Source organism: Aeromonas sp. AE23HZ002T15 (assembly GCF_054165525.2).
On record NZ_CM201342.1, the window covers coordinates 2,892,501 to 2,949,476 of the forward strand.

Genomic DNA, 56,976 nt, shown 5'->3' on the forward strand with positions numbered 1-56,976 from the left:
GTAGCGAGGCGAACCGGGAGAACTGAAACATCTAAGTACCCCGAGGAAAAGAAATCAACCGAGATTCCCTCAGTAGCGGCGAGCGAACGGGGATTAGCCCTTAAGCATCTTGGAAGTTAGTGGAACGGTCCTGGAAAGGCCGGCGATACAGGGTGATAGCCCCGTACACGAAAACAACCTTGATGTGAAATCGAGTAGGGCGGGACACGTGACATCCTGTCTGAATATGGGGGGACCATCCTCCAAGGCTAAATACTCCTGACTGACCGATAGTGAACCAGTACCGTGAGGGAAAGGCGAAAAGAACCCCTGTGAGGGGAGTGAAATAGAACCTGAAACCGTGTACGTACAAGCAGTGGGAGCCCTTCGGGGTGACTGCGTACCTTTTGTATAATGGGTCAGCGACTTACATTTTGTAGCGAGGTTAACCGTATAGGGGAGCCGTAGGGAAACCGAGTCTTAACTGGGCGTCTAGTTGCAAGGTGTAGACCCGAAACCGGGTGATCTAGCCATGGGCAGGTTGAAGGTTGAGTAACATCAACTGGAGGACCGAACCCACTAACGTTGCAAAGTTAGGGGATGACCTGTGGCTGGGGGTGAAAGGCCAATCAAACTCGGAGATAGCTGGTTCTCCCCGAAAGCTATTTAGGTAGCGCCTCGGACGAATACTACTGGGGGTAGAGCACTGTTTGGGCTAGGGGGTCATCCCGACTTACCAACCCCATGCAAACTCCGAATACCAGTAAGTAATATCCGGGAGACACACGGCGGGTGCTAACGTCCGTCGTGAAGAGGGAAACAACCCAGACCGCCGGCTAAGGTCCCAAAGTTCTGGTTAAGTGGGAAACGATGTGGGAAGGCTCAGACAGCTAGGATGTTGGCTTAGAAGCAGCCATCATTTAAAGAAAGCGTAATAGCTCACTAGTCGAGTCGGCCTGCGCGGAAGATGTAACGGGGCTCAAACCAGGCACCGAAGCCGCGGATTCACGCTAAGCGTGAGTGGTAGGGGAGCGTTCTGTAAGTCTGCGAAGGTGTGTCGAGAGGCATGCTGGAGATATCAGAAGTGCGAATGCTGACGTAAGTAACGATAAAGGGGGTGAAAAGCCTCCTCGCCGGAAGACCAAGGGTTCCTGTCCAACGTTAATCGGGGCAGGGTGAGTCGACCCCTAAGGCGAGGCCGAAAGGCGTAGTCGATGGGAAGCAGGTTAATATTCCTGCACGACTTGTAATTGCGATGGGGGGACGGAGAAGGCTAGGTGGGCCAGGCGACGGTTGTCCTGGTGAAAGTGCGTAGGTGGTGTTTCTAGGCAAATCCGGAGACACAACACTGAGACACGAGACGAACGCACTACGGTGCGGAAGCCATTGATGCCCTGCTTCCAGGAAAAGCCTCTAAGCTTCAGATTACAAGTCATCGTACCCCAAACCGACACAGGTGGTCGGGTAGAGAATACCAAGGCGCTTGAGAGAACTCGGGTGAAGGAACTAGGCAAAATAGAACCGTAACTTCGGGAGAAGGTTCGCTCTTGATGGTGAAGTCCCTTGCGGATGGAGCTGTCGGGAGTCGCAGTGACCAGATGGCTGGGACTGTTTATCAAAAACACAGCACTCTGCAAACACGAAAGTGGACGTATAGGGTGTGACACCTGCCCGGTGCCGGAAGGTTAATTGATGGGGTTAGCGCAAGCGAAGCTCTTGATCGAAGCCCCGGTAAACGGCGGCCGTAACTATAACGGTCCTAAGGTAGCGAAATTCCTTGTCGGGTAAGTTCCGACCTGCACGAATGGTGTAACCATGGCCATGCTGTCTCCACCCGAGACTCAGTGAAATCGAATTCGCCGTGAAGATGCGGTGTACCCGCGGCTAGACGGAAAGACCCCGTGAACCTTTACTACAGCTTGGCACTGAACATTGAACCTACATGTGTAGGATAGGTGGGAGGCTTTGAAGCGATGACGCCAGTTGTCGTGGAGCCGTCCTTGAAATACCACCCTTGTATGTTTGATGTTCTAACGCAGGGCCCTGAATCGGGCTCGCGGACAGTGCCTGGTGGGTAGTTTGACTGGGGCGGTCTCCTCCCAAAGAGTAACGGAGGAGCACGAAGGTTGGCTAATCCTGGTCGGACATCAGGAGGTTAGTGCAATGGCATAAGCCAGCTTAACTGCGAGACGGACAGGTCGAGCAGGTACGAAAGTAGGTCATAGTGATCCGGTGGTTCTGAATGGAAGGGCCATCGCTCAACGGATAAAAGGTACTCCGGGGATAACAGGCTGATACCGCCCAAGAGTTCATATCGACGGCGGTGTTTGGCACCTCGATGTCGGCTCATCACATCCTGGGGCTGAAGTCGGTCCCAAGGGTATGGCTGTTCGCCATTTAAAGTGGTACGCGAGCTGGGTTCAGAACGTCGTGAGACAGTTCGGTCCCTATCTGCCGTGGGCGTTGGATGATTGAAGGGAGTTGCTCCTAGTACGAGAGGACCGGAGTGAACGAACCTCTGGTGTTCGGGTTGTCACGCCAGTGGCACTGCCCGGTAGCTAAGTTCGGAATCGATAACCGCTGAAAGCATCTAAGCGGGAAGCGAGCCCTGAGATGAGTCATCCCTGACCCCTTGAGGGTCCTAAAGGGCCGTTGGAGACCACAACGTTGATAGGTGGGGTGTGTAAGCGCGGCGACGTGTTGAGCTAACCCATACTAATTACCCGTGAGGCTTAACCATACAACACCCAAGAAGTGTTCTGAGACTTGTAACAAACCCCAAGAACTACTCAAAAATTCAGTGATAACGACAAGCCACGAGCAACATCGTTATTCACGTCAGCTTTCTGGATTAAGAATTTGCCTGGCGGCCATAGCGCCGTGGAACCACCTGATCCCATGCCGAACTCAGAAGTGAAACGCGGTAGCGCCGATGGTAGTGTGGCATTCGCCATGCGAGAGTAGGACACTGCCAGGCACCCAATTAAACAGCGATGTGCAAAATCACATCACTGGCTGCGAGGATGACACCTCAACGAAGCGGCACATGATTTAGCGAAAGCTAACCGAATGCGGAGCGGTAGTTCAGTCGGTTAGAATACCGGCCTGTCACGCCGGGGGTCGCGGGTTCGAGTCCCGTCCGCTCCGCCACTAACAAGAAGCCCAGTCGAAAGACTGGGCTTTTTTCATTTCTGCACACCCTCATCCTCACAGATTTTCCTTACCACTCCTGTCCACTTCACCACAAAGCACAGGTTTTTAGGGCTTCTGAGGTCTGTCAGTAGAATACGCAGAGCCAGATGGTATGCATATCTGGGTGGGTCCACTCTACCCTGTGCTTCTGGCGGGCGGGGATGTTGATATGATCCCCCGGCCCCAGCAGCACCTGTTGCTGTTCCTGAGTCTGGGGATCGACAAACAGCAGGCTGGCTTCCCCCTGCACGATCAGCACCCACTCGTGCTCATCCTGATCATACCACTCCCCCGGAGCGCTCTGATGGCCGTGAGAGACGATGCGCTCGATGCGCAGGTGGTTGGTACTGACCAGATCCTGGAAGAACTCGTTGGGCAGGGGGGAGGGAATGTCGTTCAACAGGTTGCGCGTGTGCATGCTCATCTCCAGTCGGGCGCCACGTGGTCATTGCAGTATAGGAGCCCTCATCCCGGGGGATCGACTCTCCTGGTGAGCTCGATGAGTTACAATCGGAGCTTTTTGCCATGACTTTGTGGAAAAGTTCGGAGAAGTCGCTGCAATCCTGACAAATTCTTGCTATTTTGCGCAGCCATAAAAGCAAACGATTTCCTTCACACTTTCAGGATGAGTTATGGCAACGCAAGATATCGCCGCCCAAGCAGGAAAGAGCGGCTTTCTGGATTCCTATTTTTCCATCTCCGAGCGCGGCAGCAGCGTGCGCCAGGAGTTGTTGGCCGGGCTGACCACCTTCCTGGCCATGGTCTACAGCATCATAGTGGTGCCGAACATGCTGGGTGTCGCCGGTTTTGAGCAGGGGCCCGTGTTCGTCGCGACCTGCTTGATCGCCGCCTTCGGCTCCCTGCTGATGGGTCTCTGGGCCAAGCTGCCCATGGCCATCGGCTGCGCCATCTCCCTCACCGCCTTCACCGCCTTCAGCCTGGTGCTGGGGCAGGGGCTGAGCATCCCGGTGGCGCTGGGCGCCATCTTCCTGATGGGGGTGTTGTTCACCCTGATCAGCGTGACCGGCGTGCGCCAGTGGATCCTAGATAACCTGCCCTCCGGTATCGCCCACGGTACCGGCATCGGCATCGGTCTGTTCCTGCTGCTGATCGCCACCAACGGCGTCGGCATGGTGATCAAGAACGAGGGGGCCGGCCTGCCGGTGCAGCTCGGCGAGATCACCTCCTTCCCGGTCATCATGACGGTGCTGGGCCTGGCGGCCATCTTCGGGCTGGAGCGCCGCAAGGTGCCGGGCGGCATCCTGATGGTGATCATCGCCATCTCCGCCCTGGGGCTGGCGTTCGATCCCAAGGTGACCTGGCAGGGCTTCTTCGCCATGCCGAGCCTGACCGGTGAGAAGGGCTCGCTTGTGGGCAGCATGGATCTGCTGGGCGCCCTCAACCCCGTGGTCATCCCGACCGTGCTGGCCCTGGTGATGACCGCCGTGTTCGACGCCACCGGCACCATACGTGCCGTGGCGGGTCAGGCCGGTCTCATCAACGAGCGTGGCCACATCATCAGCGGCGGCAAGGCCCTGACCGCCGACTCCGTCAGCAGCATGGTGGCGGGCGCCGTGGGTGGGGCTCCGGCTGCCGTCTACATCGAATCTGCCGCAGGCACCGCCGCCGGCGGCAAGACAGGCCTGACCGCCACCCTGGTGGGCGTGCTCTTCCTGCTGATGATCTTCCTCTCCCCCCTGAGCTATCTGGTGCCGGCCTACGCCACCGCGCCGGCACTGATGTATGTGGGTCTGCTGATGCTGGGCAACGTCACCAAGCTGGACTTCAAGGATTCGGTGGATGCCCTGTCCGGCATGCTGTGCGCCGTCTTCATCGTGCTCACCTGCAACATAGTCACCGGCATCATGCTGGGCTTCGTGGCCCTGGTGGTCGGCCGTCTGTTTGCCGCCGAGTGGAAGAAGCTCAACGTCGGCACCGTCATCATCGCGGTGGCGCTCGTGGTGTTCTACGCCGGTGGCTGGGCCATCTAAGCTAAATCGATGTCGAGAAGGGCTCCTGCGGGGGCCCTTTTTCGTCTCTGTGAGGGGGCTAACAGTTTTCTGCTCCCTGGCCGCCCCTCGTTTCAGATTGAAACGCCAACCCCTCTTCCCCGGTTTCAAATCCGAACCCCGATGCCCGTCATTTTTATCCCCCGTGCTCTCGCTAGACTGGCTCCATCAATCATCCGCCCCCGGGGCGAGTCGAGGAGTGAGCCATGAAGAAGCTGATCAATGCCGTCGATGCCGTGGTCCGTGAACAACTGATGGGGATGGCCGCCGCCCACCCCGAGATCAGGGTGCGTATCGAACCCCATTACATCACCCGTGCCGATGCCCCCGTGATGGGCAAGGTGGCGCTGGTGTCCGGGGGCGGCAGCGGCCACGAGCCCATGCACGGTGGCCTGGTGGGGATGGGTATGCTGGACGGCGCCTGCCCCGGCGAGATCTTCACCTCGCCGACTCCGGATCAGATGTATGAGTGCGGCCAGGCGGTGGACGGCGGCGCCGGCGTGCTCTTCCTGGTGAAGAACTACACCGGCGATGTGCTCAACTTCGAGACGGCCGTCGAGTTGCTGCACGGGGATGGGGTCAGGGTCGGCTTTGCCCTCATCGATGACGACGTGGCGGTCAAGGACAGCCTCTACACCGCCGGTCGTCGCGGGGTGGCCACCACAGTGCTGTGCGAGAAGCTGGTCGGGGCTGCCGCCGAGGCGGGCTATGACTTGGATCGCTGCGAGGCGTTGGCGCGGCGCATCAACAACCAGAGCCGCACCATAGGGATCGCCACCCACGCCTGCACGGTTCCGGCGGCGGGCAAACCCTCCTTCACCCTGGCGGACGGCGAGCTGGAGTTCGGGGTCGGCATTCACGGTGAACCCGGCATAGCACGGCGCCCCTTCACAAGTCTCGACACCCTGGTGGATGAGATGTTCAGGGAGCTGGCGGACAACAGCCCCTATGGTCGCACCCTGCGCCACTGGAACAGGGCCTCGGGCAGCTGGCAGGAGGAGCACGTCTTCATCGAGCCGCTCAACGAGGGGGACAGGGTGATCGCCCTGGTCAACAGCCTGGGAGGCACACCCCTCTCCGAGCTCTACGGGGTCTATGGTCGCCTCGCCACCCTGTGCGAGGATGCCGGCATCCACCTTGTGCGAAACCTCATCGGCCCTTATTGCACCGCCCTCGACATGGCCGGGATCTCCATCACCCTGCTCAAGGTGGATGACGAGCTGATGACCCTGTGGGATGCTCCCGTTCATACACCGGCCCTGCGCCGTGGCTGCTGAGGAATAGCCATGTTAAGCAAACATCAGATAGTGAACTGGCTGCTCGACTGCGAGCACATCTTTACCGAGCAGCGTGACCATCTCACCGCGCTGGATACCGATATCGGCGACGGTGACCACGGCCTCAACATGCAACGTGGCTTCGCCAAGGTGGCGGAGAAACTGCCGGCGGTGGCGGACAAGGACATTGGCCAGGTGCTCAAGACTACGGGTATGACCCTGCTCTCCTCGGTGGGAGGTGCCAGCGGGCCCCTCTATGGCACCTTCTTCATCCGCGCGGCGGCCAGTGCCGATGCCTGCCAGAGCCTGAGTCTGGATCAGCTGACCCGGATGCTGGCGGACGGGGTGGAGGGTATCGTCTCCCGTGGCCGTGCCGAGCCCGGTGACAAGACCATGTGTGACGCCTGGTGGCCGGCCCTGGCCGCCCTGCAGCGGGCGCAGCAGCAAGGCCTGCCGCTGGTCGAGGCGCTGGATGGGGCCGTGGCTGCCGCGGCGGCGGGCACCGAGGCCAGCATCCAGATGCAGGCCCGCAAGGGGCGCGCCAGCTACCTGGGGGAGCGCAGCATAGGCCATCAGGATGCGGGAGCTACCTCGACCCTGTTGCTGTTGACTGCCCTGCGCGACCGGGCGAGGCTCTGACATGATAGGCATAGTCGTCGTCTCTCACAGCGCCACCCTGGCCGCCGGCATCGGCGAGCTGGCCGCCCAGCTGGGCAGCCCGGCCCCCCTGCTGCTGGCGGCCGGTGTGGATGATCCCGAGCACCCCATCGGCACAGATGCCATCGCCGTGATGAGCGCCATAGAGCAGGCGGACGATGGCAGCGGTGTGCTGGTATTGATGGATCTCGGCTCAGCCCTGCTGAGCGCAGAGACCGCCCTCGAGCTGCTGCCCCCCGAGCTGAGTGCGAGGGTGCGGCTCTGCCCGGCCCCTCTGGTGGAGGGTACTCTGGCCGCCGTGGTGGCGGCCGGCGCGGGTCTGGGGCTCGATGAGGTGGCCGCCGAGGCCATGGCGGGTCTGCAGGCCAAGGTCGCCATGCTGGGGCAGGGGCTGGCACCGGTAGTTGTTGTGCCTGAGCCCTCTTCTGCGGCGACCCTCTGCTGGCGCCACCGGGTGTGTAACCCCCATGGCCTGCACGTGCGCCCCGCCGCCAAGTTGGTGGCGGCCCTCAAGCCGTTCGACGCCGAGCTCACCCTCTACAAGGGGGAGAAGGGGATCAACCCCCGCAGCCTGACCCGACTCGCCATGCTGGATGTGCGCTGTGGGGACGAGATCGAGCTGAGGGCCAGCGGCCCCCAGGCGGAGCAGGCGATCCAGGCCTTCAGGCTAGTGGCCGAGGGGCGCTTCGGGGAGTAGGAGGCGGCACGGAGCCGCACAGAGAAGAGGGGCCAAGGCCCCTCTTCTCTATTTCCCTCGGCGATTCATTGCTGCGCCAGGGGATCTATCTGCCACTGCTTCAGCTTGCGCCACAAGGTGGTGCGGCTGATCCCCAACTGTTGGGCCATCAGGCCGATCTGCCCCTGACAGGCCAAGGCGCAACGCCGGATGGCCTGGCGTTCCAGCTCTGCCAGGCTTAGCAGGGGTTGTCCCACCACCTCCTCTGCCAGCCGTCTATGACCGTGGCGAACGGCGGCCGGCAGCGCCTCCGGGGGGATGGGATCGTCGCCCCCCTGAAGCAGGGCATGCTCGATGGCGCTGCGCAGCTCCCCCAGGTTGCCGGGCCAGGGATAGGCCAGCAGGCAGTCGAGGGCCGCCGGGCTGAAGCGACGATGGGGCGCTCGCCCCCGGGCACTCAGCTGCTGGCCGATGAGGGCAGGCAGGTCTGCCCCGCGCTCGCGCAGGCTGGGTACCCGGAGTTCGCAGGCCTGCAGGGCGTAGAGCAGCTGGCGTCCGAACCCTCCCTCCTGCACCCTCTGCTCCAGGGGGGCGCTACTGGTGGCGATGATCCTCACCCTGAGCGGCAGGATGCGGGCCGAGTCGAAGCGCTGGATGCGACCCGTCTTGAGCAGTTGCAGCAGGGCCGCCTGCATGGGGGCGGGCAGATACTCTATCTGCTCCAGCACCAGGGTGCCGCCGTGGGCCAGTTCGAACTTGCCGGCCCGCTCCTGTCCCGCCTCGTCGGAACCCATCAGCTCCAGTGCCATCCGCTCAGGTGGTAGGGCCTGGCAGTTGAACAGGATGAGCGGGCCATCGGCGCGCTCGCCGGCAAAGTGGATGGCCTCGGCGAGCTGTGCCTTGCCCACCTCTTCCTCCCCGCGCAGCAGCATGGGCCCCGCACTGCGGGCCGCCTGCCTGGCATGGCGCAGCAGCGTGCGCATGGGAGCGGATTCCCCCACCAGGGTGGAGAGTTCGGGCACCGACTGGCGCAGCTGATGGATGGCCCTCAAGCGATCGACGGGGTGGATCAGGGCGATGAAGCCGACCCCGTCTGGGCCCGGCAGGGGCTTGAGGCTCACCAGGGCGTTGATGAAGTCCCCGCTCTGCTCCCCGACCCGCTCCAGGGTCAGCTCCACGTGGCTGAGGCCGGTCTGCCCCTCGATGGCGAGCCGCAATCGTTGGGGCAGCAGCAGGTGTTGCGTCAGCGGCTGGCCAAGGCAGCGCTCGGGGTCGAGGCGCAGTCGCCGGGCCGCCAGGGTGTTGAGGTAGCGCAGCCTGCCTTGGGGATCCCAGGCCAGTACGCCGTCATCCATGCCATCGAGCAGGGCATAGAGCTCGCTCAGGTGGTGCTGGGACTCTTGCATCAGGGTCTCCGCGCGCAGCATGTTGGCCAGCTCGCGCCCGGCGCTGACGGTGAGGGCGAGATCGCTGGCAGTCGCATCCTCCACCTTGCACACCAGGGCGACGATGGCGACCTGGCGGCCAGTGCTGTTGTAGACAGGGCTGGCGCAGCAGTGCCAGGGGTGCAGGGTGCGGTTGAAGTGCTGGGGGCCGCTGACGGTGAGGGGCGTGCCCGTCAGGGCCGCCAGGTTGATGGCGTTGGTGCCGATGCGCCCCTCGCTGAAGAAGGCGCCGGGACCGAAGCCGAGGGCCTCCAACTCCGCCAGGGTCTCATGGTGGCCGGTGCGGGCCAGCAGGCAGCCGCTTTCGTCGGTCAGCAGCAGGGCGCAGGGGCGCCCCTCCATGTATTCGTAGAGATCCTCCAGCGCCATCTCCCCCGTGGTGAGCAGATCCCGCTTGCGCTGGCGCAGGCTGTGCAGGGTCTGGCCCCTGGCGCTGTGGGGCGGGTGCCAGAGCTCCCGGCTGGTCTGGTGGGCGCAGCGCAGCCAGGAGGCCTGCAGTTCGTCGGGCCAGGTGTGGGGCGGCTGGATGGATGGCTGGGTCACGGCGAATTCCGGCATGGGGCGAATCCACCATTTAACCACGGCGGGTTGGCCGATTCAGTGACCCCCCTCAGAGGTTCGCCTCCTCACCCCCCTCGGCAAACTGCCGCTCCAGCCAGTGGCAGAAGGTGCGGCACTGGTGGCCGCCATCGCTCTCCTGATGGACCAGCAGGCTCCAGTTCGGGCCGGGGACCCTGTGACTGGAGAGGGGTTGCAGCAGCCCCTGCTGGCGGGCCGGGCGGGAGAGCCGCTCGCTCACCAGCGCCACCCCCAGGCCTGCCTGGGCGGCATCCAGCAGCAGACCGGGATCGGAGAAGTTGAGCCCCTGGGTGCGCAGCTGCAGATCCTCGCCCCCTTTGAGGGTCCAGTGGTGCCAGTCCATCTCCCGCTCCCCGTGCAAGGTGGTGCGCTCCTGCGCCGGTTGTGCCAGCACCGCCGGGCTCGCCACCGGCAGCAGCCGATCCGCCAGCAGCGGCTGATGGCGGCACTCCGCCTGGGGTGCCAGACCCCAGCGCAGCGCTATGTCTATGGTCTGCTCGGCCATGTTCGGGGTGTCGTCGCCGGTGAACAGCCAGAGATCGATACCGGGATGCTGGCGGTGGAAATCGGCCAGCCGGGGTAGCAGCCAGTGGCGGGCGATGGCGGTGCTGGTGTTGAGCACCAGCTGGTTCGGCTTGCGATACTGCTCGAGCCGCTGGATCCCCACCGCCAGTTGCAGCAGCACCTTCTGGGTGGTTTCCAGCAGATCCTGGCCCGCGTCGGTCAGGGCCACGGAGCGACCCTGCCGATAGAACAGGGGCTGGCCGATCAGCTCCTCCAGGGAGCGGATCTGCTGGCTGATGGCGGACTGGGTGAGGTGCAGTTCCTGGGCCGCCTGATGGAAACTGCCGAGCCTGGCCGCCGCCTCGAAGCCTCGCAGCACGTTGAGGGGAGGCCAGTGTTTGAACATCATTGATTAGCTCCGCTTATCACTTTTATCGAAAATCGATCGTTTGTTACCCATCTCTCGGGAGAATAGTCTATTCCCATCGTCAACAACCTTAATAGTACCTAATCAGAGAGGCTGAGATGCGCGAGCAGGGAATGATGACAGCAGGCTGGTTTATGCCCGCCGAATGGTGCCGGCACGCGGCGACCTGGATGGTCTGGCCGCACAACAAGGCGCTGTGGGAAAACGGCTGGGGGGTGACCCTGGCCCAGGTGCAGCAGGACTTCGCCCGGGTGGTCAACGCCATCGCCCGCTTCGAACCGGTGAACCTGGTGGTGGATCCCAGCGCCATCGCAGAGGCGCGCGCCCTGTGCGGCGAGGGGGGGCGCTTCATTCCCCTGCCGGTGGATGACAGCTGGTGCCGGGACTCTGGTCCCACCTTCATCTGCCATCCCGATCTCGGTACCGCCGGCATCAGCTGGCGCTTCAACGCCTGGGGCGGCAAGTCGGCCCACTGTCTGGACGAGGGGCTGGCGCGGCGTGTCCTCAACAGCCTGGAACTGGATTGCATCGGCAGCTTCCTCGCCAACGAGGGGGGCGCCATCCACGTGGACGGCGAGGGCACCCTGATCACCACAGAATCCGTGCTGCTCAACAGCAACCGCAACCCCGGCATGAACAAACGGGAGATCGAAGGGATCTTCAGCCGCCTGCTCGGCATCGAGAAGACCATCTGGCTGCCGGGGGATCCCGACCATGTCACCGGCGACATGACGGACGGTCACGTGGACGGGGTCTGCGCCTTCAGCCGCCCCGGCCACCTGCTGGTGGACGCGACCCTGGATGCGAACTCCACCTATGGCCGGGTCGTGCGGGAGAACCGCCGTGCCCTGGCCCTGGCCACCGATGCCAGGGGGCGATCCTTTGAGTGCCTCGAGCTGTTCGAAGCGAGCGAGGCGGTGGACGCCGAGGCCGAGGTGTTCTGCGCCTCCTACACCAACTTCTACATCGCCAATGGCGCCATCATCATGCCTGCCTACGGCGTGGCAGCGGACGAGGCGGCGGGCGAGGTGCTGAGGTTCGCCTTCCCGGACAGGCAGCTGGTGCCGGTGCGTATCAACCAACTGGCCCACGGCGGCGGTGGCATTCACTGCATCACCCAGCAGCAGCCGGCCTGGCCGTTGCAGGGTTAGGGATAGGGACCGCCTCGCCGGGTGAACCCGGCGAGGCGCCATGATGGGATCAGGGAGGAGAGATTCATGAACAAGGTCGTCGCAACCAAGCAGTTCGCCTGTCGGCGGGAATGGGTGTCGGGGAGGGTATACGGATGAGCAAGATCGTCGTCGCCACCACGCAATTCGCCTGCAGCTGGGAGCTGGAGCTCAATCTGGACATGGCGGAGAGCCTGGTACGGGAGGCCGCCTCCAAGGGGGCCAACCTGGTGCTGTTGCAGGAGCTGTTTGCCACCCCCTATTTCTGCATCGAGCAGTATCACGGTCATCTGGCGCTGGCGGAACCGTTCGAGCAGAGCCGGGTGCTGCGCCGCTTCTCGGCTCTGGCACGTGAGCTGGGGGTGGTGCTCCCCATCAGCTGGTTCGAGCGCGCCGGCAACGCCTACTTCAACTCCCTGGCGATGGCGGATGCGGATGGGCGACTGCTTGGAGTCTATCGCAAGACCCATATCCCGAACGCCATCGGTTATCAGGAGAAGGAGTACTTCAGCCCGGGGGACACGGGGTTTCGGGTCTGGGACACGGCCGCCGGTCGCATCGGGGTCGGCATCTGCTGGGATCAGTGGTTCCCGGAAGCGGCCCGCGCCATGGCGCTGCAGGGGGCCGAGCTGCTGCTCTATCCCACCGCCATCGGCTCCGAGCCGGGTGCGGCCGCGCTCGACTCGCGGGATCACTGGCAGTTGACCCAGCGTGGCCATGCCGCCGCCAATATCATGCCGGTGATCGCCGCCAACCGCATCGGCCGCGAGGTAGCGACCCAGGATCCCGAGTTGCAGATGCGCTTCTATGGCTCCTCCTTCATCACGGATCACAAGGGGGCCCTGCTCGCCGAGGCGGACAGGGACAGCCAGGGAGTGTTGGTGCAGGCGCTGGACCTGGCCGCCATGACCGAGGAACGGCTCTGCTGGGGCATCTATCGGGATCGCCGTCCCGAGATGTACGGCGCCCTGCTGAGCCTGGACGGACGCAGCCACCAGGGAGGGCGACCATCATGAGCCCGTTGACCAAGGTAGCCATGGGGCTGGCCCTGCTGCTGAGCGTCGGGGCCCAGGCGGAGGAGGCGCAGGAGGAGAAGGTGCTGCACCTCTACAACTGGTCCGATTATTTCGCCCCCGATACCCTGAGCGAATTCACCAGGGAGACAGGGATCCGGGTCATCTACGACGTGATGGACAGCAGCGAGACCCTGGAGGCCAAGCTGATGGCGGGTCGCAGCGGGTATGACCTGATCTTCCCCGGCGATACGGTGGCGGAGCGACTGATGCGGGCGGGCAGTTTGCAGCCGCTCGACAAGGGCAAGTTGCAGCACCTCGGCGACCTGGACCCCGAGCTGGTGCGCTTGCAGCAGGCCTACCCCCATGCGAAGGAGGCCGTGGTGCCCTACACCTGGGGCACCATAGGGCTCACCTACAATGCGGATGCGATCAAGCAGAGGATGCCGGATGCCCCGGTCAACAGCCTGGACATGCTGTTCAAGCCCGAGCTGGCGGCGAAATTTGCGGATTGCGGCATCTCGGTCGTGGACTCCCCGGACGAGGTGCTGGCGGTGGTGCTGCACTACCTCGGGCGGGATCCCCGCAGCGGCAAGGCGGCGGATCTGGAGGCGGCCCTGGCCCTGCTCAAGGAGATCAAGCCCTATATCCGCAAGTTCCAGTCCCAGCCGGTGACCCAGCTGGTGAACGGGGATCTCTGCCTGTCCCTGGGTTACAGCGGCGACATGACCCAGGCCAGGCGCGCGGCCGCCGAGTCAGGCAAGGGGGCCGACTTCGAATACAGATTGCCGAAGGAGGGGAGCACCATCTGGATGGACACCATGGCGATCCCGGCGGATGCCCCCCATCCTGAATATGCCTATGCCTTTATCAACTTCGTGATGCGCCCCGCCAACATGGCGGCCATCACCAACAGCACCGGCTATCCGACCGCCAGTGCCAAGGCCAAGCCCATGGTGGATGCCACCATGACGGCCAACCCGGATATCTACCTGGACGAGGCCAGCTACCAGCGGCTCATTCCGGGCCAGGATATCGCTCAATCCCAGATGCGTGCCCGCATGCGAGCCTGGACTCGCTTCAAGAGCAGCCTCTGAATCCTAGGAGTAGAAAGATGTTTTCCCGACGCCACGTATTGAAACAACTCGTCGCCCTCGGCGCCATCGCCGGGTTTGGCAGCCTGCCCGGCGCCCGCTCGGCCTTCGCCGCCGGCGAGACCAGTGCCGCCGGCCGCTACCACATGCCGGAGGAGTCCTCCCCCCAGGCCCAGGTCTGGGTAGCCTTCGGCGCCACCAGCGAGATCTGGGGTCGCAACTACAAGGACGTGCAGGCCACCATAGGCCGCTTGGTGAAAGCCATGGCCCCCTACACCCGGGTCAACGTGCTCTGTCATGAGGAAGAAGAGGATCTGGCGCGCCAGCTGTGCGGTGAGCGCAACACCCACTTCATCCACGCCGTGATGGACGACATCTGGCTGCGGGATACCGGCGGCGTCTTCGTGCAGGACGAGCAGGGGGAACTCGGGCTGGTGGACTTCAACTTCAACGGTTGGGGAGACAAGCAGGAGCACAGCTATGATGCCAGGATAGCCTCCCTGGTGAGCCGTCAGGCGGACGCTTATTACCTGCAGAGCGATCTCATCGGCGAGGGGGGCGGCATCGAGGTGGACGGCAACGGCACCGCCATCATGACCGAGAGCAGCTGGATCAACAGCAACCGCAACCCCGGCCTCACCAAGGCGCAAGTGGAGGCGGAGCTCAAGGCCAACCTGGGGCTGCGCAAGATCATCTGGCTGCCGGGGATCAAGGGCAAGGACATCACGGACGCCCACGTGGACTTCTACGCCCGCTTCGTGCGCCCCGGGGTTGTGGTGATCAACATGGACAATGATCCCGACTCCTACGACTACAAGGTGACCCGCCAGCACCTGGCCATCTTGCAGCAGGCGACGGACGCCGATGGCAATAAGCTGGAGTTGCATCAGCTGCCGCCCCCGCTCGGTGGGCGAGACAATAAATTCAGCCGCAGCCCGGACTTTGCCGCCGGTTACATCAACTACCTGCCCATCAACGGCGCCGTCATCGCCCCCCAGTTCGGGGATGCCAAGGCCGACCGTCATTGCCGGGATCTGCTGGCCCGACTCTATCCGGATCGGGAGATAGTGCAGATCGACATAGATCCGGTGGCCGCCGGTGGTGGTGGCATCCACTGCATCACCCTGCATCAACCGGCCTGATATTCCGCCGTATCTGGTAACGTCAGCGTGAAATACTGCATGGGGCGCTTCGGCGCCCCATGTCATTGCTGTCGTCCGATGGCGTGAGTGGGTCAGATCCCCGTCATGCCGATCTCGTCGAGCTGAACGTGGGCGGATTGGCGCAGGGTGTAGAGCACGGCCTCGGCCAGATCTTCGACCTGCAGCCAGCCGGGCTTGCGTTCACTAGGGCAGGCCGGGGGCGGCACCTGCACCAGACCGGGACAGAGGGTATGTACCCGAATGCCCTGATGCTGCACCTCTTCGCGCAGTGCCTTGGCAAATCCCAGCACGGCAAACTTGGCGGCGCAGTAGACGTTGGCCCTGGCATAGCCGTGCTTGGCAGCCTGGGAGGCGATGTTGATGATGGTGCCGTGGCGCCGGGCCAGCATGTCCGGCAGGCAGGCCTGGGTCAGCAGGAAGGTCCCCTTGGCGCAGGTGTTCATCACCCTGTCCCACTCGGATTCCGGCAGATCCTGCACCAGATAGTCGCTGCCGACCCCGCTGTTGTTGATCAGCAGATCGATGGGGCCGAGCAGGGCGCTGGCCTGGGCGTGCTGGGCCCGCACCTGGGGGCCATCGCACACATCCATCACCAGGGGCAGCACCCTCACCCCGTACTTCGCACTAAGGCGATCTGCTTCTTGCTCCAGCAGGGATTGGCGGCGGGACGCCAAAATCAGTTCCACCCCCTCACGGGCCAGCGCCTCGGCGATGGCCAGTCCGATACCGCTCGCGCCACCTGTGATCAGGGCGCGTGTTGCTCTCAGTTTGTTCATCTTCTGTTCCTCCGAAATGGTGGAGGTATTGTGGCGAGGGGCGACTCGGGACGGTAGGGGGGAGGCGGTGGCGGCTCGAACCCTGGTTCGGATTTGGCGCAAGGGGTTCGAACTTTGGTTCTAGGCTGGCGTCGAGTCTTTCAAAGAGCCAGCGCCTGTCCCTTGGGCTTGAAAACAAAACGCCGCCCGAGGGCGGCGTTTTGGATCATGGCAGCGCCTTCTCCTGGGGCGGTGCCACCGCCTTATCGCTGGCGGGGTGTTCATCCTCCTTGATCCAGGCATCCAGCAGGGTGTAGCCCACCGCCAGCACCACGGGACCGATGAAGAGGCCGATGATCCCCATGGCTAGCAGGCCGCCGATGACCCCGACCAGGATCAGGATCAGCGGCAAGTCGGCGCCGCGCTTGATAAGGAAGGGGCGCAGGAAGTTGTCCATGGTGCCCGCCAGCAGGGACCAGACCAGCAGGAAGGTGCCCCAGGTGGTGTCGCCGCTCCAGTAGAGGTAGCCGACGCTGGCCAGCAGCACGGGGAAGGGACCGATCTGGGCCACGATCAGCAGGAACATCAGCACCACCAGCACCATGGTGTAGGGGATGCCAGCGATGAGCAGACCGAGCCCCGCCACGGAGGACTGCACCAGAGCTGTGACCACCACCCCCATGGCGACGGCGCGGATCGCCTGTGAAGCGAGCACTGTGGCGTTGTCACCACGTTGTCCCGCCAGCCGGTGGGCGAAGCGGCGAATGCCGTCGGCCGCCTTCTCCCCCGAGTGGTAGAGCAGGCCGCAGATGGCCACGGTCAGCATGAAGTGGACGAACAGCAGGCCGAGATTGCCCGCCTGGGCTGCCAGCCAGCGGGCGGTCTGGCCGAAATAGGGGGCCAGCTTGGCAAACAGCACCTGACCACCGCTCGCCAGGATCTGCTGCCAGAACTCGAACAGCTTGTCGCCGACCACGGGGACCTGTTGCAGCCAGAGCAGTTCCGGGGGCGGCGAGTGGCTCAGCTGGGTGCCGAGCTCGATCAGCATGGGGGCCTTCTCCGCTACGTTGGCCAGGGTCATGAACAGGGGAATGACGAACATCAGCAGCAAGATGCTGCTCATCAGCAGGGCGGCCAGGGCGCGTTTGCCCCACAGCAGGCGCTGGGCCATCTGCATCAGCGGCCAGGTGGCTATGGTGATCATGGTGGCCCACACCAGGGCGGGCAGGAAGGGGCGCAGCACCATGAAGCACGAGATGATGAGCAGGCTGAGGAACAGCACCCCCAGGGTGATCTTGGCCAAATCCACTTTTTTCATAGCTATCGCATTCCCTTTAATGAGGGGTTGGGCCCCGATGCGTGGAGCCGGGGTTGATGAAACGCAGTGACCACCAGAGGCCGGCACTCAGCCAGAGCCCCAGGCCACCGAGGAGCACGCCTTGCCCTATCAGGATCAGCAGGGAGCTGCTGGTGAGCAGGGGCAGGGCGAGCAACAGGCCGCCGATGCCCAGGCTGACCGACAGGGCCAGCAGGGCCGCACCTGGGGCGGGCACAGGGTGTCGTTCGAGTGGGAACAGAGTACCCGATACCAGGCCAAGGGTGAACATGGCCAACGCCCCCAGGGCGCTGGATTGGCTGAGCCAGGCTCCCAGCAGGCTGACGAGGATCAGGGCCGCCCAGGAGCCGCGGTTGTCCGCCAGGGCGAAGAGAGGTTTGCGCAGGGCCAGCACCAGGGTGCCGAGCCCCAGGCCCGCCACCACGTCCGAGATGAAGTGTACCCCGAGCCAGACCCGGGCCAGCCCCGCCAGACACGCCAGCATCAGGGCGAGCGTGATCCCTTGCCAGGCCCGGATCCCGGGTAGCGAGCAGAGCAGCAGGCCCCAGCACAGCAAGGCGGAGGCGGTGTGACCGCTCGGCATGCCGAAGCCCTGGGCGCTCTGCCCCGCGAGCCTGGGATCGAGATGGAAGGGTCTGGGCCAGCCCAGCCCCTCCTTGGCGAGCTGCACCAGCAGGGTGAGCAGCACCATGGCAAACAGCATACGGTACAACCTGGGCCAGCCGAGCAGGGGCAGGAGCAGCAGGGCCACCCCGAGCTGGACGGGGGCCGTGCCGAGCAGGTTGCCGGCCAGGGGCCAGAGGGCGTTCGGCCCAATCCAGCCTTGCAGGCGCTGGATCAGGGGCAGCTCGGCCCTGTGCAATGGGCTGGCGTCCTCGCTGAAATCGGCCCGCCACTGGACCGGACTCTCGGCCACCTCGCCGAGCCTGGGGGTCAGCCAGTCGAGCTGCGCCGGGAAGCGGCGCTCTCCATCGGGCAGCAAGGCAGGTTCGATCAGCCTGGCATTGAGGATCTCGCCGCCGAGGTTCGGCGCCCGCAGTATGGAGACAAAGCCCGAGCCTCGCTGGGCCTGGATGGGGGTTAGGGTCTGGCAGGCGAACAGCTTAGCCCGTTGCCAACGCCCCAGCTCGGCGGTGATGCGACCCTGCCGCCCCGTCTCCTCATGGAGTTCCCGCAGGGCCGCCTGCCCGGCGCTCTCCCCCGCGTCTATGTAGCCGCCGCTCAGGCTGTAGCGGCCGGAGATCCTGTCTTGCACTAGCAGCAGTTGTTGCTGGTGGCGGATCACGCAGGCGGCTGCGCCGGGGGCCGTTTGATCGGCCTGGACGGTGAGCAGGGGTGACAGCAACAGAAACAGGAAAAAGCAGGCGCGGATCATGGTGGGTCCGTGAAGGCTGATGAATGGGGCAAGGGTCACAGAAATCAGCGACTTGGGCAATGGTTTACCGACACATCCCTGTCGCAACTGACGCAGCGTCGGCCCAATCTGGGCCACAAGGATTGCCGTTGGCGGAGGCAGTCCCTAGTATTGGCGGCTATTGTTCCTTTCACGCAACTCATCTTGGGGCTTTCCATGAGACAGTTTGGCTTTTTCCTCGGGGTCGCCATCGGCGTCATCTTGATACTGTTCGGCAGCATCGTCATCTTCCAGGCCTTGCCCGCCGCGCTGGACGTGCTGGAGATGCCGAGCCGCATCCCCTTCGTGCGCGAGGTGTACACCTGGCTGATGACCAGTGCCAACGGCCTCACCAACCAGCTGGAACAGAACTTCCTGGAGGCCTTCCAGACAGTCCTCAAGCTGATACTGCTCATCACATTCATGTGGGTCTGCGTCAAGCTGGTGAACATGGGGGTCTTGATCATCCGGGCCGGGGTCGACCTTATCCGCACCGCCATCGAGCACAGCGAAGACAAGGTGGCCAAGTCCTCCGAGCAGGATCGCCACCTCTAAGGTTTCACTGCCTAAACGCAGATAAAAAACAGGCCACCCCAGGGTGGCCTGTTTGCATGGTGGGATATGCCATCCGATATCAGTTGAGCAGTTTTTCCAGCTCGGCCTCGGCATCCGCCCTGGCCTGGTCCCCTTGTCCGACTGCCTGGGCCTCCAGCTTGGCCGCTTCTGCCTTCACGGTCGCGGTCGCGCCGCTCACCGCCTGCTTGGCGGTGTCGGTGACGGCCTTGGCCGCCTGCTGCTGGGTGCTGACGGCGGCGCTGCTCGCGGCCTGCTTGGCAGTATCGGCGACGGCCTTGGTCGCCTGCTGCTGGGTGCTGACGGCGGCGTTGCTCGCGGCTTGTTTGGCTGTGTCGGCAATGGCCTTGCTGGCCTGCTGTTGAGTACTGGCGGCGGCACTGCTCACCGCCTGCTTGGCGGTGTCGGTAACGGCCTTGGTCACCTGCTGCTGAGTGCTGGAGGCGGCGCCGCTCACCGCCTGCTTGGCGCTATCGGTGACGGCCTTGGTCGCCTGTTGCTGGGTGCTGACGGCGGCACTGCTCACCGCCCGCTTGGCGGAGTCTGTCACCGCCTGGTTGGCCTGCTGCAGGGTGCCGGTGACACCCTTGTTCACCTGCTGCGTCGCCGCCTCGGTGGCGCTGCCGACCGCCTGTTTGGCTGAGCCCGTGATGGCCTGGGTCGCGCTCTGCTGCATGGCGCCCACCATGTTGCCGAGCAGGGAGCCGCCGGATCCCGTCATGGCCTTGCCGACCCCGCCGAGGGCGGTGGCGGTCGGGCTGCCGCTCTGCCAGCCCTGCATGGCACTCGGCCAGCTCGGGGTGGCGGCGGTCAGGTTCTCACCGAACACCTGGGTCGCACCGTCTCCTTTTTGCAGCATGACGGAGAGCTGGTTGGTGTCGGCGTTCCACACCATGCCCGCCTGCTTGGCGATGTCCGGCACGGGGGCATAGCGGGAGACCACGTAGAACAGCGGCCCCTCCTGTTGCAGCTCGTTGGCGGTCTTGAGCAACTGCATGGTGGTGTCGTAGTTGGGGCCCAGCATGGCAGTCATGCGGTCCTTGATGAGGGGCTGCTCGAACAGATTCGCCTCGTTCGGGTCGAAACCGACCAGGGGTTTGAGCAGGGCCCACATCAGCTGGCTGGTGGGGCTCATCAGCAGGAGGGGGGCAACGCAGGCTGACAACATCAGGCTCAGGCAGGCAGCCTTGAGCAACGGCATGATACGCATCGACAACATATCCAAGTAATTATTTGATTAATAAGGTAATATGTTGTCCTATCCCGACAACATCACCTGAACTGGCTCGCCTGCTTGATGGGTGTAGCCGGCGGGCGCTGGCAGGCTATCATATTGCCCCCGGAATGCCAGATGAGCCGTCACTTTTTGGTCAAGTGGGCGACGGCTATGGTCGCCTCTATGGATCGGGCTCTTTCATCACAGGTTCCTTGCCATGATTAAATTCGTCTTCTCTCTGCTTGCCCTGGTGGGGGCCACCAGCGCCCTGGGGGATCCAACCAAGGTGCAGACACCTTCTCGCCACTCGGTGGGCACGGATCTGGTGCTGCCGCTCGGATCGCTGCCGGAGCGGGTCTGCTGGTATCAGGATCAGAAGTTCTCCCTGGGGGCCCGCATCCAGCAGGGGGATATCTGGCTGGAGTGCGGCCCGCAGAATCCGCAGGAGAGCAATGGCCCTCTGGCCTGGCGTGAGCCTCAGTTGTATCAGCCTGCCGCCGAAGGTAGCTCCAACCGGGAGACGATCACCGTGGGTCAGTGAGCCTTTTCTTGATCCAGCTACAGACATGGACGTGATCTCTATCGCATAATGCGGCACTTTCTTCTCTCGGCTGGGATCTAAGCAAATGGCTCGTCGCTCTTCCAATATGCAACGTCGTCGCAGTAGCTGGTGGTACAAACGCCTGTTGGTACGGGAACGGGCAGAGCGCGAAGCGCGTTCCGTTCGGGATTGATGATTAAATAAATACGGGGCCTAAGGGCCCCGTATTTACATGTTTCCAGGAACATGAAAGGAGGCCGATTGGCCTCCTTTTTTATTTGCTATCAGTGGCTTAGCACTGCAGGGCGGCGAGAGCCAGCTCGACCCGCTTGGCGTATTCAGGATCCGCCTGCTCGAAGTGCCTGAGCTGGGCCTGGACGATGGCGTCGTCCTCCACGTTGACCAGCGAACGTGCCAGGTTGGCGGCGAGGCGCGCACGCTGACCCTCGTCCATGATGCGGAACAGGTTGCCAGGCTGGCTGTAGTAGTCGTCATCGTAGTCGCGGAAGTCGTAGTGCAGGGCCGCCCCCTCCAGGCTCAGGGCCGGCTCCTGCTGGCCGCTCGGGGTCTGGGTGCCGAAGCGGTTCGGCTGGTAGTTCGGGCTGGCGCCACCGTTGCCGTCCGCTCGCATGGCGCCGTCGCGGTGGGCGCCGCTGAACGGGCAGCGGGGGGCGTTGACCGGCAGCAGACCGTGGTTGACCCCGAGGCGGTAGCGCTGGGTGTCACCGTAGGAGAAGAGCCGCCCCTGCAGCATGCGATCCGGCGAGAAGCCGATGCCGGGCACCACGTTGGCCGGGGTGAAGGCGGCCTGCTCCACGTGGGCGAAGTAGTTGTCCGGGTTCTTGTTGAGCTCCAGCACCCCGACCGGGATGAGGGGGTAGTCCTTGTGGGGCCACACCTTGGTGAGATCGAAGGGGTGGATCTCGTAATCGTGGGCCTCGGCCTCCGGCATCACCTGCACATAGACTTTCCAGCGCGGGAAGTCCCCCCGCTCGATGGCGTTGAACAGATCCGCCTGGCTGCTCTCCCGATCCTGACCGACCACGGCGGCGGCCTCTTCGTCGGTGTAGAAGCTGTGGCCCTGCTCGGTCTTGAAGTGGAACTTGACCCAGAAGCGCTCATTCGCGTCGTTGATGAAGCTGAAGGTGTGGCTGCCGTAGCCGTTCATCTCCCTCAGGCTCCTGGGGATGCCGCGATCGCTGAACAAGGTGGTGATCTGGTGCAGGGATTCCGGGTGGCGGGACCAGAAGTCCCAGGCGGCGGTGGCGCTGCGCAGGTTGGTGCGGGGATCCCGCTTCTGGGTGTGGATGAAGTCCGGGAACTTGAGCGGATCGCGGATGAAGAAGACGGGGGTGTTGTTGCCCACCAGATCCCAGTTGCCCTGCTCGGTGTAGAACTTCAGGGCGAAGCCGCGCACGTCGCGCTCCGCATCGGCGGCCCCCTTCTCACCGGCGACGGTGGAAAAGCGCAGGAATACGGGAGTCTGCTTGCCGACGGCGTTGAACAAGTCCGCCTTGCTGAACCGGCTGATGTCGTGGGTCACGGTGAAGGTGCCGTAGGCGCCCGAGCCCTTGGCGTGCACCACCCGCTCCGGGATGCGCTCGCGGTCGAAGTGGGCGAGTTTTTCCATCAACCAGATGTCTTGCATCAGTACGGGGCCGCGGGGACCGGCGGTCAGGCTGTTGTTGTTGTCGACGACGGGGGCGCCGTTGGCGCTGTGCAGGGTCTTGTCGGTCATGGGGCATCTCCTTGTGATGATGGAGTCACGATACGGCAAGGGGCGCGAGCGGGGCCAATCGGCCATGCCTAAGTGTTTGATAGATGAGCCGAATGGAGTTGGCGACGGACACAAAGGGCGCTATGTTGGACGGATATTCATACCGCAGGGAGGAGAGAGGATGGTTGAAATCAGGATCCGCCAGGCGGAGGCCGGCGATGCCCAGGGGCTGCGGGATCTCTATGCCATGCCCAGAGCCCAGGCGGGCACCCTGCAGATGCCCTATCCGACCCTGGCCATGTGGCAGCAACGGCTGGCGGAGCGCAGCGGCTACGGCCTGGTGGCCATGGTGGATGAGCTGCTGGTGGGGGATCTCAGGCTCTGGCTGGAGGCCAATCCGCGACGCCGCCATGTGGCGTCCTTTGGCATGGGGGTGCGGGACGACTGGGCCGGCCGCGGCGTGGGCTCGGCCCTGCTGGGGGCGGCGGTGGATCTCGCGGACAACTGGCTCAACCTGCAGCGCCTCGAGTTGACGGTCTACAGCGACAACGCGGCCGCTATCGCGCTCTACCGCAAGCATGGCTTCGTGGAAGAGGGTTGCTCCCCCGCCTACGCGTTTCGCGAGGGGCGTTTCGTCGATGCCCTGCATATGGGGCGAGTGCGTCTGCCGTGAGTGCTATGAGAGTGAGACTGTCATGATCGACTACCGTGCCCGCCTGCGGCCCGCCATCCGGGCCCTGGAGCAGGATCCCGAGCTGAGCCTGAACGAGGTGGCGGCGCTGGCCTGCCTCTCCTGCTACCACTTCCACCGGGTCTTTACCGCCGTGACCGGCGAGTCCCCCGGCGAGATGCAGCGCAGGCTGCGGCTGGAGCGGGCTTGTGCCGCCCTGCGCTACGGCAAGGCACCGGTCACCAGCGTGGCGCTGGCGGCGGGCTTTGCCAGCTCCCAGGCCTTCGCCAAGGCGTTTCGCAAGCAGTTCGCCATGACCCCGGGGGAGGTGCGTCGCCACCCGGAGCGGCTGCCAAACAGCAAGATTGGACACCAGGAGCGCAAGGATGGACACGCCTTCTCTTTGAGTGACGGGCATGCTGAGGGGGTGTCAAACGAGAGGAGTTTCAGGATGAAAACCGAACAGATGAGTGCCCGTACCCTGGCCTATATTCGCGTCACCGGTCCCTACGGGGAGGGCTATGATCCCGTCTGCCAGCGGCTCTATCAGTGGGCGGCGGCACGCGGGCTGGCGGAGGGGGAGTGGATCTTCATCTACCACGACAACCCTGAGGTGACGGCGCCGGCCCTGTGTCGCACCGATATCGGGGTGACGGTGCCGGCGGGCACGGCGGTCTCGGGGGAGGTGGAATCCCAGCTGATCCCTGCCGGCCGCTATGCCCAGTCCCGCTATGTGATCACGGACAGAAGCCAGTACGGACCCCTGTGGCAGGAGCACGTCGGCGAAATCGTGGCGGCCGGGCTGGCCTTCGGCGACGGCCCCTGCTTCGAGCTCTATCACAGCGTGAGCAGCGATCCCCTGCGGGACGACGTGAGCTTCTGTTCCAGCGTCAAGGCCTGATGGTCAGGGCGATGGCTTCAAGCCAAGAAAGCAGTGAATACATGGGATAAAGACAAGAGGAGCCATTAATGGCTCCTCTTTGCATCCGGGCTCACGAACCCATTTCGGCATGGTCGGCCAGGGCACTGTAGTCATCCGGACGCCTGCGTGGAGTCAGGACTGGCTGGGCAGCTTGTCCCGACGGGACTTCCACCACCAGCGCAGGCGGATCTGGGAGATGAGCATCCCCGCCAGCATCAGGCTGCAGCCGACCACGGCCCGCTCGTCCAGGGATTCGCCGAGCAGCAGCACGCCGCCGACGGCGGCAAACACCGTCTCCAGGCTGAGGATGATGGCGGCATGGGCCGGGTGAGCGCCGCGCTGACCCACCACCTGCAGGGTGTAGCCGATGCCGACCGACACCAGACCGGCGTAGAGCAGGGCCTGCCAGCCCGCGAGGGCGCCGCCGAGTGTAGGCGTCTCGATGACGAAGGCGGTGATGAGGCTCAGCAGGCCGCACACCAGGAACTGCACCCCGGCGAGACGGATCGGCGCGACCCGGTTGGAGTAGTGATCCAGCACCAGCAGGTGGATGGCCCAGAACAGGGCGCCGACCACCTGCAGCAGGTCCCCGTAGCCCATGGTGAAGTCGTCGGTCACGCTGAGATAGTAGAGCCCGGCCATGGCGATGAGGCCGCCGACCCAGGTGTTGGCCCCCGTCTTGTGGCGCAGCAAGAGGCCGATGACGGGCACCAAAATGATGTAGAGGCCCGTGATGAAACCCGCCTTGGCGGCCGTGGTGTAGAGCAGCCCCACCTGCTGCAGGGAGGCGGCGCTGAACAGCACTGTGCCGGCGAGCAGACCGCCGATGAGCAGCAGGCGGCGATCGCCTGACGATGATCCGGATGGCGCGCTGGGCTGCCGTGATTTCAACCACCACAGCAGGGGCAGCAGGGAGAGGGCGCCGAGCAGGAAGCGCAGACCGTTGAAGGTGAAGGGCCCCATGTGATCCATCCCCAGGCGCTGGGCCACGAAGCCCAGTCCCCAGATGGCGGCGGCCATCAATAACATCATGTTCGAACGCATACAGATCCATCCCTGAGACAGTGACAACGGGGCCAGCCCTGGCCCCTGTCACCACGATACCCGTGTACGGGGGGGCTTGTCGCGGGATTTGCGATCCCGGCAGGGGCGCCGCGGGCCAGTCGCTGGCCCGCCTGCCCGCCATGGGGACAAGGGGGGAGCAGCCGCGGAGTGACGTGCAGGATGCCGTCATCGCTGGCTGGGTCGGGATGCCTGCGGATCAGTCGTTGGCGAGCTTGGCCAGCACGGGGATCAGGGCCAGCAACAGCAGGTTGGCTCTGAGGATCCAGATCACCCAGAACTGCTGCTGGGTGGAGACGATGGGGGCCCGCCCCTGGCGCAGGGAGCGGCGCCAGCGGTGGAACAGCCGGCTGGGGTAGCCGAAGCTGATGGCCATGACGAAGAAGAGCAGCAGCTTGGTGCGATAGCCGGGGTTGGCGAGCAGGGCGGAGGGGGTCATGGGATGGGCGAGCACCTGCAGCACGCCGGTGATGAAGATGAGCAGCAGCGCCAGGGCTGCCAGGTTGTCGGCGAGCAGCAGCTTGCGCACCTGCTCGATGGACATGCCGCGCCGAAACAGGAAATAGACGGAGGTGACGGCCCCGGTGAGGGTGATCACGGCGCAATAATGGAGCGCCATCAGCAGATCCGGGTTCAACATCTGAGCCTGTTCCTTCCCATTGAGCTCATCGCAAGCTTCCTCTTGGTGCCATCTGGCAGGGCTGATATTCTGACATCAGATCGCATCGGACGGTAGCGGGGGCCCGGATTGGCCAAGGGTGACAAGCGGATTGTGACCACGGAGAATTGGTCTCTGGTTGCCAGGATGCGACTGGGGCTTGTCCTGCTTTTCCTGCCGGTGCTGATGCTGGGCAGTATCTACTATCTGCACATGGAACGCAGCCTGCAAAATGATTTGCGCCAGCGCCTGCTCGCCACCAATCAACAACTCCAGCACGGCTTCATCGAACCCTATCTCAACGAGCTTGAACGGGAATTCGGCCTGATCTACGAAGGTGTCAGGGTCGAGGACTTCAGCGGCCCCGACGTGCTGCACGGCGAGCGCTACCTGCAGGAGTGGGCCCTCTACAAGCAGATGATGGCGGACCTCATCTACGTCTACGTGGGTACCGCCAGCCGCAAGATCCTGATCTACCCAGACTGGCAGGCGGACGCCAATTTTGACCCCAGGGTGCGCCCCTGGTATCAGCTGGCCAGCCAGCAGGTGGGCAAGACGGTCTGGACCGAGCCCTACTACGACTACAGCAACGGCAACCTGGTGATCGCCCTGGCCCGCGCCCTGACCGACCAAAGCGGCGAGGTGAAGGGGGTGGTGGCCATCGATGTGGTGCTGGCTCCCTTCTCCGCCCAGCTCAACAAGCAGCCGGATGCCGGCTATCAGATGATCATCAACCAGTCCGGCAAGGTGCTGGCCTACCCGGATGCCAGCCAGCTGATGAAGGCCATGCCCCACCCCAGTTGGCTCTCCCGCTTCCAGCAGAACGAGGGCATCTTCCTGGACGAGGAGTCCCAGCAGTTCGTGGCCTATCGCCGCCTGCCCCACTGGAACTGGGTGCTGATCAGCGTGCAGCCGGCGGCCAGCTTCCAGGCCGTGGTGACCCGGGCTTCTCTCAACGTGCTGGGGGTGGTGGTGCTGGCCAGCGTGCTCTATGCGCTGCTGGCGCTGTTCTGGTCCCGCAATTTCAGGCGCATGCTGAACGAGATCTCCGCCATGATCCGGGCCAGTCGGCTGCGGCCGGACGGGGTGCCTCAGGGGGGAATGCGAGAGCTCAGGCGTGTCTATGCCGAGCTGGCTGAGGTGAGCAAGGATTATCACGAGGTGCGCCAGCAGGCCAACATGGACAAGCTCACCGGCCTCTACAACCGGCGCTTCTTCGACGAGCGACTGCACCATCTGCTGGCGGAGCAGCAGCCCTTCTGCCTGGCCATGCTGGATCTGGACAACTTCAAGGGGGTCAACGACACCTATGGCCACCAGACCGGGGACGTGGTGCTCAGGCGGGTGGGCAAGCTGGGGGCCCAGCTGCTGGGGGACCATGGCTGGGTCTGCCGTTATGGCGGCGAGGAGCTGACCGTGTTGTTGATAAACCCGGACACCGGCTTCTGCCAGATGCTGCTCGAACAGTTTCGCATCGGCGTGGCCTCCCTCGAGTGGCGGGAGCCCGGGCTCAAGATCACCTTCAGCGGCGGGCTGGTGGCGAGCACACCGGGTCTGGATGCCAAGGCGCTGATGACCATAGTCGATATGGAGGTCTATCGGGCCAAGCGGGATGGCAAGAATCGCCTCTACCTCGGCAAGCCCATGGAGACCGCCTCCTTGGCGCTGCCCTGACGGGGAGGCCACAGCAAAAGAGCCCGGACGGGCTCTTTTCGATCAGACCGCCAGCTGCCAGTGCAACAGGGGCCAGTGCAGCTCCTCGGCGACCTGGCGCAGGCCGGGGGCCGGGTTGACCGCGTGGGGATGGGCCACCGCCCGCAGCAGCGGCAGATCGTTGTGGGAGTCGCTGTAGCCGTGGCTCTCCCGCCAGACATGAGCTTCCCCGCCAAACAGCTGATTGACGCGAGCCACCTTGCCCTCCCGAAAACTCAGGGTGCCCCGGGTCTGGCCGGTGAGCCTGCCCTCCTCCTCATCCAGCAGGATGGCGACACAGTGATCCATCCCCAGCATGCGGGCCATGGGGGCCACCAGATGCTCGCCGGAGGCGGAGATGAGCACCAGGACGTCGCCCCGTTGTCGATGCCACTCGATGCGGGCCAGTCCCTCCGGATAGAGGCGCTGGCGCAGGGTCTGCTCGGCGAAGTGCTGGCACAGGGTATCGAGCCAGGCCCTGGGCTTGCCCGCCAGGGGTTGCAGGGTGAAGGCCATGTACTGGTGCATGTCCATCTTGCCCTGATGGTAGAGGGACATCATGGCCTGCTCCTCGGCCACCATGGTGGCCGGGGCCAGCTCCTCGGCCACCATGTACTCCAGCCAGAGGCTGGCGGAGTCTCCGGCGATCAGGGTCTCGTCCAAATCAAACAGTGCCAGTGCCATGTCAGCTCCTTGCAATGGGTGCCGCCACCTGAGTGTCGGATGAAAAAAGAATAGGATTCATGGCCTTATGCTACCTCACTCAGCTGATCCCGGGCTACCGCCAGGGTGACCCCGGTGCCCACCGGCAGCAGTTCCCGGGCCGAGCGGTTGAGGGCATCCACCGTCAGCAGGCCCGCCGCGCACTCCACCTGGTAGCGGATGACGTTGCCGAGCAACTGTTGCTGGCGAATGATGCCGGGCAGGCTGGGATCCAGGCATGAGCTCCCGGCCGGCAACAGGCTGATGGCCTCGGGGCGCAGGGCCAGCCGGCCGTGGTGACCAGCCCCCAGCAGCGTGACGGCCTGTTCGGGTGCCAGCAGGTTGTAGTTGCCGATAAAGCTTGCCACGAAGGCGCTGGCGGGCTGGGTATAGATCTGCTCCGGGCTGCCGCTCTGCACTATCCGCCCCCTGTCCATCAGGAAGACCCGATCCGACAGGGTCAGCGCCTCCTCCTGATCATGGGTCACAAACAAGGTGGTCAGTTCGAGGCGCTGCTGGATCTCGCGGATCTGCTGGCGCAAGCTGCGGCGGATGCGGGCATCGAGCGCCGACAAGGGTTCGTCCAGCAACAGGATACGCGGTCGCACCACCAAGGCGCGGGCCAGAGCCACTCGCTGGCGCTGACCGCCGGAGAGCTCGCTCGGGTAGCGCTTCGCGAGCTCCGCGAGCTCCACCAGTTCGAGGGCTTCCCGCACGCTGGCGGCCAGCTCACGTCCCGGCTGGGGCTTCATCTTCAGGCCGAAGGCGACGTTGTCCCACACCGTCATGTTCGGGAACAGGGCATAGCTCTGGAACACCATGCCGATGCCCCGTTGCTGGGGAGCCTGAAAGGTGATCTCCTCCCCCATGACCCGGATCTGACCGCCATCCACCTGAGTCAGCCCGGCCAGGGCCCGCAGCAGGGTGGACTTGCCACAGCCGGAGGGGCCGAGCAGGGTCACCAGCTCCCCCTTGCGGATGCCGAATTCTATCCCCTCGAACACCCGGGTCTCGCCGTATGACTTGTGTAACTGATTGACTTCTAAATGAAACATGGCTTGTCACCGATGGAATCTGTTGGCCGCCCAGGTGAGCAGCAGGGTCAGCAGGAAGTAGCTCATCACCAGGGCGCTGGTGAAGTGGCCCGAGGTGGCGCGCATGTTGTAGAGGTAGACCTGCAGGGTCTCGTAACGGGTGCCCACCAGCATGTTGGCAAACACGAACTCGCCGAGCAGGAAGGAGAGCGAGAGAAACAGCGCCGCCAGCAGCCCCTTGCGCAGGCAGGGGATCACCACCAGCAGGAAGGCGCGGCCGCTGCTGGCGCCGAGCAGGTGGGCGGCGTCCATCAGATCCTTGAGCGGCACCCCCTGCAGACTGTTGGCCAGCGCCCGGTACATGAAGGGCAGCACCACGGTGAACCAAGTGCCCACCAGGATCCACGGCGTGCCGATGAGGGGCAATGGGCCGTCCGCGTAGATCTGCAACAGCCCCACCGAGGAGACCACGGGCGGCACCGCGAAGGGCAGCAGGATCAGCAGATTCATCCAGGGATCCAGCCTGGGGAAGTAGTAGGCCACCACCAGCACGGTGGGCACCAGCACGAGCGTCCCCAGCAGCAGGGTCGCGAAGCAGACCAGCAGGCTGCGGCCAAACGCCGCCAGGAAGCGGGGATCCCCCCAGAGCTTGAGATACCAGTCGAGGGTGAAGCCGTCCGGCAGCAGGGTGGCCCCCCAGCGGGTGGAGATGGAGTAGAGGAAGGTGGCGAGCAATGGCAGCAGCAGGGTCGCCACCAGCGCCCCCAGCACCCATCTGGGCCAGCGCGGCGTCAAATCATGCATGGGATTGCCCCTTGTTCACATAGCTCTTCTTCAGCAGCCACTGGTTGGCGGCCGTGACCACCCCCAGCAGCACCATCAGGATCACCGCCAGCGCCGCCGCCAGGTTCGGCTCGAGGAAGATGTCGCCGGAGACCAGGCTGGCCACTCTGATGGTCACCAGGTTGAAGTTGCCGGTGGTGAGGGCGTAGGCGGAGGCATAGGCCCCCACCGCGTTGGCAAACAGGATGATCAGGGTGCCGAGCAGGGCAGGGGTGAGCACCGGCAGCGCCACGTGCCACACATATTGGCGCTTGCTGGCGCCGAGCAGTGCGGCGGCCTGCGGCCAGTCATCCTGCAGGGCATCGAAGGCCGGGTAGAGCAACAAGAGGGCCAGCGGGATCTGGAAGTAGGTGTAGATGAGGATGAGGCCGCTGCCCGAGTAGAGGTTGAAGCCGTCGATGAGGCCCCAGGATTTCAGCAGCAGGGTCACAGCGCCATTGATGCCGAGAATGATGATGAAGGCGAACGCCAGCGGCACCCCGCTGAAGTTACCTGTCATGGTGACAAAGGCCAGCAGCACGCGCTTGACCCCCTCGCCGCTGTGACGCAGGGCGGCCGCCCCCAGGGTGCCGATGGTGAGCCCCGCCAGGCTACTGATGCCGGCGATGCGCAGCGAGTTGCCAAAGGATTGCAGGTAGAAGGGGGAGCTCAGTATCTCCCGGTAATACCCCAGGCCCCAGCCGTCCGGGGTCTGCAGGCTGCCCACCAGCACCCACACCATGGGGGCGAGCTGGAACAGCATCATCAAGAGAATGAACGGCAGCAGCACCAGGGCGGGCAGCCAGTGACTGCGGACGCGGCCTAGGCGTGCGCCTTGTGCTGTCAGGGTATCAGTGGCGGCGGGCATGATCAGTGCACCTCCCGCTGGTGGCTGGCCTTGAGCAGCTGGGGGCCGCTCGGCTTGTCGTGGGGCACGCCGAGCAGGTCCGCCATCAGGGCGCAGAGCTGGGTCTGTTGCAGCTTATGTTGCTGATCGAAGCCCGCCGGCCACTGGGCCACGAAGGCCTCCCCAAACAGCCAGAGCGGCACCTGGCGCTCTTCAGGCAGGGTGCCGCCGTGGCTGCGATCCTCGTTCATGCCGTGATCCGAGGTGATCAGCACCTGATACCCCTCGCCGCGCCACTGGGGCAGCAGGTCGGCCAGCAGGCTGTCCATGCGCCTCGCCTGGTTACGGTACTGGGGAGAATCGAGGCCAAATCGGTGGCCCGCGTCGTCCACCCCCATGGGATGGATCAGCAGGAAGTCGGGGTCGTACTGGGTGCGCAACCACTCGCCGTCCAGCAGCAGGTGGCTGTCGGGGTAGGCGTCGTCCCAGTAGAAGCAGCCATGCTGGATCGGTAGTTGTTCGTCATGGGTGAAGCGATCCCGAAGAGGTTGCCAGGGGCTCTGGTTGTAGAGCTCGCTGACCCAGTGATAGGCCGCGGCTGCCGTGGTCTTACCCGCGGCGCGGGCGAGATGGAAGATGGAGTCGTGCTGGCTGAGGCGGCTGACGCCGTTGTGACCTATGCCGCTCGCCACGGGCGGCACGCCGGTCAGTATGCATTCGTAGAGTGGCCGGGAGAGGGAGGGCAGGGCGCAGGTCAGGGTCGTGTAGAGACCGCGCTCCGCCTCCACCATGCCAGCGAGGTAGCCCATGCAGTGGGCTACCTCGGCAGACAGGCCATCCACAAGTACCACTATCACCTTGTGTTGCACAGGCTGTCCTTACTGCATGTTGATCATGACGGTTTCTTGCCACTGGCGCGGCAGGGCCTTGGAGCTCTGCTCCCAGGCGGCGTGATCCTGCACCGGCTTGGCGTTGGCGTATTGCTCCGCCGGCAGCAGCTTGGCCTTGACGTCATCCGGCAGTGTCACGTTGTCGCGGATGGGGCGGGCATAGCCACGGGCCAGGTTGATTTGACCGGCGTCAGAGAGGATGTATTCCCGCGCCAGCTTGGCGGCGTTGGGGTTCTTGGCCCACTTGTTGATGATGGTGGTGTAGCCGGCGATGACGGAGCCATCGCTCGGGATCACCACGGCGAACTTGTTGGGGTCGATCTGATCGCGGTAGTTGAGGGCGTTGAAGTCCCACAGCACCCCCACTTCCACCTCGCCCTTCTCGATGTTGGCTATGGTGGGGTCGTTCAGCGACAGGCGGCCCTGCTTGGCCAGCTTGCCGAACAGCTCCAGCGCTGGCTTGAGATCCTTCTCGCTGCCGCCGGTGGCATAGGCCGCCGCCAGCACGCCGTTGTTGGCCTGGGAGGCGACACCCACGTCACCCAGGGTCACCTTGTAGTCACCGCCGAGCAGGGACTGCCAGCTGGTGGGAGCGGCCTTGACCAGATCCTTGTTGATCAGGAAGGCGATGGTGCCGGTATAGGCCAGCATCCAGTGGCCATCCGCGTCCTTGGCCCAGTTCGGAATGTCCGCCCAGGTGGAGGGCTTGTAGGGCTGGGTGACCCCCTGCTTGACCGCGACCGGACCGAAGGCGCCGCCCACGTCGCCGATGTCGGCGGTGGCATTGGCCTTCTCGGCGGCGAACTTGGCGATCTCCTGGGCCGAGCTCATGTCGGTATCTTGGTGCTTGATGCCATAGACGCTGCCGATCTGCTGCCAGGTGTCCTTCCAGTTCGCCCAGCTGTCGGGCATGCCGATGCTGTTGAGCTGGCCTTCGCCGCGGGCGGCTTTCTCCAGATCCGCGATATTGTCGGCCGCGAACAGTGGCTGACTGATGGCCGCCATGGCCAGTGCACTTGCGATCAAGGTTTTCATCATCCCATCCCTCTGGACTAGGTCAGTTAAGGTTCGAGAAGGATGCTAGAGCGCAAATATGACGGTGGCGGGGCGTTACCATGGCAGTTTGATGACAGATGAGGCTTGTTAGTCCTCGCAGGGTTGAGCCGCTTCAAGGTGTGGAGAAGGCGGTGGCGGGCAGGTATCTGGATATCTACTTGAGACCCGGTCAGCCTGTCACCTGGTTGTCATCCTGCCGGGGTACAACTCTGGGCCAAGGGTGGCTGGTCTATGCCAGCCCAATGACCGACAGGGATGAGACAGTGAGAGAGCCGCGATTGAGCGAGCAGCTAAGGGCCTATGGCCGCAGCCCTTCCAAGAGTGAACAGATTTGCCAGATCCTGCGCCGCTACATCGGCAGCGGCCAGCTGGGTGCGGGGCAACAGCTGCCCGCCGAGCGGGCCCTGAGCGAGCGCTTCGCCACCACCCGCATCACCGTCAAGGAGGCGCTTTCGAGCCTGGAAGCAGACGGCCTCATCTACCGGGCCGAGCGCCGTGGCTGGTTCGTGGCACCCCCGAGGCTCACCTATGATCCAGCCATCCACACCCACTTCCACCAGTGGATCGGCGAGCAGCGGCGGGTGGCCGAGACCCGGGTGTTGGCCCACGGTGGCGCCCTGGCCAGCAGCGAGCTGTGCCACTGGATGGGGCTGGCTCCCTTCACGCCGCTCTACGAGATCCGCCGCCAGCGGCTGATCGACGGCCGGCCCGTGCTGCACGTCAGCCACCACCTGCTGGCGAGCCGCTTCCCCGATATCGCCAGCGCCCCCCTGACGAGCTCCCTCACCGAGCTTTACCTGCAGCGCTATGGCATAGGCCAGGGCGGGGCCAGCCTCGAGATCACTCCCTCGGCGGCGCGGGGGGCCATCGCCCGTGCCCTCAACCTGGCAGAGGGAAGTGCCGTGCTGCGGCTGGTGCGGGTCAATTACGACGAGATGGGCGCTCTGGTGGATTGCGATGTCGAGCACTGGCGGCCGGATGCCATCCGGATCTGCCTGGATACCCGGGCCCTGGTGCCGCCACCGGACATGAGCAGGACTCAGTTGACAGAGCGCTCGGGAGCTGTGGGAGGGTGAGGAGGGAAAGAAGGGAGCAGTATCGGCGAGCTTATTTATCGAGGGCCTGGCCCATGCCAGCGTGAAAGAAGGATCCTGCCACCGGTGGCAGGATCCTGATCCGAAGGGGGATCTCGGCGGATCAGTTGTCGATATTGGGGATCAGGTCGTCGAAGCTCTGGTAGCCGCAGTCGGCGAGCTGCAGGGACATGGTGTAGGTCTTGCTGTCCTCCCGCTGGCCGATGGCGGGGCGGTTCAGCTTGAGCTCCTGATGCCAGTACTCCTTCATGCGATCGATCAGGGCCATGGCCTCGCTCTCGTTCAGGTGCAACTGACACAGAGCCATGTAGTTGTTGGACTTGTGCATGTTCTCCACCAGATAGTCCCCCAGCACCGACATGGCCTGGCGCGCCTGCTGGCGGGCGAAACGGCTGTGCTGCTCGAAGCTGATGCGCTCGCTGATGAGGAAGTGGTAGCTGTTGTCGATGCCGAGCTGCAGTATGCCGAGCCGCTCCAGTTTGCGCAGGTAGAGGTAGCAGGAGGCATCGGTGAGGCCGTAATCCCGTTTCAAATCCACCAGGGCCTTGTCGCGCCAGAAGATGTTGGCGAGGAAGGCGTAGAGGCCGGGCTCCTTGTGGAACGCCTCGTCCTGCTCCTGAGTGAAGACGGCGCGTCGGCTCTGGGCGTCCTGGGTCTTGTCCAGCAGCTCCTCGAACGACAGGCCCACCAGGTGGCAGATCTCCAGCAGGGTATCGAACGGCAGGGAGGGCTTGTTCATCATCCGCTTGATGGTGGCGATGGAGACGCCCATGGCCTCCGCCAGGGTCTGGTAGCGGATCCCCTTGTCGGTGAGCGTCTTCTTCAGGGTGTCGAGAATGTGATTGGCCAGGGTCTGGCTATAGGTCATGCAACTATTCCTTTATCTGCATTTTTAGTCGTGTCAGAAAGTGAGAGTTTTTATGGTTTCGGGCTCAGAAATTGACACCTTGAAAAACCAGAGGAAATAAACCCGGCGAGAACGGCTGAAATGGACTGACCAGTGAGGCAGCAAGGTGGCAGATTATGACACTCTACGGCGCATATCCTTCAACCTTCCAACATTTTGCTGGTGATGCATATTACATCGCACATAATTCAACACGAATCGGATTCATGACCTTCCTGGTTGAGAAAACGATTGTTTGCTTCCAATTTAAGGGTTTTTTAAACCGTAAGGTTTTTATTCTTTCCTGGCATTGAGCGGAGCTCGCAAGAGATCCGCTTTTTCTTTTCTCCGAATCTGAGCCCGCCGTCAAGAAAGAGGCGCATCTTTCGTCTCTTTCCCTCCGTTCACCACCATTTCGGTACTCAATCGATTCAGCTTTGTTCCTCCTTGCAGGGAAACAGCTTGGGGATCTCCCGCACCAGCCAGCTCTTGGCCTTGCCCATGGTATCCCGCCGCCAGGCCAGGGCGACCTGGACCTGATGACGGTACTCGGGCCCTATCACCTTGAGTCTGCCCGCCTTGATGTCTTCTGCTATCCAGCTCATCGGCATGGTGCCTATCCCTATCCCTGCCAGCAGGGCATCGCGCTTCTCGGCCATGGTGCTGACGGTGAGGCGTGGCTGTTTGTCGAGCAGCCGGTAGGTGAGCACGGGCTTACGCAGGGCGGAATCGGCGATGGCGATGGCGCGATAACGGCGCAGGGTATCGTCCGCCAGGGGTTCCGCCTCCTGGTGCAAGGGGTGATCCGGGTGAGCCACGTAGAGCATCACCTCCTCTTGCAGTATCTGGTGTTTGATGCCGGTCAGCATGATGTCGGGGTTGAGGGTGGCGATGAGCAGATCGGCGCGGCCATCCTCCAGGCTCTCCCAACTGCCCGCCAGCACCTCGGCCCGCAGCCGCAATCGGGTGTCGGTGAGCTCGGCGAGGCGCTCCACCAGTGGATAGAACAGCTGCAGCGGCACCAGGGCGTCGACGGCTATGGTGATGTCTGTCTCCCAGCCACGGGCCAGGGCCCGGGTCTCCCCCACCAGGTGTTCGGCCGCCTCCAGCAGCACCCGGCCCCGCTCCAGCAGCATGCGCCCGGCCGGGGTGAACTTGGTGCGATGGCCGCTGCGATCGAACAGCATGGCGTCCAGCTCGTCCTCCAGCTTCTGCACCGTGTAGCTCAGGGCGGACGGCACCTTACCCAGCTCATCGGCGGCGGCGGCGAAGCTGCCGCGGCGATCGATGGCGTCCAGCACCCGGATGGCTTCCAGGGTCAGCGCCCGTTCCTTGTTCGTCTCCTTGGCCATATCTAACCTTCAATTTTTTTGAATATGTTTGCCAGATTATCTCGCTAACAACTTAGGGCAACTCACCCTAATATTCAACCATCGCTTCGGCAGGAGAGCCAGGCGGCCAAATAATCGGTAGTTCAGGGCCGTGACACCCCAAGGGGTGAAGTCTGATGTCGGTGAAAGAACAACACCATATTTGAATGACCTCTTGCATGGATGCATTGATTCGGGCCAGTCGGCCTTGGCAATGACATATAAAACAAGAGAGTGAATGAACATGAAAAACGTAATCAAGATGCTGGCCGTTGCAGGCCTGATGACCGCCGGTGTAGCCCAGGCTTCCGTTCCCGCTGACTTCAGCGCCGCGCCGGGTGTGCTGTTCGTGAACTGGCAGGCGAGCGCCGCCATCGATGGCAAGTCCAACCCCATGCTGGAGGTCCGTGACGAAGCCGGTGATGTGTTGGCCACTGTCCATGCGAACCTGACCGGCACCCAGATCGTGAAGATCCCGAGCCGCACCCAGGGCAACCTGACGGTCAGCATGGGTAACGAGAGCAGCAATTACCGCATCCCCTTCGGTCTGGGTGACGGTCGCCAGCGTTAATCCACTGCCTTGGTACATGAGGAGCACACCATGATGAAATTGAGAGCCGCAGCAGAACGAGGTCATGCCAACTTTGGCTGGCTGGATGCCCGTCACAGCTTCTCGTTCGGTCACTACTACGACCCGGACTGGATGGGCCACTCTGTCCTGCGGGTCATCAATCAGGATCGGGTGTCGCCGGGTGGCGGCTTTGCCACCCACCCTCATGCCAACATGGAGATCCTGACCTGCGTGCTGAGCGGCACCATAGAGCACAGGGACAGCCTCGGCCACGCCGAGCAGATCCCGGCGGGGGATTTCCAGCTGATGAGCGCAGGCTCCGGCATCCGTCACAGCGAGTACAACCCCTCGCAGACCGAGCCGCTCTCCCTGTTGCAGATCTGGATCGAGCCGAATGAATTCGGCACAGAACCGGGTTATCAGCAGAAGAAGATTGAAACCCAGCCCGGTCTGACCCTGGTCGCATCGCCGGATGGAGAGGACGGATCCTTCAGGATCCGCCAGCAGGCAAAGGTATGGCGGCTGCAACTGGCCCAAGGGGAGACCCTCGAATGGGCATTGCAAGGACGTCACGGTTACCTGCATATGATTTCAGGGGAGCTGACTGGCAACGGTCTGGCTGCCCACCCCGGCGATGGCCTGCTCAGCCGTGATGAGCAGAGCTGGTCGCTGGTGGCCTCACAGAGTTGTGAAGCCCTGCTGTTTGATCTGCCGTGATATATAAATCTCGGCGAAATGAATGAGTTAGAAATTCGGTCTTACACTATTAACGTACGATGGGTAATCAAAGGAATCTGGAGATGGACAAAATGAGAGACGTGGCACTGCTGGTGGGTCGTGTGTTGCTGGCGCTGATGTTCGTGGTGGCTGGCTGGGGCAAGATCGGCGGTTATGCCGGTACCCAGGGTTATATGGAAGCCATGGGTGTGCCCGGTGCCATCTTGCCGCTGGTTATCCTGCTGGAGCTGGGTGGTGGCCTCGCCATCGTGCTGGGTCTGTTCACCCGTAGCATCTCTGTGCTGCTGGCGGGCTTCACCCTGATGGCCGCCTTCATCTTCCACTATCAGCCTGCCGAGCAGATGCAGATGCTGATGTTCATGAAGAACGTCTCCGTGGCCGGTGGTTTCCTGGCCCTGGCGGCGGCCGGAGCAGGGGCCTTCAGCCTGGATGCCCGCCTCGGCAAGAACTGGTAATGCCCCGATAGACAATGTTTTCCAACGCCTTTGGCCGGTGCAACGCACCGGCCTTTTTATTGCCCGCGATTCACAGTCTCGCCGGTGAGAACTGTGATCGCGCCCGGCTTCGCGACGACAAGCGTCTTTTGCATCTTCCCCGCCAATCCCCGACAATCCTTTCTCGTGCGACGTGACGGCGGCCATTGCTGTTTGCCCCGTCACCTCATCCCTTGCATCCTTGAATTGGCGGGACTTGCCCATGTTTACCCTCTACCACTCCAATCAGCTGGATCTGCTCAAAGAGCTGCTGGTGAGCCGCATCCGGCAGGCGCCGCTGGCCCACCCCTTCGAGCGGGAGCAGATCCTGGTGCAGAGCCCGGGCATGGCCCAGTGGCTCAAGCTGGAGCTGGCCAAGGCATTCGGCATCGCCGCCAATATCGACTTTCCCCTGCCCGCCAGCTTCATCTGGGAGATGTTTACCCGGGTGCTGGCGGATGTGCCGCGCCAGAGCCCCTACAACAAGGGAGCCATGAGCTGGCAGCTGATGAGCATCCTGCCCGCCCTGCTGGACAGGCCCGCCTTCGCGCCGCTCGCCGCCTATCTGGGGAGCCCGGATAGCGAAGAGGCAGCAGGCGATCCGGAACAGGTGCGACTGTGGCAGCTGTGCCAGAAGATTGCGGATCTGTTCGACCAATACCTGGTCTATCGACCGGACTGGATCGCCCGCTGGGAGCAGGGGGAGGGTCTGGTCGGCACCGGCAGCCAGGAGCTGGCGGGGGTGAGTGGCCAGGATTGGCAGCCTGAGCTGTGGCGCGAGCTAGTTGCACGCACCCTGGCGCTCAGCCCAAGCGGCTATCACAGAGCCAACCTGTATGAGGAATTTATCCACGAGCTGCAACGGACCGTGGACTTGCCGGGCAAGCTGCCCCAACGGGTGTTCGTGTTCGGCATCTCGGCGCTGCCGCCCCGCTACGTGGAGGCGCTGCTGGCGCTGGGCAGTCGGCAGGAGGTGGAGATCCACCTGTTCGTCACCAACCCCTGTCGCTACTACTGGGGGGATCTGCTGGACAGAAAGACCCTGGCGCGGCTCGAGAGCAAGCTCAAACCCGGTACCGATATCGAGTCTCTGCAGGGGCCGACCAACCCGCTGCTCGCCTCCATGGGCAAGCTGGGGCGGGACTATCTGCATCAGCTGATGGAGCTGGAGGTGCCGCAGATCGAGGCCTTCGTCGATATCGACGAAACCAGCTTGCTGCACTGCATCCAGAAGGATGTGCTGGAGCTGGGCTCCCGCGGGGAGGCGGTGTTTGAGAAGGAAGGAAACCTCGACAGCAGCCGTCACAAGAGCCCGCTCGACGCGAGCGATGGATCCTTGCAGATCCACGCCTGCCACGGCCCCATGCGGGAGCTGGAGGTGCTGCACGACCGGCTGCTGGCGATGTTCGAGCAAGATCCCACCCTGACCCCGAAGGACGTGGTGGTGATGATGCCGGATGTGAACAGCTATGGCCCCTATATCCAGGCGGTCTTCGGCAAGGAGAAGCCGGGGGCCCGCGGCCAGATCCCGTTCGCGGTGTCGGATCGGGCCGCCAGCCAGGAGAGCCCGCTGCTGCAAAGCTTCCTCGCCCTGTTGGGGCTGCCCAACGCCCGCTTCGGGGCGGGGGAGCTGCTCGCCATCCTGGAGGTGCCCGCCGTGCTGCGCCGCTTCGAGCTCGGCGACGATGAGTTCAACCAGCTGAGGGTCTGGGTGCAGGAGACCGGCATCCGCTGGGGGCTGGACGATGCCTATCCGGAGCGCTTCGCGCTACCGCCGCTGTCTGGCAACAGCTGGCTGTTCGGCCTGCGCCGCATGCTGCTCGGTTTTGCCATGGGGGACGGGGAGCCGGTGGACGGAATCCTTCCTTACGCCGACATCGAAGGTCAGCAGGGTCTGGCCCTCGGCAAGCTGGCCTGGTTCGTGGACTCCCTCGCCGAGTTCCTGCCGAGGCTGCAACAGCCACAGCGCCTGGGGGAGTGGATGAGCTGCCTGAACGAGTTGCTGGATCGCTTCTACCTCGCCGACGAGGACGAGGAGCGGCTGCTGCAGCTCATTCGCACCGCCTTGATCGACTGGCAAGGGGCGCTCGGGGAGGCACGCTTCGAGCAAGCCATCAGCCCGGATCTGCTGCGGGACTACCTCGGCAGCCTGCTCGGTGAGCAGCGCTCCAGCCAGCGCTTCCTCGCAGGGCAGGTTAACTTCTGCACCCTGATGCCCATGCGCTCCATCCCGTTTCGTCAGGTCTGCCTGCTCGGCATGAACGACGGCGTCTACCCGCGCACCCTGGCCCCCATGGGCTTCGATCTGATGGCGGTGGCCTCCAGGCGCGGGGATCGTTCCCGCCGGGATGACGACCGCTACCTGTTCCTGGAGGCGCTGCTCTCCGCCCAGCAGGGACTCTACATCAGCTATCAGGGTTTCAGCGCCGAGGACAACAGCGAGAAGGTGCCCTCGGTGCTGCTGGCTGAGCTCATCGACTATGTGCGCCAGGGCTTCGTGCTGGCGGGGGACGAGGATCTGTCTGACGAGGCCTCCGGCGATCGGCTGCTAAAACACCTGATCCGCCGCCATCCGCTCACCCCCTACAGCCAGGACTATTTCTATCCCAAAGCGGGATCCGGCCTGTTCACCTATGCCGCCGACTGGCTGCCGGCCCTTAAGCCTACGCCGGGGGCGGCGAACTTCCAGAGCGGGGAGCTGCCTTTGCCTCCCGAATGGGGCAAGGAGCAGGGGCTGGAGCTGGCCGAGTTGCTGCGCTTCTATCGCCAGCCCGCCAAGTATTTCCTCAACCGCCGCCTCAAGGTGTGGTTTGAATTGAACGAGGCGAACATCGAGGACAGCGAACCGTTCGAGCTGGACGGTTTGGAGCACTATCAGCTCAAAAGCCTGCTGCTGGATGCCCACCTGGCTGAGGGGGACGGCGAGGAGGTGCGCGAGGGAATGAGCCGACGGCGGGAGCGGCTGCGCCTCTCCGGCCAGCTGCCCCAGGGCTGGTTTGGCAACCTGCTGCTGGACGATCTGGATGAGCAGATGGGCGGTCTGGCCGCGCGGCTGCGCCCCTGGCTTGCCGCTGACGAAGCCGAGAAACGGGCGGTGGAGATCGACATCGCCCTGACCCAGGGCCAGCTGCAGGGCTGGATAGATACCCAGCAGGGCCGCGCCCTGATGGTCAAACCCGGCAGCTTCAACGGCAAGGATCTGCTGCTGGGCTGGGTGCAACACCTCTGCCTCTGCCTGAGCGATTTCCCCGGCGAGACCCTGCTGCTCGATGCCAAGCAGGGCTGGCGGCTGCCGGTGCTGGCGGCGGACGAGGCCAGAGCCCGACTGGCGGCCCTGGTGGCGCTCTGGCAGCAGGGCATGAAGCGGCCGCTGCCGTTTTTCCCCAACACCGCCTGGGAGTGGCTCAAGGCCATAGAGAAGGATCCGGAAAAACCCGAGGCCGCCGACAAGGCGGCACAGACCCGCTTCATCGGCGGCTGGCAGGTCATGGGAGAGGGACAGGACGTTTATGTCGCCCGCTGCTTCCCCGAACTCAATGATGAGGTGCTCGGCCAACTGCAGGCTCTGGCCCGGGAACACCTGACCCCCCTGTTCAACGCCCTGGAGGCGCTCGATCAATGATGACTTATGCTGCGAAGAGTCTTCGCCCTGTGGGTGGCGAGCGCGCCTTGATGCGAGGGGGAGAATAATGGCCAAGACCCTGAATACCCTGCGCTTTCCCCTGTATGGCGAGCGCCTGATCGAAGCCTCCGCCGGCACCGGCAAGACCTACACCATCGCCGGTCTCTACCTGCGCCTCTTGCTGGGTCACGGCCCCGTGATGGAAGAGGGGGAGGAGGCGGGGGAACCCTGCGCCCACGAGCGGCCCCTGTCTGTGACCGAGATCCTGGTGGTGACCTTTACCGAGGCCGCCACCGCCGAGCTGCGCGGGCGGATCCGCGCCCGCATCCATGAGGCGCGCCTCGCCTTCCTGCGCGGCAGCATCCCTGAGCCTGACAAGGATCCCCTGCTGGCGGGTCTGCTGGCTGAGGTTGAGGATCATGAGCAGGCGGCGCACCGCCTGCTGGCCGCCGAGCGGCAGATGGACGAGGCGGCGGTGTTCACCATCCACGGCTTCTGCCAGCGCATGCTCAAACAGAACGCCTTCGAATCTGGCGCCCTGTTTGAAACTGAATTTCTGACCGACGACAGCCAGCTGCGGCTGCAGGCGGTGAGCGACTACTGGCGCGCCGAGTTCTACCCGGTGGACGAGGCCCTGGCCCGGGCGGTGCGCAAGCTCTGGCCAAGCCCGTCGGCCCTGCTGCGGGAGATGAACGGCTGGCTCGACAACTGCGAGTTGGCCATCCTGCCGGCCCTGGGAGACGAGACCCTGGCCGAGCGCCATCGGCAGGCCATGGCCCGCATCGAAGGGATCAAGGCGCAGTGGCTGGCGCAGGTCGACGAGATCTGCCGCCAGACCGATGGCCAGATCAGCCGTTACACCGGCAAGAACTACGAAGGCTGGCTCGGCAAGATAGCCGACTGGGCTTCGGATCCCGCCAGCGGCTACGCCATCCCCAAGGAGCTGGAACGCTTTGGCCAGCAGGTGCTGGAGGAGAACCTGAAGAAAGGGGGCTCTGTGCCGACCCTGCCGCTGTTCGGCGAGATCGACGCCCTGCTGGCGAGCCGTCCCGGCATCCGGGATCTGATCCTGCAACGGGCGGCGCGGGTGGTGCGCGAGCGGATGCAGGCCAGCAAGCGCCAAGCCCATCAGCTCTCGTTTGACGACCTGCTAAAAGATCTCGACGGAGCCCTCGGCTCCGGGCTCGGGGAGAGATTGTGCGAGCGGATCCGGGCGACTTACAGAGTCGCCATGATCGATGAATTCCAGGATACCGACCCCCAGCAGTACCGCATCTTCCACCGCCTCTATGGCGGAAAACAGGATACTGCGCTGCTGATGATCGGTGACCCCAAGCAGGCCATCTACGGTTTTCGTGGCGCCGATATCTTCACCTATATCCAGGCGCGCCGGAATGTGAGTGCCCACTACACGCTCGGGCGCAACTACCGCTCCAGCGCCGCTCTGGTGACGGCGGTCAACGGTCTGTTCGAACGGGCCAAGGATCCCTTCATCTATGAGGCGGACATCCCCTTCCTGCCGGTGGAGGCCCAGGGCAAGAGCAAGGCGCTGACCCTGGAAGGACAGACAGCCCCCGTGCTGCACTGCTGGCAGCTCGGCGGTCAGCCCACCTTCAACCGGGGGGAGTACCAGAGCCTGATGGCCCGCGCCACCGCGGCCGAGATCCACCGTCTGCTGAGTCTGGCCCGGGAGGGCGAGGCGCTGATAGGGGAGGCTCCGCTGAAGGCGGGGGACATAGCCGTGCTGGTGCGCACCGGCGCCGAGGGGCGGCTGGTGCAGCAGGAGCTGGCGCGCCTCGCCATCGCCTCCGTTTATCTGTCCAACCGAGAGAGCGTGCTGGCCCAGGTGGAGGCACGGGAGATCTTGCTGATCCTGCATGCCTGCCAGAACCCGAGCGAGGAGCGCAGCCTGAGGGCGGCGCTCGCCACCGGCCTGTTCGAGCTCGATGCCAGGGCGCTGGATGAGCTCGCCTCGGACGAGCGCGCCTGGGAGAGCGCGGTGCAGGAGTTTATGGAGTACCGGTCGCTGTGGCACCGCAATGGGGTGCTGGCCATGCTGCGGACCCTGCTGCACAGACGCAACCTGGCGGCCTCCCTGCTGGCTAGCCCCTATGGGGAGCGCCGGCTGACCAACTTCCTCCATCTGGCCGAGCTGTTGCAACAGATAAGCTGCGAGCTGGACGGGGAATATGCCCTGCTGCGCTGGCTGGGAGAGGCGGTCAATCATCCCAACGGCCAGGTGGCGGAGCAGGTGCTGCGCCTGGAGTCCGAGCGCAAGCTGGTGCAGATAGTCACCATCCACAAGTCCAAGGGGCTGGAGTACCCCCTGGTGTTCCTGCCCTTCATCTGCAGCCATCGCGCCGCCGAGCTGCCCCTCTATCACGTCGAGGTGGAGGGGCAGAACCGCACCATCCTGGATCTCACCGAGGCGGAAGGCTCCCTGGCCGAGGCCGACAGGGAGCGCCTCGCCGAAGACCTGCGGCTGCTCTACGTGGCCCTGACCCGGGGGGTCTATGCCACCTGGCTCGGGCTCGCGCCGGTGCGCGCCGGTGCGGGCAAATCGGAGCAGACCGACCTGCACCACACCGCCATCGGTTACCTGCTGCAACAAGGGGAGGCCGGCGATGCCTCGACCCTGAGCACGGCCCTCGGCGAACTTGCCAAGGCCCTGCCCGGGGTGGCGGTCGGTGAGCCCTCGCTCACCCGCCCGGCCCCGTTGCCACCGGAGCAGACCTCCCTCGGCGAGCCCTTGGTGCGCCGCTTCGAGGGGCGGCTGGAGCGGGACTGGTGGATCAGCTCCTACTCCGGCCTCGCGGCCCAGGGCCTAGGGCACGGCAAGGGGGTGCTGGCCAACCCCGGCTTCGATGACGAGGTGGTGACCGAGGCGGCCATCCCGCTGCCAGAGGAGGCACCTCAGCCTTCCATCTTCAGCTTCCCCAAGGGGGCGCGCCCCGGCACCCTGCTGCACAGCCTGTTCGAGACCATCGACTTCCAAAGCGCAGAAGGAGAGGAGCTGTGCGCCCATATCGCCACCCTGCTGACCCAGGAGGGGTTCGACGAGAGCTGGGCCCCGGTGTTGCAACAACAGGTGGAGGCCGTGCTGGACACCCAACTCGATACGGGGTTCGGGGAGCCGGTGAGGCTGCGCGACCTGAACGCCGAGCGCAAGCAGGTGGAGCTGGAGTTCTTCCTGCCCATGGAGCGGGTGACGGCAAAGGATCTCACCGCGCTGTGCCAGCGCCTCGACCCTCTGTCGGCGGGCAATAAACCCTTAAGTTTCAGTACGGTACAGGGGATGCTCAAGGGCTTTATCGATCTGGTGTTTGAGTGGCAGGGGCGCTGGTATCTGCTCGACTACAAATCCAACCACCTCGGCATGAGCCCGGCGGATTACGGCCGCCCGGCGCTGGAGCGAGCCATGCAGGAACATCGCTATGACCTGCAATACCAGCTCTATTCCCTCGCGCTGCACCGACTGCTCGCGCTGCGGCTGCCGGGTTACGACTTCGATCAGCACTTTGGCGGCGTCTATTACCTCTTCTTGCGGGGCATGCCAGAGGGGGGCGTTTTCCACACCCGTCCGAGCCGGGATCTGGTGCTGGGGCTCGACGAGTTGTTTAGTAAAGGTGTGATGCCTGATGGTGATCGTTTAGAGAAATTGAACAAGGCGGATGCATGACGGGCACAGCAATGATCGAACGCTTGAAACAACTGGCCCTGGCGGGCCGTATTCGCCAGCTGGATCTGCAATTTGCCAAACTGGTGGCCGACCTCGGCGCCGGTCCCGAGCTGGTTCTGGGGGCGGCGCTCGCCTGCTACGAGCTGGGCCGTGGTCACGTCTGCCTGCCGCTGACGCTGTTGGTGAAGGATGGCAAGGATCAGGGCTCCTGGCGCCCGTTCGGGCTGGATCCCAAGCAGAGCCGGGATCTGCTCGGGGATCTTGCCGATCCATCCCGCTGGCCCGCGCTGTTTGCAGAGAGTCCGCTGGTGGGCCTGGAGGGAAGCGAGGGGGAGGCACCGCGCTGGCCGCTGCGGCTGTGGCAGGGACGCCTCTATCTCACCCGCTACCACGATCACGAGCAAGGGGTGGCCCGTCACCTGAGCGCCTTAAGCGAGCGAGCGGAATGGCCAGACATAGCCCAGGCCCTGTCGCGTCTGTTTGCCCGCGACTATGGCCAGATCTTCACGGCCCTGCTCAAGGCGCGCCTCGCACCGGATTTCTCCGCCCCCCAGTTTGTGGAGAAGTACCTGGATCTGGTGTTCCCGGATGAGGTGAATTGGCCCGAGGTGGAGGCCCTGCTGGTCCGTGCCCAGGCGGCGAACGAGCTGAGCGCGTTGGATGCCCTGGTGCCCGAGGCGCTCTGCTGCAACGGCCAGAAGCTGGCGGCGGCCACCGCGGCGGCGCGCCCCTTCGCGGTGATCTCCGGCGGTCCCGGCACCGGCAAGACCACCACGGTTGCCAAGCTGCTGGCCATCCTGGTGGAGACGGGGCTGCAGCAGGGCAAGGCCCCCGCTATCCGCTTGGTGGCGCCCACCGGCAAGGCGGCGGCAAGGCTCACCGAGAGTATCGGCAGCGCCCTGCAGGCACTGGATCTGGCCCCCGAGGTGGTGACGGCCATCCCCACCGAGGCGGGCACCTTGCACCGGCTGCTCGGGGTGATCCCGGGTCGCAGCCAGTTCCGTCATCACAAGGGCAACCCGCTGCACCTGGACCTGCTGGTGGTGGATGAGGCCTCCATGGTGGACTTGCCCATGATGGCGCGCCTCTTGGACGCCCTGCCCAAGTCTGCCCGCCTGATTTTGCTCGGCGACAAGGATCAGCTCGCCTCGGTGGAGGCCGGGGCCGTGCTCGGCGACATCTGCAGCTTCATCTCTCAGGGCATCAGCCTGGAGCAGGCGGATTGGCTCTCCCGCCAGACCGGCTACCGGTTGCAGAGCTCGCCAATTGGTGCCCCTGTGCGGGACAGCCTCTGCCTGTTAGCCAAGAGCTGGCGCTTCGACAAACACTCCGGCATAGGCCAGCTGGCGCGGGCCTGCAACGACGGCGATGTTGCGGCTCTGGAGGCGGTCTGGGGGCAGGGCTTCAACGATATCAGCCTGCACCCCTGGGTGGGGGATGCCTACGAGGGGCTGATCGCCCAGGGAGTGGCCGGTTACGGGGCTTACCTCAAGGCGGCCCGGGAGGGGCAGGATCCCGCCGCCGTGTTCGAGGCGTTCAACGGCTTTCAGATCCTCTGCGCCCTGCGAGACGGCCCCTTCGGAGTGGAGGGCTTGAATCAGCGCCTCGAACTCGCCCTGTCCAAGGCTGGGCTTATCCAGCGGGATGGCGACTGGTATGCGGGCCGCCCCGTGATGGTGGTGCGCAACGATCACGGTATCGGGCTCTACAACGGCGACATGGGGCTCTGCCTGCCGGATGACACCGGCCGTCTCAAGGTGTGGTTCGAGCAGCCGGACGGCAGCCAGCGCTCATTGTTGCCGAGCCGCTTGCCCCCCCACGAGACCGTCTACGCCATGACCATCCACAAGTCTCAGGGCTCGGAGTTTGCCCATACCGTGCTGGTGCTGCCGGACGGCCCCAGCCCCCTGCTCACCCGCGAGCTGGTTTACACCGGTATCACCCGCGCCAAGGCCCGCCTCGCCCTCTACGGCGATCGCGCCCTGCTGGCACAGGCGGTACGGAAAAAGACCGAGCGGTATTCGGGATTGGCGGAGAGGTTGGGGGAGTGACTTATATTGACGATGAAAAACTGTGGTTTCCTCCGTCTAATTAGTCGTTGCGAATAACATATTAATAAATATAGCTATGGGTAGGGGGTTATGTTAGACATGTCATATTTGCATGATGCAGAGAAAATTAGAAACAAAATCAAAAGATATAAAACGGAATCTGTAGTGACCCATTTGCTTAATAGACTACATGCTCCATCTGCCCAGCATAATAAAGCATATGACCGGGCTTGGATTTCTTGTCTGATGCTAGATTGGACATTAGAAATTGAACCGAGTATAAAAGCTGTTGATGCAAGCGAACATGATGTTTATAAAATATTGAATGAAATATGGGGATTGCAGTCAAAAGCGTCCAACATAGATGGCGCTGAAAATGTTTTTCTGACCATCCGAAGCTTTCTGATTAAACAAATAAGGTTCCAAGAGGATCAAGAAAATCATATCACCTTCTTGGTTAGACTGTATTCAATGGTTTGCGCTAAAAACACAAGTAATTTCTTTGAAGAGGAGTTCAAGAAAGCTACGGGTGTTTCTTTAGAGAATTTTTTTGTATTCGCATTATTTCTTCTAGTCCTATTCAAAGATAAAACACTGCTGTTCTTAACTTATACTCAGCTAATCGTAAAGCTTCACCCCTTCTACAGCATCTTTGAAATTGATGCCATGATTCATGCTCTAGGGGCAAATTTATATAGTGCTCGTGAATTTATTCAGGCTAAAAGGAATAATGTCGGTCCAATTAAAGCATCAGATTACCATGCGGAACCATTTGTAATTGAGCGCCCCTTGATTTGTTTAGATAAGGGGATATCTATTTACCATACCTATGCTGCGACAATTGGTGTTAGTGAGTTTGTTTTAAGAACATTGAAGTCTCTTGAACCACAGACTTTCAGGGACAAATTCACTAAGGTTTTTGAAAGGTTTGTATGCCAAACTCTCTTGGAACATAACATTGCTGTTGTAGATGAAGATGAAATAAATCGCCTATATAGGAAAAATAAAAAAAGGGAAAGGTAGTCGATTTTATATGCTGTATGCAAGGTGGAGCTGTCTATATTGATGCGAAAGGTGTTGAACCATCACAACACGTACTGGTAAGTGACTCACCTAAGATAATTAAAGATAAAATTAAAAATTTCCACATCAAAGGCATTTTACAAATATCAGAGTGTATAGAAATACTTAAAAGCTTTGATTATGATAATATATCAACTTATGAGAATCGATTTGCATTGATTGTCACACATCAGGATTTCTATTTGGGTCATGCAAAGCAACTATATGAATATCTAGGTCAAGATTATAGCCATGATATTACACATGAGATTAAAGATAAAATTCGATTGGGAAACATTCATTTCTGTAGTATTTCTGATTTGGAAGTTATATTAACCGTATGCAAAGAAACAAAAACAAGCCTTATTGATTTCTTACGGTTTTGCACTCAACAAGAGAGAGATATTAAAACCTCTATGTTTGATATGCAGCAAAGAATACATGCTTATATGATCGAGTTTACAGGGAGTAATGCCATACCGTTATGTAGCGAATCAACATCAAAGTCTTATGATAAGTTGTATAACGAATTATGTTCAGCAATGAAATTATCTCAAGAATACTGGGGAGGAAAAATAGATGAATTACTTTCAAAATCAGAATTTATAAAAAATTCAGCGTTGAAAAAACCTTGATTTATCTAAGCATTTCTCTTGTATCTCCCCCTCATCCCCAATCCTTCTCCCGCAAGGGGAGAAGGGGGAATTATGTTTCCTATGCTATCGCGAATAGAATGCCAGGCTGAGCCAGCGTGAAATAAAATATCACAGGTCTGCTTATGCCGGCCATAAAAATAAAGCCTCCGAGTAGGAGGCCTGTTTTTATATCACTCATAAATTAGCAGAACATTTATTTTCTCAAAAACGGCAGCAATACTGTCATCAGCTGCTCCGGGCACTCTTCCGTGACGAAGTGACCGCATTCACTGAGCATAGCGCCCTGCAAATTCAGCGCTCTTCCCTGCATCGTCTGCTGTGGCGCATCACGGGTGGCATGATCTGCACCTATGGCCAGAACCGGCATCATCAATTTTTTCTCTGCCCGCTGTTTGTTCTGCGCTATGGTTTGCGGGATCGCCCGATAATACGCAAATCCTGCACGTAGCCCGCCTGGTGAAGAATAAGCATCGATATAGGTTTGTGCTGCGATGCGATCACGACGATAAGACCAGTGGTCAAAAATAAAATTAAGATATTCCCGCTCTTTCCCGGCCGTCAGCATTTCCGGAAAACCCTGCACCTGATTAAACATAAAGTGCCAGAGGAAAATATTCTCCTGCGGATCGACAAAGATGGAGGGTGCCGGCGCCAGACCCGGAATAACCGCCTCGGTTAATGCGATTTTTTTAATGTCCGCAGGATAGTCACTCGCCAGTGCATAACCCACCCACATGCCTATGTCGTGACCGACCACCGAATATCGCTTATGGCCCAGCTGATTCATCATCCTGTGCAAGGTGGTTGCCACCGCCCCGGTATCATAACCCGTGGTCGGCCGTGCTGAATAACCGGTGCCCGGCGGATCAACCGCTATTGCCATATAGCCTTCGGCTGCGAGCCGGGTCATCACATGACGCCATGCATACCAGGTCTGCGGCCAGCCCGGGATCAGGAGCACGGGTTCCCCTTTTCCCGCCGTCACGTAATGCATCCTTTGTCCTGCAACGGCCACATACTGATGCTGAAAATCTGCCTCGTTAACCTGCGTTGTTGCCGATGTCGCTGCCGCGCCTTGTGCAGTTGCCGCGACGGCAGCGCCATGCAATGGGAACAGCATGACGGCTGCCAGCAATGTCTTGATGAGTGATGTGTTCATACCTTTTCCGTCTGAATGATTGATAAAAAATACCCGCAGCAGGTCATAGACAGAGCCTGTGTCAGCTGCGATGGCACCTATTGTTTGTCGATCAACAGTGAATAGGTTAAGAGGGACTCCAAATCTTTGTCAATCAACAAAAAATAATTCTTTGTTAGTCGACAATGAACTGATAGCCTTTGTCTGAAATGACTAACGCGGAGAGTGTGTTATGGCCGGCAGACCAAGAGAGTTCGATCGTGAAGAGGCATTGCGCAAAGCAAAGGAGGTGTTCTGGCAGCGGGGCTATGAAGGGACATCCCTGTCTGATCTGGTTGCTGCACTGGGGATTGCTTCTGCCCGGATTTATGCCGCCTTCGGCTCAAAGGAGAATCTTTTCCGTGAGGCGGTAGCGCATTATCTGGCCGAAGAGGGTGCTTTTGCTGATGCCGCCCTGTCGCAGCCGGAGACCCGCCAGGCTGTCAGGCAACTGCTTGTTGATGCGGTTGAAAACTACACCCGAGACGATAGACCTCACGGCTGTATGGTGGTGTTGTCGCTGACCAACTATGGCCGTGACAACGAAGAGATCATGGCATGGCTGTCCGGTTACCGCCGGGAGAGGATTGACGGCATAGTAGAGCGCATCCGGCAGGGCGTTGAGTCCGGCGATCTGCCGGAAAACACCGATATACAGGCGCTCGGGGACTATGTGGCGACCCTGTTTCACGGGATCTCCATCCAGGCCCGGGATGGCATCAGCCGGGCGCGCCTGATGGCCATGACAGATATCGCCATGCAGACGTTAGATGCCATGACGACCCCACCGGCCGCGCATTAATGTCAGGAGAATTTCTGATGTCCTATTCAGTGCCTTCAGCCCTGCCAATGCGCGATGAGTGGATATGCAGCTGGCTGTCGACCTCCCAGCCTGCATCAGGAGAGGCGTTTCCATTTCCGTCGGATATACCGGCAATGCATGGGGATCAGACTCTCCGGCAGGCATTGCGCATCAGCCTGGGCGGCCAAAAGCTGCGGCTGATCTTTTCCAACCGTTATGGTGCACAGCCGCTGGTCATGGGCGAGAGCTATATGTCCGTGCCTGATCTGTGCGGCGCACTGCCTGTCACCTTTGACGGACAAACCGATGCGGTAATTCCTGCGGGGGGTATTCTGTGCAGCGATGAAATATCACTGCATATTCCGTCACTATCGGTGATCAATCTGCGGACCTATCTGCCAGAACCGATACCGGTCAATACCTTCCATTGGGATGCCCGTCATTTCTCGTTGCTCGAGTCGGGCAATCGGGCCATCAGGGAAGAAGCTGGCGACGGTCAGAAAATCAGTTCCCGTTTTCTGGTCGAAAGTGTGCAGGTTCAGCCGGGCTCCGCGGGCAGCACTCTGGTCGTTATCGGCGACTCTATGGTGGATGGCAACGGCGTGGAAATGGACACCTATGGCCGTTGGACGGATTTTTTGGCAGAGCGCTTTATTAGCGACAATATTGCCGTGGTGAATGCCGGGCAGTCGGGTTCCCGGTTACTGAAAGACGGTGTCGGCATCTCTGCCTTGTCACGTTTTGAGCGTGATGTACTTGAGCAGCCCGGTGTCACCGCCTGCATCGTGCAGGTCGGGCTAAATGATATCGGGTTGGCGGGTACGGCATTGGATCCGGAAAATTCGCTGCCGTCGGCAACAGAGCTGATCAATGGCTATCGGCAATTACTACAGATGGCGCGGGAACGTCATATCCGCATGACAGGCGTAACCCTGATACCGCTGCGGGGAACCGGTGAGTATGGCATTGAGGGCTTTTATCAGCCTGAAAAAGAGCTTGTCCGGCAGGAGGTGAATCACTGGATGCGTACCAGCGGGGAGTTTGATGCCGTTATCGACAGCGACCTGCTGGTGCGGAACCCAGAATGCATTTCGCAGCTCAGCGCGCAATATGATTCCGGTGATCACCTTCATCTCAATCATGCGGGGCATCTGCGGGTCGCGCAGTCAGTTCCGCTGGCCGTTATCCGGGCTGATTGATGGCTTGTTTCCCCCGGCGGTATCAAACGCCCCGCTATCTAGTGGGGCGTTACAACTCACACTAACCCGTTACATCCATCGACACAGGCCGTGTCATTCTCAATCAGGGCTTATGCCGATATCCGGGTACGGCGCCAAGGATCTATCCAGGCCGTTGCCTGTACTTCGGCTGCGCATACAGGAGGTACTTTGCCGAACCTGTGTCTGTAACTGCAGGAGGCGATGAGCTCCCACACTGTGGATAAGCCGCAAGCGCTAACCCAGGCAGCCAGCCTGTTCTTTGGTCCACTTGTGTCGATTCCATGGGCCAGACGGTCAGTTCCATTCGGTTTCCTTTAGGGGGCGAGGACGATGTTCTCGTCATAGCTATTACGGGTCCAGCTGGGGTCTCCAGGTGTTTGACTTCGGCGCTTTTGAGCTGCTTGAGGCGGGCGGTTATTTTTTCCCCCCTCTACACTGCCGAGGGTAAGGCGAGATAAGCCAGCCTTTGCTGCTAGAGGGAAGTCGGGTCGGCGATCGAAGCGAGCTGATCCCGTGCGGGGTGTGAACCATGACCCTAGTGGGGCCAGGGCTTCTACACTCAATGCTAGGCCTGCCACCGGATGGGGGCTGCGAGAGGACAAGGATGGTCTGTTATGGAACAAGAGACGGGCGGGATAAGGATATCCGACCTCAATGAGGCTGTTGTGCACGGCATTCTCGAGGTGATCAGCGAAGGGATCTGGGATTGGAATGCCAACACGGGGTTCGTCTACCGCAACGCGGGCTGGTATCTGATGCTGGGCTACGATCCCCACTCCCTGGATAACACTGTGTTCACCTGGGAGAGCGTGATCCACCCCGACGATCTGGCCCATGTCATGGCCTGCTTCGATGCCTGCCTGAACGGCAAGGCCTCCGACTACAGGGCCGAGTATCGTTGCCGCTGCCGCAATGGGGAGTTCCGCTGGATAGAGGACAGCGGCCGCATCATAGGGCGCAACCCGGATGGTTCGGTGGCCCGGATGATAGGGGCTCATCGGGACATCCACGCCCAACGTGAACTCTGTGTGCGGCTGGAGCGGCAAAACCGCAGCCTGGAACAGCAGGTCGCCGAGCGCACCGCCGAGCTGGAGCGCCTCAACCGGGCGTTGCAGCATCAGGTGGAGGAGAATCGCCGTCTGGCGGAGACGGACGTGCTGACGGGCGCCGCCAGCCGCTATCGGCTGGAGCAGGCGATCCGGCTGGAGCACGAGCGGGCAAGGCGCTTCCATGAGCCCTTCTCCGTGATCGCCATGGACGTGGATGACTTCAAGCAGATCAATGACAACCATGGTCACGGGGTGGGTGATCAAACCCTGATCGACATAGTCCGGGTGGCCCAGAGCGGGATCCGCGAGATCGATCTGCTCGCCCGCTGGGGTGGCGACGAGTTCATGTTGATCCTGCCCAATACCCGACTGGCGGATGCCCTGCTGGTGGCCGAGAAGCTGCGCCTGCGGCTCGGGCATTTGCGGGTGATGGAGCGGGATCCCGTCACCCTGAGCTTCGGGCTGGTCGAATCCCAATCCGACGAGGCCCTGACGCAGCTGATGGCGAGGGTGGACAGCGCGCTCTACCGGGCCAAGCTGGCGGGCAAGGATCGGCTCTGTGGCTAGGAACAGGGCGGGCTGAGGGCCACCATGGTGGCGATGCCCCCCCGAATGCGGCTTGACCAAGGTATCGACTTGACGCCGCCCCCACTCGCTGGTCTGATGCGCGCTCTTTTCATACCTGTGAGATGTATCTTGATGAAGAAGTGCCTCCTGATTGCCCTGACCGCAATGCCGCTATTTGCCCACGCCGGCCTGATGGACTCCCTGACCGATACCGTGACCAGCAGCCTGACCAGCAGCGCCAAGGAGATGGCCGGTAGCGCCATGGACGACGCCACCAATGCCGCGGTCAAGCGCGCCCTGGACATCAAGGAAGGCGGCTCCAACAAGGAGGCCATCAAGGCCAAGCTGGGTGCTCCGCTGAGCACCCAGACCGAAGCCGGTCTGGAAGTCTGGACCTATGATCTGGGCGCCCTGAACAAGGTATCCCCCATGCTGGCGGAGACCTCCAAGACCCTGTTCAAGGATGCGGAAGTGGCCCAGAAGACGGTGGTCATCAAGTTCGAAGGAGAGACCGTCAAGACCCTGAACCTGGCCGACAAGGCCAAGGCATAAGCCGGATTGACGATACGAAGCAGGGGCCTGATGGCCCCTTTTTGCTGGGTGGCGTTCACCGCCGACCCTGTTGTGTGGGGCGGCAGAAACGACAGAGGGTGGCCTTGGCCACCCTCGCTGGTTGTCGAAGAGACTTACTTGTTCGCTTCGGCAAACTGCTTCATCACCTCGGCGTGCTTGGTCATGCCGTCGGCGCGCAGCTCCAGGTTCTTCACGAACTCGGCCTTCTTGGCCGGATCTTCAATCTTGTCGTAGCGCTGCTGCAGGTGAGCCTGGATCTGCTCCGGGGTCATGTTCTGCATGCGGGCCATCTTGTCGTGGCGGCCACCGTGGTGCTTGCCATCCTTCATGGGACAGTCGCTCATCATGGGGGTGCCCGGCTGAGCGGTGCTCACGGCTTCGCTGGCGGCATAGGCGCCGAGCGGCAGGCCGAGGATCAGGGTGGCGGTCAGCAGGGTCTTGGTCAGCTTTTTCATGGGTAACTCCTTTCGGATGAATATGGGATTCGGCTCGTTCGCCTTGGTACTCAGTAAACACCGAGGAAGTGTCTGAAATTTGCCAGTTGAGGCCTATTTTGTAGCAGAGTGTGGCATCTTGGCGCTATGGCACACTTTGACATAATCCGCCCGGTTGATTTTCGTATAATCGCTCCAGCTCGAACATGGGAGAACAATGATGAACCAAGGCAGCCCTCATATCCTGGTGGTGGATGACCACAGCGAGATCCGCGATCTGCTCAAGCGCTTTCTGGAACAGCACGGGATGCGGGTCAGCTGTGCCCGCGACGGCAAGGAGATGAAGCGCCTGCTGGAGGAGCGGGAATTCGACCTGCTGGTGCTGGACCTGATGATGCCGGGGGAGGATGGACTGACCCTGTGCCGCGAGCTGAGGGTGAAATCCAGTCTGCCCATCATCATGCTCACCGCCATGGGAGAGGAGACGGACCGCATCATAGGGCTGGAGATGGGGGCCGATGACTACCTTGCCAAGCCGTTCAATCCCCGCGAGCTGCTGGCCAGGATCAAGGCGGTGATGCGCCGCACCCAGGCCGAGCCACAATCCACCCCTGAGGCTCTGACTCGGGATCTGCGCTTCGATCGCTGGCTGCTGGACATCCATCGCCGGGAGTTGGTAGATGAAGAGGGGGTGGGGATGAGCCTCTCCACCGCCGAGTTCGATCTGCTGAAGGTGTTCCTCGAGCGTCCCCAGCGGGTGCTGAGCCGGGATCAACTGCTGGATCTGGCCCGCGGCCGGGAGGCGGTCGCCTTCGATCGCGCCATCGACACCCTGGTGAGCCGGCTGCGGCGCAAGCTGGAGCGGGATCCCAAGAACCCCGAGCTCATCAAGACCATCTGGGGTGGTGGCTACCTGTTCGCCGCCGACGTGACCCAGGAGTAAAGGGTGAGTACGTTCAAGAAATTTTTTTCCCGGCTGTGGCCCAAGGGGCTGACCGGCCAGATCGTGCTGGTGGCCCTGGCCGGGCTGGTGTTGATCCAGCTGCTCAGCATCCAGATCTATCGCTCCGACCGGGAAGAGGCCCTCGGTTACGTCAACAGCCGCAACGCCATGCAGCGCATCATCTCTGTGGTGCGCCTGCTCACCCTGTCTCCCCCCTCCCTCTACCACGAGATCCTCAAGGCGAGCCGCAGCGAAACCCTGTTGCTGCGCCTCTCCGACGAGCCGTTGCAACCGGACAACCGCAGCCCCCGCTTCGAGAAGCTGGTGCGGGCCAAACTGGACTATCCGCCCCAGCTGGCGGTGGAGATAAGCGCCGAGCTCAAGCAGGAGTTCCAGCGCAGCCAGGCCTGGCGTCATCACAACCGCATGATGAAGGATCGCAGCGGCATGCCGCCGCCCCAGGACATGCGGCTCTACGGCTCCATCCAGCTGCCCAATGGTGGCTGGCTGCAATTCAGCTCCCTGGTGGACAAGGAGTCGGCGAGCTGGTCCTGGCAGACCACCCTCAACCTGCTGCTGGTGGCGAGCCTGGTGATCGGCCTGATGATCTGGCTGTTCCGCCGCGCCACCCAACCGCTCAAGCAGCTGGCGGCCAATGCCGACCGGCTGGGGCGGGGAGAGGACATTGAGCCGCTGCGGGAAGCCGGGCCGACGGAGATCCGCGAATCCATCCAGGCCTTCAACCGGATGCACACCCGGCTCGATCGCTTCGTGCAGGACAGGACCCGCATGCTGGCCGCCATCTCCCACGACCTGCGTACCCCCATCACCAGCCTGCGGCTGCGTAGCGAGTTTCTGGCGGATGGAGAGGACAAGGAGCGCTTCCAGCAGACCCTGCAGCAGATGGAGCAGATGCTGGCGGCGACCCTGAGCTTCGCC

48 protein-coding genes, 1 tRNA gene and 2 rRNA genes (2 of these 51 running past the window's edge) are annotated in these 56,976 nt (G+C 62.4%); 31 read left to right on the top strand and 20 right to left on the bottom strand.

The window, feature by feature from the left end; genetic code table 11:
• The 3 genes from ACT5M9_RS13460 to ACT5M9_RS13470 all read left to right on the top strand — a co-directional run.
• Positions 1–2,719 (top strand): 23S ribosomal RNA (locus tag ACT5M9_RS13460); it begins 170 nt to the left of the window's first position.
• A gap of 122 nt (positions 2,720–2,841) precedes the next feature.
• Positions 2,842–2,956 (top strand): 5S ribosomal RNA (gene rrf / locus ACT5M9_RS13465).
• Between the two features lie 96 nt (positions 2,957–3,052).
• Positions 3,053–3,129 (top strand) — tRNA-Asp (locus ACT5M9_RS13470).
• 127 nt (positions 3,130–3,256) lie between these two features.
• Here ACT5M9_RS13470 and ACT5M9_RS13475 read toward each other — a convergent pair.
• Positions 3,257–3,589: a cupin domain-containing protein gene (locus tag ACT5M9_RS13475; protein WP_438549033.1), complete on the bottom strand. Its 333-nt coding sequence runs from the start codon at positions 3,587–3,589 to the stop codon at positions 3,257–3,259.
• A 214-nt stretch (positions 3,590–3,803) separates the two neighbouring features.
• Between ACT5M9_RS13475 and ACT5M9_RS13480 the strand changes: the two genes are divergently transcribed.
• The 4 genes from ACT5M9_RS13480 to dhaM all read left to right on the top strand — a co-directional run bounded on the left by ACT5M9_RS13480 (position 3,804) and on the right by dhaM (position 7,811).
• Positions 3,804–5,162 carry an NCS2 family permease gene (locus tag ACT5M9_RS13480; protein WP_438549034.1) on the top strand — a complete coding sequence of 453 codons (1,359 nt, stop codon included), beginning with the start codon at positions 3,804–3,806 and terminating at the stop codon, positions 5,160–5,162.
• 224 nt (positions 5,163–5,386) lie between these two features.
• On the top strand, positions 5,387–6,457 hold the full coding sequence (gene dhaK, locus ACT5M9_RS13485) for a dihydroxyacetone kinase subunit DhaK (RefSeq protein ID WP_457983036.1): 1,071 nt from the start codon (positions 5,387–5,389) through the stop codon (positions 6,455–6,457).
• Positions 6,458–6,466: 9 nt separating this feature from the next.
• The gene (dhaL, locus tag ACT5M9_RS13490; protein ID WP_438549036.1) at positions 6,467–7,096 is read left to right on the top strand and encodes a dihydroxyacetone kinase subunit DhaL; all 630 of its coding nucleotides are present in this window, start codon (positions 6,467–6,469) and stop codon (positions 7,094–7,096) included.
• 1 nt (position 7,097) lies between these two features.
• A complete protein-coding gene (dhaM, locus tag ACT5M9_RS13495) occupies positions 7,098–7,811 on the top strand; it encodes a dihydroxyacetone kinase phosphoryl donor subunit DhaM (RefSeq protein ID WP_457983038.1) in 714 nt (237 codons plus the stop codon).
• A gap of 65 nt (positions 7,812–7,876) precedes the next feature.
• On the opposite strand, the gene dhaR is transcribed toward dhaM, so the two are convergent.
• Positions 7,877–9,793 carry a dihydroxyacetone kinase operon transcriptional regulator DhaR gene (dhaR, locus tag ACT5M9_RS13500; RefSeq protein ID WP_457983039.1) on the bottom strand — a complete coding sequence of 639 codons (1,917 nt, stop codon included), beginning with the start codon at positions 9,791–9,793 and terminating at the stop codon, positions 7,877–7,879.
• A gap of 52 nt (positions 9,794–9,845) precedes the next feature.
• Positions 9,846–10,727: a LysR substrate-binding domain-containing protein gene (locus tag ACT5M9_RS13505; protein WP_457983040.1), complete on the bottom strand. Its 882-nt coding sequence runs from the start codon at positions 10,725–10,727 to the stop codon at positions 9,846–9,848.
• A 116-nt stretch (positions 10,728–10,843) separates the two neighbouring features.
• Here ACT5M9_RS13505 and ACT5M9_RS13510 point away from each other — a divergent pair, with 116 nt between their 5' ends.
• The 4 genes from ACT5M9_RS13510 (at position 10,844) to ACT5M9_RS13525 (ending at position 15,163) form a co-directional block, all read left to right on the top strand.
• Positions 10,844–11,896: an agmatine deiminase family protein gene (locus ACT5M9_RS13510; RefSeq protein WP_457983041.1), complete on the top strand. Its 1,053-nt coding sequence runs from the start codon at positions 10,844–10,846 to the stop codon at positions 11,894–11,896.
• A gap of 134 nt (positions 11,897–12,030) precedes the next feature.
• Positions 12,031–12,930: an N-carbamoylputrescine amidase gene (gene aguB / locus ACT5M9_RS13515; protein WP_457983042.1), complete on the top strand. Its 900-nt coding sequence runs from the start codon at positions 12,031–12,033 to the stop codon at positions 12,928–12,930.
• Positions 12,927–14,024: an extracellular solute-binding protein gene (locus ACT5M9_RS13520; RefSeq protein ID WP_457983043.1), complete on the top strand. Its 1,098-nt coding sequence runs from the start codon at positions 12,927–12,929 to the stop codon at positions 14,022–14,024. Before aguB ends, ACT5M9_RS13520 begins: the two co-directional genes overlap by 4 nt.
• 17 nt (positions 14,025–14,041) lie before the next feature.
• Positions 14,042–15,163, top strand: coding sequence for an agmatine deiminase family protein (locus ACT5M9_RS13525; RefSeq protein WP_457983044.1), 1,122 nt, complete (start codon positions 14,042–14,044; stop codon positions 15,161–15,163).
• 92 nt (positions 15,164–15,255) lie between these two features.
• On the opposite strand, the gene ACT5M9_RS13530 is transcribed toward ACT5M9_RS13525, so the two are convergent.
• The 3 genes from ACT5M9_RS13530 to ACT5M9_RS13540 form a co-directional block, all read right to left on the bottom strand.
• The gene (locus ACT5M9_RS13530) at positions 15,256–15,960 is read right to left on the bottom strand and encodes an SDR family oxidoreductase (protein ID WP_457983045.1); all 705 of its coding nucleotides are present in this window, start codon (positions 15,958–15,960) and stop codon (positions 15,256–15,258) included.
• Between the two features lie 205 nt (positions 15,961–16,165).
• A complete protein-coding gene (gene ydiK / locus ACT5M9_RS13535) occupies positions 16,166–17,263 on the bottom strand; it encodes an AI-2E family transporter YdiK (RefSeq protein ID WP_457983099.1) in 1,098 nt (365 codons plus the stop codon).
• Between the two features lie 10 nt (positions 17,264–17,273).
• A complete protein-coding gene (locus ACT5M9_RS13540) occupies positions 17,274–18,650 on the bottom strand; it encodes a bifunctional NUDIX hydrolase/phosphatase PAP2 family protein (protein WP_457983046.1) in 1,377 nt (458 codons plus the stop codon).
• A gap of 195 nt (positions 18,651–18,845) precedes the next feature.
• Between ACT5M9_RS13540 and ACT5M9_RS13545 the strand changes: the two genes are divergently transcribed.
• Positions 18,846–19,223, top strand: coding sequence for a hypothetical protein (locus ACT5M9_RS13545; RefSeq protein WP_457983047.1), 378 nt, complete (start codon positions 18,846–18,848; stop codon positions 19,221–19,223).
• 79 nt (positions 19,224–19,302) lie between these two features.
• Here the strand turns inward: ACT5M9_RS13545 and ACT5M9_RS13550 are convergent, their stop codons facing one another.
• A complete protein-coding gene (locus ACT5M9_RS13550; RefSeq protein WP_457983048.1) occupies positions 19,303–20,451 on the bottom strand; it encodes a hypothetical protein in 1,149 nt (382 codons plus the stop codon).
• 223 nt (positions 20,452–20,674) lie between these two features.
• On the opposite strand from ACT5M9_RS13550, the gene ACT5M9_RS13555 reads away from it, so the two are divergent.
• Positions 20,675–20,998, top strand: a complete 324-nt coding sequence (locus ACT5M9_RS13555; RefSeq protein ID WP_457983049.1) for a YnjH family protein — start codon at positions 20,675–20,677, stop codon at positions 20,996–20,998.
• A 292-nt stretch (positions 20,999–21,290) separates the two neighbouring features.
• On the opposite strand, the gene ACT5M9_RS13560 is transcribed toward ACT5M9_RS13555, so the two are convergent.
• Positions 21,291–22,736 carry a catalase gene (locus tag ACT5M9_RS13560; protein WP_457983050.1) on the bottom strand — a complete coding sequence of 482 codons (1,446 nt, stop codon included), beginning with the start codon at positions 22,734–22,736 and terminating at the stop codon, positions 21,291–21,293.
• A gap of 160 nt (positions 22,737–22,896) precedes the next feature.
• On the opposite strand from ACT5M9_RS13560, the gene ACT5M9_RS13565 reads away from it, so the two are divergent.
• Positions 22,897–23,388, top strand: a complete 492-nt coding sequence (locus ACT5M9_RS13565) for a GNAT family N-acetyltransferase (protein WP_457983051.1) — start codon at positions 22,897–22,899, stop codon at positions 23,386–23,388.
• A gap of 22 nt (positions 23,389–23,410) precedes the next feature.
• Positions 23,411–24,286 carry an AraC family transcriptional regulator gene (locus ACT5M9_RS13570; protein ID WP_457983053.1) on the top strand — a complete coding sequence of 292 codons (876 nt, stop codon included), beginning with the start codon at positions 23,411–23,413 and terminating at the stop codon, positions 24,284–24,286.
• Between the two features lie 153 nt (positions 24,287–24,439).
• Here ACT5M9_RS13570 and ACT5M9_RS13575 read toward each other — a convergent pair whose 3' ends face one another.
• Positions 24,440–25,351 carry a DMT family transporter gene (locus tag ACT5M9_RS13575; RefSeq protein ID WP_457983055.1) on the bottom strand — a complete coding sequence of 304 codons (912 nt, stop codon included), beginning with the start codon at positions 25,349–25,351 and terminating at the stop codon, positions 24,440–24,442.
• Between the two features lie 217 nt (positions 25,352–25,568).
• Entirely contained in the window at positions 25,569–26,009 is a 441-nt protein-coding gene (locus tag ACT5M9_RS13580; protein WP_438549053.1) for a DUF2214 family protein, read from the bottom strand.
• A 165-nt stretch (positions 26,010–26,174) separates the two neighbouring features.
• Here ACT5M9_RS13580 and ACT5M9_RS13585 point away from each other — a divergent pair, with 165 nt between their 5' ends.
• Positions 26,175–27,701 carry a sensor domain-containing diguanylate cyclase gene (locus ACT5M9_RS13585; protein WP_457983057.1) on the top strand — a complete coding sequence of 509 codons (1,527 nt, stop codon included), beginning with the start codon at positions 26,175–26,177 and terminating at the stop codon, positions 27,699–27,701.
• A gap of 42 nt (positions 27,702–27,743) precedes the next feature.
• Here the strand turns inward: ACT5M9_RS13585 and ACT5M9_RS13590 are convergent, their stop codons facing one another.
• From ACT5M9_RS13590 to ACT5M9_RS13615, 6 genes are all read right to left on the bottom strand, one after another.
• The gene (locus ACT5M9_RS13590) at positions 27,744–28,403 is read right to left on the bottom strand and encodes an HAD family hydrolase (protein WP_438549055.1); all 660 of its coding nucleotides are present in this window, start codon (positions 28,401–28,403) and stop codon (positions 27,744–27,746) included.
• 65 nt (positions 28,404–28,468) lie between these two features.
• Positions 28,469–29,476 carry an ABC transporter ATP-binding protein gene (locus ACT5M9_RS13595; protein ID WP_457983058.1) on the bottom strand — a complete coding sequence of 336 codons (1,008 nt, stop codon included), beginning with the start codon at positions 29,474–29,476 and terminating at the stop codon, positions 28,469–28,471.
• A 6-nt stretch (positions 29,477–29,482) separates the two neighbouring features.
• Positions 29,483–30,259 carry an ABC transporter permease gene (locus ACT5M9_RS13600; RefSeq protein ID WP_457983060.1) on the bottom strand — a complete coding sequence of 259 codons (777 nt, stop codon included), beginning with the start codon at positions 30,257–30,259 and terminating at the stop codon, positions 29,483–29,485.
• Complete coding sequence (locus ACT5M9_RS13605; protein ID WP_457983100.1) at positions 30,252–31,148, bottom strand: ABC transporter permease; 897 nt, start codon at positions 31,146–31,148, stop codon at positions 30,252–30,254. Before ACT5M9_RS13605 ends, ACT5M9_RS13600 begins: the two co-directional genes overlap by 8 nt.
• On the bottom strand, positions 31,148–31,993 hold the full coding sequence (locus tag ACT5M9_RS13610; protein ID WP_457983061.1) for an alkaline phosphatase family protein: 846 nt from the start codon (positions 31,991–31,993) through the stop codon (positions 31,148–31,150). The genes ACT5M9_RS13605 and ACT5M9_RS13610 overlap by 1 nt, the downstream gene beginning before the upstream one ends.
• 9 nt (positions 31,994–32,002) lie before the next feature.
• On the bottom strand, positions 32,003–33,049 hold the full coding sequence (locus tag ACT5M9_RS13615; RefSeq protein WP_457983063.1) for an ABC transporter substrate-binding protein: 1,047 nt from the start codon (positions 33,047–33,049) through the stop codon (positions 32,003–32,005).
• Between the two features lie 263 nt (positions 33,050–33,312).
• Here ACT5M9_RS13615 and ACT5M9_RS13620 point away from each other — a divergent pair, with 263 nt between their 5' ends.
• Positions 33,313–34,146, top strand: coding sequence for a UTRA domain-containing protein (locus tag ACT5M9_RS13620; protein WP_457983064.1), 834 nt, complete (start codon positions 33,313–33,315; stop codon positions 34,144–34,146).
• Positions 34,147–34,267: 121 nt separating this feature from the next.
• On the opposite strand, the gene ACT5M9_RS13625 is transcribed toward ACT5M9_RS13620, so the two are convergent.
• Together ACT5M9_RS13625 and ACT5M9_RS13630 are read right to left on the bottom strand one after the other, a co-directional pair.
• Positions 34,268–35,032, bottom strand: a complete 765-nt coding sequence (locus tag ACT5M9_RS13625; RefSeq protein WP_438549062.1) for a helix-turn-helix domain-containing protein — start codon at positions 35,030–35,032, stop codon at positions 34,268–34,270.
• Positions 35,033–35,481: 449 nt separating this feature from the next.
• On the bottom strand, positions 35,482–36,402 hold the full coding sequence (locus tag ACT5M9_RS13630; RefSeq protein ID WP_438549063.1) for a LysR family transcriptional regulator: 921 nt from the start codon (positions 36,400–36,402) through the stop codon (positions 35,482–35,484).
• Positions 36,403–36,658: 256 nt separating this feature from the next.
• Between ACT5M9_RS13630 and ACT5M9_RS13635 the strand changes: the two genes are divergently transcribed.
• From ACT5M9_RS13635 to ACT5M9_RS13670, 8 genes are all read left to right on the top strand, one after another.
• Positions 36,659–36,991 carry a hypothetical protein gene (locus ACT5M9_RS13635; protein WP_457983065.1) on the top strand — a complete coding sequence of 111 codons (333 nt, stop codon included), beginning with the start codon at positions 36,659–36,661 and terminating at the stop codon, positions 36,989–36,991.
• A gap of 30 nt (positions 36,992–37,021) precedes the next feature.
• Positions 37,022–37,708 (top strand): pirin family protein, encoded by a 687-nt coding sequence (locus tag ACT5M9_RS13640; RefSeq protein ID WP_457983067.1) that lies wholly within the window; start codon positions 37,022–37,024, stop codon positions 37,706–37,708.
• Between the two features lie 83 nt (positions 37,709–37,791).
• Positions 37,792–38,184: a DoxX family protein gene (locus tag ACT5M9_RS13645; protein WP_438549066.1), complete on the top strand. Its 393-nt coding sequence runs from the start codon at positions 37,792–37,794 to the stop codon at positions 38,182–38,184.
• 241 nt (positions 38,185–38,425) lie between these two features.
• The gene (gene recC, locus ACT5M9_RS13650; protein WP_457983069.1) at positions 38,426–41,824 is read left to right on the top strand and encodes an exodeoxyribonuclease V subunit gamma; all 3,399 of its coding nucleotides are present in this window, start codon (positions 38,426–38,428) and stop codon (positions 41,822–41,824) included.
• Between the two features lie 67 nt (positions 41,825–41,891).
• Positions 41,892–45,503, top strand: a complete 3,612-nt coding sequence (gene recB / locus ACT5M9_RS13655; protein ID WP_457983071.1) for an exodeoxyribonuclease V subunit beta — start codon at positions 41,892–41,894, stop codon at positions 45,501–45,503.
• The gene (gene recD, locus ACT5M9_RS13660; RefSeq protein WP_457983072.1) at positions 45,500–47,554 is read left to right on the top strand and encodes an exodeoxyribonuclease V subunit alpha; all 2,055 of its coding nucleotides are present in this window, start codon (positions 45,500–45,502) and stop codon (positions 47,552–47,554) included. The genes recB and recD overlap by 4 nt, the downstream gene beginning before the upstream one ends.
• 90 nt (positions 47,555–47,644) lie before the next feature.
• Positions 47,645–48,577 carry a hypothetical protein gene (locus ACT5M9_RS13665; RefSeq protein WP_457983073.1) on the top strand — a complete coding sequence of 311 codons (933 nt, stop codon included), beginning with the start codon at positions 47,645–47,647 and terminating at the stop codon, positions 48,575–48,577.
• Positions 48,578–48,594: 17 nt separating this feature from the next.
• Complete coding sequence (locus ACT5M9_RS13670; protein ID WP_457983075.1) at positions 48,595–49,251, top strand: hypothetical protein; 657 nt, start codon at positions 48,595–48,597, stop codon at positions 49,249–49,251.
• A gap of 214 nt (positions 49,252–49,465) precedes the next feature.
• On the opposite strand, the gene ACT5M9_RS13675 is transcribed toward ACT5M9_RS13670, so the two are convergent.
• Complete coding sequence (locus ACT5M9_RS13675; protein ID WP_457983076.1) at positions 49,466–50,431, bottom strand: alpha/beta fold hydrolase; 966 nt, start codon at positions 50,429–50,431, stop codon at positions 49,466–49,468.
• A 211-nt stretch (positions 50,432–50,642) separates the two neighbouring features.
• On the opposite strand from ACT5M9_RS13675, the gene ACT5M9_RS13680 reads away from it, so the two are divergent.
• The 4 genes from ACT5M9_RS13680 to ACT5M9_RS13695 all read left to right on the top strand — a co-directional run bounded on the left by ACT5M9_RS13680 (position 50,643) and on the right by ACT5M9_RS13695 (position 54,639).
• Positions 50,643–51,251 (top strand): TetR/AcrR family transcriptional regulator, encoded by a 609-nt coding sequence (locus tag ACT5M9_RS13680; protein ID WP_457983077.1) that lies wholly within the window; start codon positions 50,643–50,645, stop codon positions 51,249–51,251.
• 17 nt (positions 51,252–51,268) lie between these two features.
• Positions 51,269–52,450, top strand: coding sequence for an SGNH/GDSL hydrolase family protein (locus ACT5M9_RS13685; RefSeq protein WP_457983078.1), 1,182 nt, complete (start codon positions 51,269–51,271; stop codon positions 52,448–52,450).
• A 635-nt stretch (positions 52,451–53,085) separates the two neighbouring features.
• Positions 53,086–54,087: a sensor domain-containing diguanylate cyclase gene (locus ACT5M9_RS13690; RefSeq protein ID WP_457983079.1), complete on the top strand. Its 1,002-nt coding sequence runs from the start codon at positions 53,086–53,088 to the stop codon at positions 54,085–54,087.
• A 132-nt stretch (positions 54,088–54,219) separates the two neighbouring features.
• Positions 54,220–54,639: a hypothetical protein gene (locus ACT5M9_RS13695; RefSeq protein ID WP_438549075.1), complete on the top strand. Its 420-nt coding sequence runs from the start codon at positions 54,220–54,222 to the stop codon at positions 54,637–54,639.
• A gap of 134 nt (positions 54,640–54,773) precedes the next feature.
• On the opposite strand, the gene ACT5M9_RS13700 is transcribed toward ACT5M9_RS13695, so the two are convergent.
• The gene (locus ACT5M9_RS13700) at positions 54,774–55,115 is read right to left on the bottom strand and encodes a hypothetical protein (protein WP_438549076.1); all 342 of its coding nucleotides are present in this window, start codon (positions 55,113–55,115) and stop codon (positions 54,774–54,776) included.
• Positions 55,116–55,314: 199 nt separating this feature from the next.
• On the opposite strand from ACT5M9_RS13700, the gene ACT5M9_RS13705 reads away from it, so the two are divergent.
• Positions 55,315–56,037 (top strand): response regulator, encoded by a 723-nt coding sequence (locus tag ACT5M9_RS13705; RefSeq protein WP_457983102.1) that lies wholly within the window; start codon positions 55,315–55,317, stop codon positions 56,035–56,037.
• A gap of 33 nt (positions 56,038–56,070) precedes the next feature.
• On the top strand, positions 56,071–56,976 hold the 5' portion of the coding sequence (locus ACT5M9_RS13710) for an ATP-binding protein (RefSeq protein WP_438549093.1). The gene runs 456 nt beyond the window's last position; the window shows 906 of its 1,362 coding nt (coding positions 1–906); the start codon lies at positions 56,071–56,073; its stop codon lies off the right edge, out of view.

Coding starts and splice junctions, on each gene's coding strand:
- ACT5M9_RS13475 (WP_438549033.1), bottom strand. CDS start 3,589: ATGCACACGCGCAACCTGTTGAACGACATTCCCTCCCCCCTGCCCAAC.
- ACT5M9_RS13480 (WP_438549034.1), top strand. CDS start 3,804: ATGGCAACGCAAGATATCGCCGCCCAAGCAGGAAAGAGCGGCTTTCTG.
- dhaK (WP_457983036.1), top strand. CDS start 5,387: ATGAAGAAGCTGATCAATGCCGTCGATGCCGTGGTCCGTGAACAACTG.
- dhaL (WP_438549036.1), top strand. CDS start 6,467: ATGTTAAGCAAACATCAGATAGTGAACTGGCTGCTCGACTGCGAGCAC.
- dhaM (WP_457983038.1), top strand. CDS start 7,098: ATGATAGGCATAGTCGTCGTCTCTCACAGCGCCACCCTGGCCGCCGGC.
- dhaR (WP_457983039.1), bottom strand. CDS start 9,793: ATGCCGGAATTCGCCGTGACCCAGCCATCCATCCAGCCGCCCCACACC.
- ACT5M9_RS13505 (WP_457983040.1), bottom strand. CDS start 10,727: ATGATGTTCAAACACTGGCCTCCCCTCAACGTGCTGCGAGGCTTCGAG.
- ACT5M9_RS13510 (WP_457983041.1), top strand. CDS start 10,844: ATGCGCGAGCAGGGAATGATGACAGCAGGCTGGTTTATGCCCGCCGAA.
- aguB (WP_457983042.1), top strand. CDS start 12,031: ATGAGCAAGATCGTCGTCGCCACCACGCAATTCGCCTGCAGCTGGGAG.
- ACT5M9_RS13520 (WP_457983043.1), top strand. CDS start 12,927: ATGAGCCCGTTGACCAAGGTAGCCATGGGGCTGGCCCTGCTGCTGAGC.
- ACT5M9_RS13525 (WP_457983044.1), top strand. CDS start 14,042: ATGTTTTCCCGACGCCACGTATTGAAACAACTCGTCGCCCTCGGCGCC.
- ACT5M9_RS13530 (WP_457983045.1), bottom strand. CDS start 15,960: ATGAACAAACTGAGAGCAACACGCGCCCTGATCACAGGTGGCGCGAGC.
- ACT5M9_RS13540 (WP_457983046.1), bottom strand. CDS start 18,650: ATGATCCGCGCCTGCTTTTTCCTGTTTCTGTTGCTGTCACCCCTGCTC.
- ACT5M9_RS13545 (WP_457983047.1), top strand. CDS start 18,846: ATGAGACAGTTTGGCTTTTTCCTCGGGGTCGCCATCGGCGTCATCTTG.
- ACT5M9_RS13550 (WP_457983048.1), bottom strand. CDS start 20,451: ATGCGTATCATGCCGTTGCTCAAGGCTGCCTGCCTGAGCCTGATGTTG.
- ACT5M9_RS13555 (WP_457983049.1), top strand. CDS start 20,675: ATGATTAAATTCGTCTTCTCTCTGCTTGCCCTGGTGGGGGCCACCAGC.
- ACT5M9_RS13560 (WP_457983050.1), bottom strand. CDS start 22,736: ATGACCGACAAGACCCTGCACAGCGCCAACGGCGCCCCCGTCGTCGAC.
- ACT5M9_RS13565 (WP_457983051.1), top strand. CDS start 22,897: ATGGTTGAAATCAGGATCCGCCAGGCGGAGGCCGGCGATGCCCAGGGG.
- ACT5M9_RS13570 (WP_457983053.1), top strand. CDS start 23,411: ATGATCGACTACCGTGCCCGCCTGCGGCCCGCCATCCGGGCCCTGGAG.
- ACT5M9_RS13575 (WP_457983055.1), bottom strand. CDS start 25,351: ATGCGTTCGAACATGATGTTATTGATGGCCGCCGCCATCTGGGGACTG.
- ACT5M9_RS13580 (WP_438549053.1), bottom strand. CDS start 26,009: ATGTTGAACCCGGATCTGCTGATGGCGCTCCATTATTGCGCCGTGATC.
- ACT5M9_RS13585 (WP_457983057.1), top strand. CDS start 26,175: ATGCGACTGGGGCTTGTCCTGCTTTTCCTGCCGGTGCTGATGCTGGGC.
- ACT5M9_RS13590 (WP_438549055.1), bottom strand. CDS start 28,403: ATGGCACTGGCACTGTTTGATTTGGACGAGACCCTGATCGCCGGAGAC.
- ACT5M9_RS13595 (WP_457983058.1), bottom strand. CDS start 29,476: ATGTTTCATTTAGAAGTCAATCAGTTACACAAGTCATACGGCGAGACC.
- ACT5M9_RS13600 (WP_457983060.1), bottom strand. CDS start 30,259: ATGCATGATTTGACGCCGCGCTGGCCCAGATGGGTGCTGGGGGCGCTG.
- ACT5M9_RS13615 (WP_457983063.1), bottom strand. CDS start 33,049: ATGAAAACCTTGATCGCAAGTGCACTGGCCATGGCGGCCATCAGTCAG.
- ACT5M9_RS13620 (WP_457983064.1), top strand. CDS start 33,313: ATGACCGACAGGGATGAGACAGTGAGAGAGCCGCGATTGAGCGAGCAG.
- ACT5M9_RS13625 (WP_438549062.1), bottom strand. CDS start 35,032: ATGACCTATAGCCAGACCCTGGCCAATCACATTCTCGACACCCTGAAG.
- ACT5M9_RS13630 (WP_438549063.1), bottom strand. CDS start 36,402: ATGGCCAAGGAGACGAACAAGGAACGGGCGCTGACCCTGGAAGCCATC.
- ACT5M9_RS13635 (WP_457983065.1), top strand. CDS start 36,659: ATGAACATGAAAAACGTAATCAAGATGCTGGCCGTTGCAGGCCTGATG.
- ACT5M9_RS13640 (WP_457983067.1), top strand. CDS start 37,022: ATGATGAAATTGAGAGCCGCAGCAGAACGAGGTCATGCCAACTTTGGC.
- ACT5M9_RS13645 (WP_438549066.1), top strand. CDS start 37,792: ATGGACAAAATGAGAGACGTGGCACTGCTGGTGGGTCGTGTGTTGCTG.
- recC (WP_457983069.1), top strand. CDS start 38,426: ATGTTTACCCTCTACCACTCCAATCAGCTGGATCTGCTCAAAGAGCTG.
- recB (WP_457983071.1), top strand. CDS start 41,892: ATGGCCAAGACCCTGAATACCCTGCGCTTTCCCCTGTATGGCGAGCGC.
- recD (WP_457983072.1), top strand. CDS start 45,500: ATGACGGGCACAGCAATGATCGAACGCTTGAAACAACTGGCCCTGGCG.
- ACT5M9_RS13665 (WP_457983073.1), top strand. CDS start 47,645: ATGTTAGACATGTCATATTTGCATGATGCAGAGAAAATTAGAAACAAA.
- ACT5M9_RS13670 (WP_457983075.1), top strand. CDS start 48,595: ATGCAAGGTGGAGCTGTCTATATTGATGCGAAAGGTGTTGAACCATCA.
- ACT5M9_RS13675 (WP_457983076.1), bottom strand. CDS start 50,431: ATGAACACATCACTCATCAAGACATTGCTGGCAGCCGTCATGCTGTTC.
- ACT5M9_RS13680 (WP_457983077.1), top strand. CDS start 50,643: ATGGCCGGCAGACCAAGAGAGTTCGATCGTGAAGAGGCATTGCGCAAA.
- ACT5M9_RS13685 (WP_457983078.1), top strand. CDS start 51,269: ATGTCCTATTCAGTGCCTTCAGCCCTGCCAATGCGCGATGAGTGGATA.
- ACT5M9_RS13690 (WP_457983079.1), top strand. CDS start 53,086: ATGGAACAAGAGACGGGCGGGATAAGGATATCCGACCTCAATGAGGCT.
- ACT5M9_RS13695 (WP_438549075.1), top strand. CDS start 54,220: ATGAAGAAGTGCCTCCTGATTGCCCTGACCGCAATGCCGCTATTTGCC.
- ACT5M9_RS13700 (WP_438549076.1), bottom strand. CDS start 55,115: ATGAAAAAGCTGACCAAGACCCTGCTGACCGCCACCCTGATCCTCGGC.
- ACT5M9_RS13705 (WP_457983102.1), top strand. CDS start 55,315: ATGAACCAAGGCAGCCCTCATATCCTGGTGGTGGATGACCACAGCGAG.